At 43.0% G+C, this 57,671-nt stretch carries 56 protein-coding genes and 3 tRNA genes; 18 read left to right on the top strand and 41 right to left on the bottom strand.

The features are described from left to right. Window positions 1–26 precede the first annotated feature (26 nt). Window positions 27–602 (top strand): beta-class carbonic anhydrase, encoded by a 576-nt coding sequence (locus tag ACFSCZ_RS13795; RefSeq protein WP_380774614.1) that lies wholly within the window; start codon window positions 27–29, stop codon window positions 600–602. 432 nt (window positions 603–1,034) lie between these two features. On the opposite strand, the gene ACFSCZ_RS13790 is transcribed toward ACFSCZ_RS13795, so the two are convergent. Both ACFSCZ_RS13790 and ACFSCZ_RS13785 read right to left on the bottom strand, forming a co-directional pair. Further along, entirely contained in the window at window positions 1,035–1,271 is a 237-nt protein-coding gene (locus ACFSCZ_RS13790) for a hypothetical protein (protein ID WP_380774613.1), read from the bottom strand. A 445-nt stretch (window positions 1,272–1,716) separates the two neighbouring features. Further along, a tRNA-Arg gene (locus tag ACFSCZ_RS13785) sits at window positions 1,717–1,789 on the bottom strand. A 500-nt stretch (window positions 1,790–2,289) separates the two neighbouring features. Here ACFSCZ_RS13785 and ACFSCZ_RS13780 point away from each other — a divergent pair. From ACFSCZ_RS13780 to ACFSCZ_RS13760, 5 genes are all read left to right on the top strand, one after another. Further along, the gene (locus ACFSCZ_RS13780) at window positions 2,290–2,499 is read left to right on the top strand and encodes a YozQ family protein (protein ID WP_380774630.1); all 210 of its coding nucleotides are present in this window, start codon (window positions 2,290–2,292) and stop codon (window positions 2,497–2,499) included. 11 nt (window positions 2,500–2,510) lie between these two features. Next, the gene (locus ACFSCZ_RS13775) at window positions 2,511–2,672 is read left to right on the top strand and encodes a hypothetical protein (RefSeq protein WP_380774612.1); all 162 of its coding nucleotides are present in this window, start codon (window positions 2,511–2,513) and stop codon (window positions 2,670–2,672) included. A 299-nt stretch (window positions 2,673–2,971) separates the two neighbouring features. After that, window positions 2,972–3,112: a hypothetical protein gene (locus ACFSCZ_RS13770; protein ID WP_380774611.1), complete on the top strand. Its 141-nt coding sequence runs from the start codon at window positions 2,972–2,974 to the stop codon at window positions 3,110–3,112. 88 nt (window positions 3,113–3,200) lie between these two features. Continuing rightward, a complete protein-coding gene (locus ACFSCZ_RS13765; protein WP_380774609.1) occupies window positions 3,201–3,350 on the top strand; it encodes a hypothetical protein in 150 nt (49 codons plus the stop codon). A gap of 100 nt (window positions 3,351–3,450) precedes the next feature. Then, entirely contained in the window at window positions 3,451–3,615 is a 165-nt protein-coding gene (locus ACFSCZ_RS13760; protein ID WP_380774608.1) for a hypothetical protein, read from the top strand. A 29-nt stretch (window positions 3,616–3,644) separates the two neighbouring features. On the opposite strand, the gene pabC is transcribed toward ACFSCZ_RS13760, so the two are convergent. The 3 genes from pabC to ACFSCZ_RS13745 all read right to left on the bottom strand — a co-directional run bounded on the left by pabC (window position 3,645) and on the right by ACFSCZ_RS13745 (window position 7,972). Beyond that, complete coding sequence (pabC, locus tag ACFSCZ_RS13755) at window positions 3,645–4,499, bottom strand: aminodeoxychorismate lyase (RefSeq protein ID WP_380774606.1); 855 nt, start codon at window positions 4,497–4,499, stop codon at window positions 3,645–3,647. Window positions 4,500–4,782: 283 nt separating this feature from the next. Beyond that, on the bottom strand, window positions 4,783–6,192 hold the full coding sequence (locus ACFSCZ_RS13750) for an anthranilate synthase component I family protein (RefSeq protein WP_380774603.1): 1,410 nt from the start codon (window positions 6,190–6,192) through the stop codon (window positions 4,783–4,785). A 523-nt stretch (window positions 6,193–6,715) separates the two neighbouring features. Further along, window positions 6,716–7,972, bottom strand: a complete 1,257-nt coding sequence (locus ACFSCZ_RS13745) for a GTPase family protein (protein ID WP_380774602.1) — start codon at window positions 7,970–7,972, stop codon at window positions 6,716–6,718. Window positions 7,973–8,093: 121 nt separating this feature from the next. Here ACFSCZ_RS13745 and ACFSCZ_RS13740 point away from each other — a divergent pair, with 121 nt between their 5' ends. Continuing rightward, window positions 8,094–8,366: a hypothetical protein gene (locus ACFSCZ_RS13740; RefSeq protein ID WP_380774601.1), complete on the top strand. Its 273-nt coding sequence runs from the start codon at window positions 8,094–8,096 to the stop codon at window positions 8,364–8,366. Next, a complete protein-coding gene (locus ACFSCZ_RS13735; protein ID WP_380774598.1) occupies window positions 8,350–9,213 on the top strand; it encodes an endonuclease I family protein in 864 nt (287 codons plus the stop codon). Before ACFSCZ_RS13740 ends, ACFSCZ_RS13735 begins: the two co-directional genes overlap by 17 nt. A 12-nt stretch (window positions 9,214–9,225) precedes the next feature. Here the strand turns inward: ACFSCZ_RS13735 and ACFSCZ_RS13730 are convergent, their stop codons facing one another. The 23 genes from ACFSCZ_RS13730 to ACFSCZ_RS13620 form a co-directional block, all read right to left on the bottom strand. Next, a complete protein-coding gene (locus ACFSCZ_RS13730) occupies window positions 9,226–10,386 on the bottom strand; it encodes a DEAD/DEAH box helicase (protein ID WP_380774596.1) in 1,161 nt (386 codons plus the stop codon). Window positions 10,387–10,418: 32 nt separating this feature from the next. Further along, a complete protein-coding gene (locus tag ACFSCZ_RS13725; protein WP_380774595.1) occupies window positions 10,419–12,032 on the bottom strand; it encodes an FMN-binding glutamate synthase family protein in 1,614 nt (537 codons plus the stop codon). A 116-nt stretch (window positions 12,033–12,148) separates the two neighbouring features. Beyond that, a complete protein-coding gene (locus tag ACFSCZ_RS13720; RefSeq protein ID WP_380774593.1) occupies window positions 12,149–13,630 on the bottom strand; it encodes an amidase family protein in 1,482 nt (493 codons plus the stop codon). A gap of 165 nt (window positions 13,631–13,795) precedes the next feature. Beyond that, a complete protein-coding gene (locus tag ACFSCZ_RS13715) occupies window positions 13,796–14,002 on the bottom strand; it encodes a hypothetical protein (protein ID WP_380774590.1) in 207 nt (68 codons plus the stop codon). A 370-nt stretch (window positions 14,003–14,372) separates the two neighbouring features. Further along, complete coding sequence (locus ACFSCZ_RS13710) at window positions 14,373–14,528, bottom strand: hypothetical protein (protein ID WP_380774589.1); 156 nt, start codon at window positions 14,526–14,528, stop codon at window positions 14,373–14,375. Window positions 14,529–15,123: 595 nt separating this feature from the next. Then, window positions 15,124–15,771 (bottom strand): bifunctional phosphoribosyl-AMP cyclohydrolase/phosphoribosyl-ATP diphosphatase HisIE, encoded by a 648-nt coding sequence (gene hisIE, locus ACFSCZ_RS13705; protein WP_380774587.1) that lies wholly within the window; start codon window positions 15,769–15,771, stop codon window positions 15,124–15,126. Then, window positions 15,761–16,516, bottom strand: a complete 756-nt coding sequence (gene hisF, locus ACFSCZ_RS13700; RefSeq protein WP_380774585.1) for an imidazole glycerol phosphate synthase subunit HisF — start codon at window positions 16,514–16,516, stop codon at window positions 15,761–15,763. The genes hisIE and hisF overlap by 11 nt, the downstream gene beginning before the upstream one ends. Window positions 16,517–16,519: 3 nt before the next feature. Next, on the bottom strand, window positions 16,520–17,218 hold the full coding sequence (gene hisA / locus ACFSCZ_RS13695) for a 1-(5-phosphoribosyl)-5-[(5-phosphoribosylamino)methylideneamino]imidazole-4-carboxamide isomerase (RefSeq protein ID WP_380774584.1): 699 nt from the start codon (window positions 17,216–17,218) through the stop codon (window positions 16,520–16,522). A gap of 30 nt (window positions 17,219–17,248) precedes the next feature. Beyond that, the gene (gene hisB / locus ACFSCZ_RS13690; RefSeq protein ID WP_380774582.1) at window positions 17,249–17,836 is read right to left on the bottom strand and encodes an imidazoleglycerol-phosphate dehydratase HisB; all 588 of its coding nucleotides are present in this window, start codon (window positions 17,834–17,836) and stop codon (window positions 17,249–17,251) included. Further along, window positions 17,817–18,893, bottom strand: coding sequence for a pyridoxal phosphate-dependent aminotransferase (locus ACFSCZ_RS13685; RefSeq protein WP_380774580.1), 1,077 nt, complete (start codon window positions 18,891–18,893; stop codon window positions 17,817–17,819). Before ACFSCZ_RS13685 ends, hisB begins: the two co-directional genes overlap by 20 nt. Further along, complete coding sequence (gene hisD, locus ACFSCZ_RS13680) at window positions 18,890–20,173, bottom strand: histidinol dehydrogenase (protein WP_380774578.1); 1,284 nt, start codon at window positions 20,171–20,173, stop codon at window positions 18,890–18,892. The genes ACFSCZ_RS13685 and hisD overlap by 4 nt, the downstream gene beginning before the upstream one ends. Next, window positions 20,170–20,790, bottom strand: a complete 621-nt coding sequence (hisG, locus tag ACFSCZ_RS13675) for an ATP phosphoribosyltransferase (RefSeq protein WP_380774576.1) — start codon at window positions 20,788–20,790, stop codon at window positions 20,170–20,172. Before hisG ends, hisD begins: the two co-directional genes overlap by 4 nt. After that, window positions 20,787–21,911, bottom strand: coding sequence for an ATP phosphoribosyltransferase regulatory subunit (locus tag ACFSCZ_RS13670; protein WP_380774574.1), 1,125 nt, complete (start codon window positions 21,909–21,911; stop codon window positions 20,787–20,789). Before ACFSCZ_RS13670 ends, hisG begins: the two co-directional genes overlap by 4 nt. Window positions 21,912–22,248: 337 nt before the next feature. Then, window positions 22,249–23,241, bottom strand: a complete 993-nt coding sequence (locus tag ACFSCZ_RS13665; protein WP_380774572.1) for an ABC transporter ATP-binding protein — start codon at window positions 23,239–23,241, stop codon at window positions 22,249–22,251. A 14-nt stretch (window positions 23,242–23,255) separates the two neighbouring features. Next, a complete protein-coding gene (locus ACFSCZ_RS13660; protein WP_380774571.1) occupies window positions 23,256–24,251 on the bottom strand; it encodes an ABC transporter ATP-binding protein in 996 nt (331 codons plus the stop codon). Window positions 24,252–24,265: 14 nt separating this feature from the next. Then, on the bottom strand, window positions 24,266–25,198 hold the full coding sequence (locus tag ACFSCZ_RS13655; RefSeq protein WP_380774570.1) for an ABC transporter permease: 933 nt from the start codon (window positions 25,196–25,198) through the stop codon (window positions 24,266–24,268). Next, window positions 25,195–26,127: an ABC transporter permease gene (locus tag ACFSCZ_RS13650; protein WP_380774568.1), complete on the bottom strand. Its 933-nt coding sequence runs from the start codon at window positions 26,125–26,127 to the stop codon at window positions 25,195–25,197. The genes ACFSCZ_RS13655 and ACFSCZ_RS13650 overlap by 4 nt, the downstream gene beginning before the upstream one ends. A 126-nt stretch (window positions 26,128–26,253) precedes the next feature. After that, the gene (locus tag ACFSCZ_RS13645) at window positions 26,254–27,918 is read right to left on the bottom strand and encodes a peptide ABC transporter substrate-binding protein (protein WP_380774566.1); all 1,665 of its coding nucleotides are present in this window, start codon (window positions 27,916–27,918) and stop codon (window positions 26,254–26,256) included. A 219-nt stretch (window positions 27,919–28,137) separates the two neighbouring features. Continuing rightward, a complete protein-coding gene (locus tag ACFSCZ_RS13640) occupies window positions 28,138–29,094 on the bottom strand; it encodes an ABC transporter permease (RefSeq protein ID WP_380774564.1) in 957 nt (318 codons plus the stop codon). Next, the gene (locus ACFSCZ_RS13635) at window positions 29,087–30,010 is read right to left on the bottom strand and encodes an ABC transporter ATP-binding protein (protein WP_380774562.1); all 924 of its coding nucleotides are present in this window, start codon (window positions 30,008–30,010) and stop codon (window positions 29,087–29,089) included. Before ACFSCZ_RS13635 ends, ACFSCZ_RS13640 begins: the two co-directional genes overlap by 8 nt. Before the next feature lie 3 nt (window positions 30,011–30,013). Beyond that, window positions 30,014–30,730 carry an ABC transporter ATP-binding protein gene (locus ACFSCZ_RS13630; RefSeq protein WP_380774560.1) on the bottom strand — a complete coding sequence of 239 codons (717 nt, stop codon included), beginning with the start codon at window positions 30,728–30,730 and terminating at the stop codon, window positions 30,014–30,016. Next, complete coding sequence (locus tag ACFSCZ_RS13625; protein WP_380774559.1) at window positions 30,727–31,101, bottom strand: GntR family transcriptional regulator; 375 nt, start codon at window positions 31,099–31,101, stop codon at window positions 30,727–30,729. The genes ACFSCZ_RS13630 and ACFSCZ_RS13625 overlap by 4 nt, the downstream gene beginning before the upstream one ends. Before the next feature lie 3 nt (window positions 31,102–31,104). Continuing rightward, entirely contained in the window at window positions 31,105–31,842 is a 738-nt protein-coding gene (locus tag ACFSCZ_RS13620; RefSeq protein WP_380774558.1) for a hypothetical protein, read from the bottom strand. A 568-nt stretch (window positions 31,843–32,410) separates the two neighbouring features. Between ACFSCZ_RS13620 and ACFSCZ_RS13615 the strand changes: the two genes are divergently transcribed. Continuing rightward, the gene (locus ACFSCZ_RS13615; protein ID WP_380774629.1) at window positions 32,411–32,851 is read left to right on the top strand and encodes a carboxymuconolactone decarboxylase family protein; all 441 of its coding nucleotides are present in this window, start codon (window positions 32,411–32,413) and stop codon (window positions 32,849–32,851) included. 72 nt (window positions 32,852–32,923) lie between these two features. Here the strand turns inward: ACFSCZ_RS13615 and ACFSCZ_RS13610 are convergent, their stop codons facing one another. Continuing rightward, window positions 32,924–33,502 (bottom strand): DNA-3-methyladenine glycosylase, encoded by a 579-nt coding sequence (locus ACFSCZ_RS13610; protein ID WP_380774557.1) that lies wholly within the window; start codon window positions 33,500–33,502, stop codon window positions 32,924–32,926. Window positions 33,503–33,515: 13 nt separating this feature from the next. Next, a complete protein-coding gene (locus ACFSCZ_RS13605) occupies window positions 33,516–34,478 on the bottom strand; it encodes an alpha/beta hydrolase (protein ID WP_380774556.1) in 963 nt (320 codons plus the stop codon). 182 nt (window positions 34,479–34,660) lie between these two features. Here ACFSCZ_RS13605 and ACFSCZ_RS13600 point away from each other — a divergent pair, with 182 nt between their 5' ends. The 5 genes from ACFSCZ_RS13600 (at window position 34,661) to ACFSCZ_RS13580 (ending at window position 38,757) form a co-directional block, all read left to right on the top strand. Beyond that, on the top strand, window positions 34,661–35,965 hold the full coding sequence (locus tag ACFSCZ_RS13600; RefSeq protein WP_380774554.1) for a homoserine dehydrogenase: 1,305 nt from the start codon (window positions 34,661–34,663) through the stop codon (window positions 35,963–35,965). Further along, window positions 35,962–37,023 (top strand): threonine synthase, encoded by a 1,062-nt coding sequence (gene thrC, locus ACFSCZ_RS13595; RefSeq protein ID WP_380774553.1) that lies wholly within the window; start codon window positions 35,962–35,964, stop codon window positions 37,021–37,023. Before ACFSCZ_RS13600 ends, thrC begins: the two co-directional genes overlap by 4 nt. Next, window positions 37,020–37,928 carry a homoserine kinase gene (gene thrB, locus ACFSCZ_RS13590; protein WP_380774552.1) on the top strand — a complete coding sequence of 303 codons (909 nt, stop codon included), beginning with the start codon at window positions 37,020–37,022 and terminating at the stop codon, window positions 37,926–37,928. The genes thrC and thrB overlap by 4 nt, the downstream gene beginning before the upstream one ends. Window positions 37,929–38,273: 345 nt before the next feature. Continuing rightward, window positions 38,274–38,346, top strand: a tRNA-Arg gene (locus tag ACFSCZ_RS13585). A 318-nt stretch (window positions 38,347–38,664) separates the two neighbouring features. Continuing rightward, window positions 38,665–38,757: transfer RNA gene (locus ACFSCZ_RS13580), tRNA-Ser, on the top strand. 62 nt (window positions 38,758–38,819) lie between these two features. Here the strand turns inward: ACFSCZ_RS13580 and ACFSCZ_RS13575 are convergent. The 4 genes from ACFSCZ_RS13575 to ACFSCZ_RS13560 form a co-directional block, all read right to left on the bottom strand. Continuing rightward, a complete protein-coding gene (locus ACFSCZ_RS13575) occupies window positions 38,820–39,572 on the bottom strand; it encodes a FixH family protein (protein ID WP_380774551.1) in 753 nt (250 codons plus the stop codon). Between the two features lie 192 nt (window positions 39,573–39,764). Further along, complete coding sequence (locus ACFSCZ_RS13570; protein ID WP_380774550.1) at window positions 39,765–41,507, bottom strand: AAA family ATPase; 1,743 nt, start codon at window positions 41,505–41,507, stop codon at window positions 39,765–39,767. Between the two features lie 391 nt (window positions 41,508–41,898). Continuing rightward, entirely contained in the window at window positions 41,899–42,300 is a 402-nt protein-coding gene (mgsA, locus tag ACFSCZ_RS13565; protein ID WP_380774549.1) for a methylglyoxal synthase, read from the bottom strand. Window positions 42,301–42,382: 82 nt separating this feature from the next. After that, complete coding sequence (locus tag ACFSCZ_RS13560; protein ID WP_380774548.1) at window positions 42,383–45,115, bottom strand: GTP-binding protein; 2,733 nt, start codon at window positions 45,113–45,115, stop codon at window positions 42,383–42,385. Window positions 45,116–45,617: 502 nt separating this feature from the next. On the opposite strand from ACFSCZ_RS13560, the gene ACFSCZ_RS13555 reads away from it, so the two are divergent. Both ACFSCZ_RS13555 and serA read left to right on the top strand, forming a co-directional pair. Next, the gene (locus ACFSCZ_RS13555; RefSeq protein ID WP_380774546.1) at window positions 45,618–46,775 is read left to right on the top strand and encodes a pyridoxal-phosphate-dependent aminotransferase family protein; all 1,158 of its coding nucleotides are present in this window, start codon (window positions 45,618–45,620) and stop codon (window positions 46,773–46,775) included. Next, window positions 46,768–48,384 (top strand): phosphoglycerate dehydrogenase, encoded by a 1,617-nt coding sequence (gene serA, locus ACFSCZ_RS13550; RefSeq protein ID WP_380774545.1) that lies wholly within the window; start codon window positions 46,768–46,770, stop codon window positions 48,382–48,384. Before ACFSCZ_RS13555 ends, serA begins: the two co-directional genes overlap by 8 nt. A 52-nt stretch (window positions 48,385–48,436) precedes the next feature. Here the strand turns inward: serA and ACFSCZ_RS13545 are convergent, their stop codons facing one another. Next, entirely contained in the window at window positions 48,437–49,579 is a 1,143-nt protein-coding gene (locus ACFSCZ_RS13545) for an HAD family hydrolase (RefSeq protein ID WP_380774544.1), read from the bottom strand. A 148-nt stretch (window positions 49,580–49,727) separates the two neighbouring features. Between ACFSCZ_RS13545 and ACFSCZ_RS13540 the strand changes: the two genes are divergently transcribed. Next, window positions 49,728–49,952, top strand: coding sequence for a hypothetical protein (locus ACFSCZ_RS13540; protein WP_380774543.1), 225 nt, complete (start codon window positions 49,728–49,730; stop codon window positions 49,950–49,952). Between the two features lie 96 nt (window positions 49,953–50,048). Here ACFSCZ_RS13540 and ACFSCZ_RS13535 read toward each other — a convergent pair whose 3' ends face one another. After that, window positions 50,049–50,237, bottom strand: coding sequence for a Fur-regulated basic protein FbpA (locus ACFSCZ_RS13535; RefSeq protein ID WP_380774542.1), 189 nt, complete (start codon window positions 50,235–50,237; stop codon window positions 50,049–50,051). A gap of 159 nt (window positions 50,238–50,396) precedes the next feature. Between ACFSCZ_RS13535 and ACFSCZ_RS13530 the strand changes: the two genes are divergently transcribed. Beyond that, window positions 50,397–50,909: a QueT transporter family protein gene (locus ACFSCZ_RS13530; RefSeq protein WP_380774541.1), complete on the top strand. Its 513-nt coding sequence runs from the start codon at window positions 50,397–50,399 to the stop codon at window positions 50,907–50,909. A 579-nt stretch (window positions 50,910–51,488) separates the two neighbouring features. Here ACFSCZ_RS13530 and ACFSCZ_RS13525 read toward each other — a convergent pair. The 5 genes from ACFSCZ_RS13525 to ACFSCZ_RS13505 all read right to left on the bottom strand — a co-directional run bounded on the left by ACFSCZ_RS13525 (window position 51,489) and on the right by ACFSCZ_RS13505 (window position 57,470). Then, window positions 51,489–52,313, bottom strand: coding sequence for an STAS domain-containing protein (locus ACFSCZ_RS13525; protein WP_380774539.1), 825 nt, complete (start codon window positions 52,311–52,313; stop codon window positions 51,489–51,491). A 152-nt stretch (window positions 52,314–52,465) separates the two neighbouring features. Then, a complete protein-coding gene (locus ACFSCZ_RS13520; protein WP_380774538.1) occupies window positions 52,466–53,428 on the bottom strand; it encodes a 2-hydroxyacid dehydrogenase in 963 nt (320 codons plus the stop codon). Between the two features lie 135 nt (window positions 53,429–53,563). Then, entirely contained in the window at window positions 53,564–54,505 is a 942-nt protein-coding gene (speB, locus tag ACFSCZ_RS13515) for an agmatinase (RefSeq protein WP_380774537.1), read from the bottom strand. Window positions 54,506–54,740: 235 nt separating this feature from the next. After that, window positions 54,741–56,267 (bottom strand): NCS2 family permease, encoded by a 1,527-nt coding sequence (locus ACFSCZ_RS13510; protein ID WP_380774536.1) that lies wholly within the window; start codon window positions 56,265–56,267, stop codon window positions 54,741–54,743. 294 nt (window positions 56,268–56,561) lie between these two features. Further along, window positions 56,562–57,470 (bottom strand): DMT family transporter, encoded by a 909-nt coding sequence (locus ACFSCZ_RS13505; RefSeq protein WP_380774535.1) that lies wholly within the window; start codon window positions 57,468–57,470, stop codon window positions 56,562–56,564. Window positions 57,471–57,671 lie beyond the last annotated feature (201 nt).

Here is a 57,671-nt window from a genome sequence, read left to right as displayed (position 1 = left end):
AAAACGTTTCGAATGGAGTGAGACACATGTCTATGTTATCTGACATTATGGATTTCAACAAAAAATTTGTAGATGAAAAAATGTATGAAGAGTATGTTACAACCAAATTTCCTGATAAAAAACTTGTCATTTTAACCTGTATGGATACCCGTTTGGTTGAACTTTTACATAAAGCGATGAATGTAAAAAACGGTGATATCAAAATTGTGAAAAATGCCGGGGCTATTCTGACTCATCCGTTTGGAAGTATTATGCGCAGCCTGCTGATTGCGGTATATGAATTGAAAGCGGACGAAGTCTATGTCATCGGCCACTACGATTGCGGCATGAGTGCTATTGAAAGCAATCAGGTACTCGAAACCATGAAAAAACGTGGAATCAGCGAAGAAACGATCAATATTGTCAAAAACTCAGGAATTGACCTGGATGAATGGCTGAATGGCTTTGAGAGGGTCGAAGATAGTGTGGAGCACAGCGTAAATATGATTCGTAACCACCCGCTGATGGCAAAGGAGGTGCCGGTGCACGGGCTCGTTATCGATCCAAATACCGGAAGACTTGATCTTGTCACTAACGGATACGAACATGAAACTGTGAAATAAAAAAACTCTAACCGGTGGAGCCGGTTTGCGGGACACGTCTTTGCCCGCTCATCAGGGATTATCTCGTGATCCCACTGGTTTACTGTTTTTATTCATCTGTTTTTGGCCTATGGAGACTTATTTCAGAATTCTGTTGGTGCTGCACTGGATAAAGGAGGCTGCTATGTATGAGGAGAGGGCGGGGCGGACAATTTAAAAATAACATGGCAGAAGGTTAAGGTACAACCCGGCAACAATCTCTTTCGCTATGATCAAACAAAAATGAAAAGTCGAACCTTAGAAGCTCTGTTATCTAGAGGACAGATTACTTATTAACCCGTAATAAACGGTTGATCTATCTTATATTCTTGTACTTCACTTTGAATAAAATAGAGTTTTAAAAAAGAACCCCCTCCGGCTCTTACCTTGGAGGGATTTCTCTACCTTGCCGTTTTAGTCGTCATCCCGCTCCCGGCATCTGCAAATCAATCGATCCAGGTTGCGATCATGATCACGGTCTCTGTCACGATCTCTATCACGGTCTCTGCCACAGCCACAATGACTATGGTGATCGTGGTCTCTGTCACGGTCTACTTCATGGCAGCAGCAAACAAGTCTCACCCGCCGGCCTCTCCGTCTATCCTCTCTATCTCCTCTGTCCTCGTAATCATAAGCTTCTTCAAACCACATATCCATCGCTCCTATTATTTTTTTAGAGCCGGCCGACTTGCTAATAATATATTATAGAGTGTCGAATTTGATTGGATATATTGTCTGGTATAGAAGATTGTTTTTCTACGGAAAACTGAGGCTTAAAACATAAATAATGAGGTTAATCTGAAAGACATGATTTATAGAAGATAATAGCAGGAAACAAGAAAAGCGAACAGATTCAATTTCTCCTGGAAAAAATTTGATTCAACATTCGGATTTTCCCTGCCCAAAATATTTATATATCATCCCCTAACAATCAGGCAGTTTGGACAGCTTCCGCGCAACAGGAAGAATATTCTGAGAGCTGTTTTATTTAAAATTAAAATGTTCGTGACCAAATGGTGTCCATTTGTGGTCTTATTAAAAATATAGCAAGAGTACAGAAACGCTGTAACCCTTGCTATTACTGAGTTTCTATGAACGGCCCCGGCAGGAATCGAACCTGCGACGCACGGTTTAGGAAACCGACGCTCTATCCTCTGAGCTACGGAGCCACGTCTCCACTCAAAAAAACACATTTTTAATTATAATATAAATTCCCTTTGAATTAAAGTATAAAAATTGACTTATGATATGCATACTAACCCGAAAAAAAATGGCCATATTCCCAACTGATTTAAAATCATGTAAAAAGCTGAAACCTGTTACGTTTACTCATCCATGGATGCCCAGCAGGAAAAGCCGAAAGGATATTCTCCAGCTTAAAGGTTCGGTACCCATGAGTTTTATAACAATACGCCTTAATCATTTTTTCGGAAAAAGACAGTACCCTGATTACCCGTTGAGTGATGCATTGTTGTTTGGACAAATAAATAATCTCAACGCTTTCTTGTGATAATGCTGCACGTTGAAGTACATGATTCACGATATCACACCTCACTAAAATCCGTTTGTTTTATTATATGCGAACGTATATTCTATATTCAATGGTAATTACTTCATGTGATGGCAGGGCCAAATCAGGTAATAATGTAATAAAAAGGAGGGAGTTACGCTGGATAAGGAGCTACGAAAAGAGAGCTTAAAAATTGGAGGCAGACAATTCAAATTTGAAGATTATCATGGACAAGATACTGTTTCTAAGGGGCTTGCCACTACACATGAACAAGTCAGTGACACGTACACCGAAGGTGAGATCAATCAGGTGATCGAAAATGTCGATGGAAAAGATATCAAAAATACTTCAAAAAAGAGTATAGACTAGGAGGAAGCATGATGAGCAAGAAAGGCCAATATCAAAACGGTGAAGACCAATACAAAATGCCAAAAGCACTTCAACAGGAACGAAAGTTTTCTTATCGTGTCGGATACACTGCCACTTCAGGAAACGACACAGGCGGCAAGGACGAACCTGGAAAGCGGACAGATCAACCTTAACCAGCCCGAAAAGAACTCGAAATGACAAACGGACTCTTCGTTCAGCCTGTTTGAGTTTTTTATTAAATCTCAATGAGACCTAAAATAATTCTTTGTGCAGAGCCCATATTGACTTCCAATGCTTTTTCACCCGTGGACTTCTGTGATGATCTCTTGAAGTTGCAGTCTTGTTTATGACAATTTATAGGAATTCGTGAAAAACTTTGAGAGAAAGTCCAAAATAGGCTATACTAGTAAGTAAATAGGTAGCAATCGCCTGATGACAGGCGAACTATTATACATTTATGGGGGAGATTTTTGTGCAGTTGGGAGTTGTAATAGGGCTAAGTATCTTTTTGGGAGTAGCAGGCTTCTACCTTTTTAAAGTTCTTGCTTCAATTCTTGATTCAAGCGATGCCAATACTGTTGACGAATTGCCGGCAGACCAGCAAGATCGATAAACCACACCACCTGTCCGCAGCGGACAGGTGGTGTTTTATTGCATAGATTCCTTGCATGAGCAATATAGATAATTAAGGAGGAATGCTCATGCAATTATGGATCACGCTCGGTTTGACAGTTTTCTTGGCTGCTGCTGCAGGATTGCTGGTCTATGCCATTCAAACAGCACTGGATCTTGATGATGCGAAAACGATAGATCCCATACCACCCGAGGATCCTCAACAACAAAAAAAATAGATTTCCTGCCGGATGGCAGGTTTTTTTGTTTATCTTTTATCCAACAGGGAACTTCATACATATAAGGGACTATTTCCAAATGTATCAGGAGGGAACGCCTATGGAAATAACCATATTATTAGGTCTCATATTTCTGTTGACTGTTGTTGGACTTTTTCTCGTTTACGCTATCAGTTCCGGTGTCAAAGCTGAAGAAAACGAACTTGCAGACAGAACTCCTGACCCTGACCGCTTTGTAGAACATCGTCAGCATGAACATCCGTAAAACTCCTGCCTAATGGTGCAGGAGTTTTTTCACTGCGAAACGACCGAGCAAATAAATTCCTGGTATAATTTGTTTAACACTTGAGTAAACGACCCTTTCTTCCCGGGCAATCTTCTTCCATGGAAAGTCCGTACAGGTGAGATTTCCTGAATGGAATTGGTGAAGAATATCTCTTCAGCTTCATTCAATACGGACTTTCTATATACACCTTCCTTTATTGGAATTCCAGTTTCACTGGCAAGCCGCATCACAAATTGCCTTGTTATTCCATTTAATATGCCCGTTTCCAGTGAAGGCGTATAAAGAACGCCCCCGTTTACCCAAAACAAATTAGAAGTAATGCCTTCGGCCAAATAACCATCCTGCGACAGAAAAATTCCTTCTTTTTCCGCCCCTGGCCCGATCTCACGTTTTGCCGCTGCATTATTAAAAAAATGATGGGATTTTAATCTGAAGCCAGACTCCGGGGTATTGCGGCGCAACGTTAATATGACTGCTTCCTTTTCACGAAGCTGATCTGCATCCGGTAGTTCTTTTTGAAAAAGAATGAACGTTGGATCTGTATAGGTATCCGTCTGCAAGCCAATGTTCCCAACGCCTGCTGAGACATTTATCCGGATATAAGAGTCCTTGAGCCCATTTAACACGGACAGTTCTCTAATTATTTTTGAGACGGCATCCGTTTGCAATGTTTGGTTGATACCCATCTCTTTCAGTCCCGCATTTAACCGATAGATATGTTCCTCCAATAAAAATGGAACGCCTCTATACGTACGTAACGTTTCAAACACTCCAAGTCCATATAAGTAGCCGTGATCCAAAGGTGAAATTACTGCTTTTTTTTGATCAATAAAATCGCCATTTATATACAAAAACATCGCCATGTACAGCTGCCGAAAATTCGATTGCAGTTTTTCAGCAGAACTCCTCCTTTTTTGTGGTAACAGACCATTTTATGAATGTATGTTTAACCTTCCAAGAGCTGCCAAATCCCATTTCCCCAAACGAGAGAAGAAATAAAAGTTTGTATGTTCGGCCGGAAAATGACAAGAGACTGCGCCATTACATATATTTCATATAACTTTATATCATGATTTTCAGGATCGGATCCTTCTTCGCCAAAATGAATTCTATGATATGTTTGCTAATCACATGATCAAGGATTCCTTACAAGAAAGATGCCTTATTCTCTGCTTCCCTCTTTGCCTTCCAAAGAGCAGCTGCCTTTTTCAAGGACTCTTTATATTCGTCCTCAGGAACCGAGCCTATCACGATACCAGCGCCTGCCTGAACATGGCTTATTTGGTCTTTGACAATCATGGTGCGTATAGCAATATTAAGGTGAAGGTCACCATTAAACCCAATCCAGCCCAAAGATCCTGTATATACTCCGCGCTTGACCGGCTCTAGCTCTTCAATCATTTCCATTGTTCGCAACTTTGGATTTCCGGTAATGCTGCCCCCTGGAAATACCGCATGTATTAACTCAAAAGCACTTTTATCCTTCGACAGGGTTCCGCTCACATGTGAAACTATGTGCATGACATGTGAATATTTTTCCACAGACATTAATTCATCCACATGTACAGAGCCAGATTCACATACTTTTCCCAAATCATTTATTTCAATATCGACGAGCATCAGATGTTCGTCCCGTTCCTTATGACTGGACAGCAATTCTTTTTCGAGCTCTTTATCTTCATCAGGATCTTTGCCTCTCGGTCTTGTTCCCCCGATTGGCCTGGTGTCGACTTTTTGTCCTTCTTTTTTAATTAAAAGCTCTGGAGAGCCTGACACGATCTGAAATTCAGGTGTATGGAAATATCCCATATAAGGTGAAGGATTTAACTTCCGCAACTCTTGATATACATGTATTGGAGCAACATTCAGGTTTTCCGACTGCCTGACCGTTAGGTTAACCTGAGACACGACCCCTTCTCTGATATATTCTTTTATTTTTTCAACAGCTTCGACAAACTCGGTTTCTGTTAAAGTTAAACGGCTTTCAGAATGGGGCCGATAGCCGGACGCCGCTGGCATCTGTTCATCCGGGACCATGCTTGCTGCTTTTAACCATGCCTCTTTAAACGGAGACAGCCGCTTTTTTTCTGACTCTCTCTTTAAACACATCAACCATAAGCATTTTTCCTCATGGTCATAAACTGCCCACTCATCAAAAACAAAGAAATACATCAGGGGAAGCCCGATGTCATCAATAGCCTGAAAGGGTAGTTGTTCTATACACCATGCATAGTCATAACTGATATACCCGATGGCTCCCCCTTGAAAATCAGGGAGTCCTTCATGGGGTGGGAATGAAAACTGCTGCATCCATTCTTCAAGCTTTTGCAGCGGATTTCCTTCAAGTATCTCAATCTGACTTTCTTGGGCAATCGTTATTCTTTGTCCATCAGCCCAGATAACAGCAAACGGCTGAATACCCGCTATACTGTATCTGCCTTTCTGGCCGCTCTCTAATAAAACGTGCTCTTCTTTATGTAGGGTTAAAGTTAAATAGGCTTGAATAAAACTTTCGTGATCCATTGGTATTTTTTCAAACATAATAGACTTCCCCATGACAACACTCCTAAGGATTACTAGGTGAATCCTGGTTTCGCAACATCACCGGAGCAGCAGCTTGTATACTGTATAAAAAGGAAGAAGGTTCTCTTGTATTATATTCTGATGTCCCGCTAGACCGACGTTCCATTTACCCGATGTACAAAACATGAATTAACCTCATCCTGATTTTAAAGCAAACAAGAATGTGAGGACAAGCTGGAAGTGCACTTCAAATGTAAATTTCGTTTCTGCCACTTCATAGCCAGTATTTCAAAGATCACTTAATTGTCATCCCCTCTGCATTATTGAAAAGTCCCGGCTTCTGCCTGCCCCTGAAAATGCTCACGCTTTACTTCTCGCAATCAACAAAGCCAAAGCTTTTCTCCCTGCATCCAGCTTGCTTCCGTCTTCCCGTACATCGAAGGTAACGGCAGATCCTGTCCTTCGGAAATTGGAGAATACAAACTGGTTAGAATTTGTACTTTCTTTTGTGATCCAGCACAAAAAAGCTGCCCGTCCAGTGGACAAATTCTTAACATCAGTCTTGGAGGTATTTTCTCTTTTTACGAAATTGCTTTCTTCCTTTTTCAAAGGCTTCTTTCGTTCTCTTTAAATCTTTTCCTTCCAGATAATAAGCCATGCCTGCCTGGCCGATCCCGTAAGTAACAGCTCCCGCTACAGCTCCTGAAATCATATTTCCTGCCGCCGGGATGACTTTTGCAGCGGAACGGACACCTTCCCTGACGACAAATGCCACACCAAGATTGGCTCCAACGGCCCCGATAAATTCAGCTGCAGCTGCACGATTGACTTCCCTTCCGGCAATATAGGCAATAGTCATAATCATCATGGCCTGCAATCCCGTCAGCAACGGCATGTCTGCGAAGGGAATCGGTTCAATTCCGATGAGAACGGCGATGCCTGACATTGTCAGAATGATTTTTTGTGCGGCTTTTTTTTTAGCTGAAATGGATTTGGCAGCCTTGGCTGTTTTTAGCTTCGCCTCATTGGGCAAAATTTCGACCAAGTATTCTGCCAAATGATCAACATTCCATCGCATATCAAAGACTATTTTCCCCTTCTCATCAAAATCAACATACGTACAAACCGGAATTGTTGCAAGTAAAGGGATATGATATTCCTTAAATCTTTTTTCCATCAGCTGGACCGATGTCTTGATGTTTTTTGCTTTTTCCGGATGCCCGTCCAGCGGCAATTGCTTATAATAAGGCGGGTCCAACTCGTCCACTTGTGTCACGACGCAGATCACCGGAACTTCATACTGATGGACCTCGCGTATGAATGCCCGGAGGTTGTTTAACTCCTGAATGTCTTCCTCCACACGGGCATCCGCCTCTTTTGCTTTAATTAAAAAAAGAAATACATCCGGCTGTTCCGCTTCAACTTCCTTTTTTAACTGAGACACCGCTGTACCGCTGTCAGATTCTTCTACCGGCCTTTCGCTTTCGCCAAGCCCCCTTGAATCGAGCAGTCTAATTTTCTTGTCATCTACAGACGGAAACCACAGCCATTTCCCCCGACCGGTTCCCGCCCGGACGGAACTGACCATCTGCTTTTCCTCGCCAAACATGGCGTTGATGAGAGATGATTTACCTGCTCCTCTCCTACCGACAAGGGCAATTCTCGGCTCTCGGGCCTCGATAGTCAATTCCTTCAATTCACCCAGTTTGGACAACATTTTTTCCTTTGATTTTCCTGATAAAGGGAGCTTGTCCACTTGATTTCGTATATTTGAAAACAGAGAATCGAAACTTGATCCTTTTCCATGACTCATGGCTATCCCTCCACGGCTATTCTTTATATAACTATTCCCCTACTTAAAAACAATTGAACCTTCTGTATTCCATTTATCCCGAAAAAACCGATATAATGTTCATAGAAAGGATAGGTGGAATATGGAACTCCTCGATTGGTCATATACGAGGCACTATAATATTAAAGCCCGTTTTGAGCCATTTGTTCATTCAGAAGTCATATTCAGGCAAATAAAAGATTACTATTTTATATATCACGTACGCTGGTCAGAGAAAGATCCTGTAGTCCTCAGGAGTCACTTGGAAGATATGGAAATCTTGTTAAACAGGGAACTTGGTACGGAACATTCGTATTTGAATAGGTTGGCCTATACAGACCATGAACGGAGGGAGCAGTATGACCGTTCATCTTGAGTCTTCCTTTCAAAAGTTGGAAAGGACACTTTACAGGCTGAAAGAAGAAGAAGTTATCTATTATAATGAAAAAAAAGACCGTAGAGAGGCAGCTATTTATTACCAAAAGATTCGTTTGCACAAACCGAAATTTCACCAGCTTCATACAATGATTGAGGATACACATACAAACAGAATTCCTTATTTTATAAGCAAAGATCAATTTTTATATACATGGGTGGATCTTCAGCCGGATGGGTCGATTAAAAGTATTTACTCCGGCAAATTGGAAGATCCCGCTGATCTGATAAGAAAAGACCTTGAAGTCAGCCGCCGGTATGAAGAGCTTCAGCAGACAATGCTGCACATGAGGCAAGGTAAAAACTCTCACATGACACCCGAAGAACTCAAGTTCAATGCGGAACATATTGTACCGCAATCATGGTTTCGCGGCAGCGAACCGATGAAGGGAGATTTACATCATTTATTTGCCTGTGAGCCAAGCTGCAATGCTATTCGCTCCAATTATCCATATCACGATTTTCCGGAGTATAATCCCGAGTCTCCCGATGAAACCATTCAAAATCACTGCGGCGTTGCCGCTTCTGAACTATTTGAACCGGAGTTTGGGAAAGGAACAGCAGCCAGGGCCATGCTTTATTTCTTGCTTCGCTATCCAAAAAGCATTAAAAAAAGCTTTAGAAGCAAAGTAAACTTTAATCTCTTAAGAAAGTGGAATCAAATGTTCCCGCCGGACCTTTATGAGAAACACAGGAATCAGGCCATCTTTCATATTCAGGGGAACAGAAATCCATTTATTGACTATCCGAATCTGGCCAATGACCTTTATATTCCATTAAGATGGTGACTGCTGTAAAATTTAAGAGCGGTCATCTTCTTTTTTTCTAAAAAAGTCAACTATCTCTCCTTTAAACCATCTTTTTCTAATAATATCAAGACCCAGCTGTTTCCCATACTTCATCAGTTGCCGCTCATCTCTTTGGTTCACCAGGGAAATGTTTGTACCTGCTGTCCCCATTCTTCCTGTTCTTCCCGCACGATGTACGTACTGCGAGGCATCTTCTGCCAGATCAAAATGGATTACATATCGAAGGCCGGCTATATCCAGGCCTCTTGCGGCAATGTCCGTTGCCAGCAGGATATGGACCTCACCGTTTACCAGTTTTTTTAGCGCATTTTCTCTGTTTTGCTTGCTTACATCACTATGAAGCAGTTCGAGCCGTACTCCCTCATACCTCAATTTATCTGCAATCACATTCATGCTTCCAACAGACCTGATAAAAACGAGCCCTCTCATATCTTTCATTTTAGCCATTTTTGCGAGAAGTTTTGTTTTTTCCCGAGGCTCGCATAACACATATCCGTGTTGAATGGAAGCCGGAATCGACACTGTTTTTTCTGTAAATACCTTTTCCGGTTCCCTTCCGATTAACACTTTTACCTGATCTGGATCCTCCAGTCTTGTAGCTGAAAACAGAAGGAGCTGCCGGTCATTCAGCGTTGACGTAACAATGGAGCGTACAGTACCTATATGTTCTTTATTCAATAACTGGTCTCCTTCATCCAGGACCACGACTCGGACCTCGTGCATTTTTAATTTCCTCATCTGAATTAGTTCCCAAACTCTTCCGGGAGTTCCTATGACGACAGAAGGCTTTTTCTTTAACCGTTCCACCTGCCGTTTAATATTTGCACCTCCAACCAGGGCAGCACTTGTCATATCTGTTCCTTTGCTCCATTTTTGAACTTCTTCATGGATTTGCATGACCAGTTCTCTTGAAGGTGCAAGAATGACAGATTGAACGGATTTTATATTTTCATCTATCCGATTCAACACCGGCAGCAGATAGGCAAGGGTTTTTCCTGTACCGGTGGGCGACTGAACGAGTAAATCTCTGCCTTCAAGTGCAAGTGGCATGGCTTTTTCTTGTACGGGGGTGAGGCGGGAAAAACCTGTTTCTTTCCACCGTTCTTGTAATTGCGGCTTCATCGCCCCCAAGATTTCCATTGTCTTCGTCATCTTTTTTCCTCATTTCTCACAGAGCCTTGCGTTCATGCTCCTTTTTCAACATCTGCAACTGAAGCCAATAAACTCTTTTTATATTCTTTTCCGGTTAGAATTTCACCTGTTCGCTTTTTGAACATGAGATGTTCTTCATTGAATTCTACAGGAGATGCAATACCTGCGGAAGCTGCCAGATTAAACAACCCTTCCCGAAAAGAAATGACATAATTTGCAGCTCGATACATTTTCTCTTCCACCACCAAGGCTTTTTCCCGGTGGGGTTCTGTTGTAGCAACCCCTACAGGACACGTATTATTATGGCAGACCTGCGCCATAATACATCCGACAGATATCATCATTCCTCTTGCGGTATTGATAAGATCAGCTCCCAGACACAGGGCGAAGGCTGCCTGATCCGGAGTAACCAGTTTTCCTGATGCGATAATTTTTAGTTTATCACGGATATGGTACTTTTTCAGCATTTCATCAAGGAGAGGGAGAGCGCTAAACAAAGGAAGTCCCACTGCATCTGATAACTCCTGATAAGTAGCCCCTGTCCCTCCTTCTCCGCCATCTACTGTAATAAAATCGGGAAGTTTTTTGCAGGCAGCCATCTCTTTCACAAAGTGCTCTGCCTCGGATCTTGAACCAACAACGATTTTGATGCCTACGGGCTTCCCTCCGACTTCTCTCAATTCAGTGACAAACTCCATCAAGCCGGCGGTGTCTTGGAATTCTCTAAACCTATTTGGGCTGTCAATTGTTTTCCAGGGGGTTACATTTCGTATCCCGGCAATTTCAGGGGTTACTTTTTCTCCAAGAATATGACCTCCCCTTGTTTTTGCCCCTTGTGCAAGTTTTAATTCAAAAGCTTTAACCTTCTCCATATTGCTTTTTTCTTTAAACAGTTCCCAGGAGAATTCCCCATCCAGCGTCCTGACGCCAAACAGTGCGGGACCGATTTGCATGATGATATCCGTGTCACCCTTCAAATGGTATTCCGATAATCCTCCTTCTCCGGTATTCATCCAGGAACCGCCGGCTATTCCCACACCTTTCGACAATGCTGTAATGGCATTCTTGCCCAATGATCCATAGCTCATGGCTGACTGGCCAACCAGGCCTTTTGTTCTGAAAGGCACCCGGCATGTGTCTTCTCCAATTACAACAGCATCTTCATCGGACAAAAAATAAGGATCTACAAGAGCTTCCTCTCTGTGCTCCTTGCGGTTAAACAGCCCTTCATGATCAATTTTATATAGATTTGTCCTGATTTTCGGATCTTGGTCAACTCTTAACTCTTCATTCAGTTTGGGAAACATGGCATTTCTTATGTAAAAGCCTGGATCATCAAATTCACGTTCTGATCCAAACCCATGAATTCGCTCTTTATATTTCCCGGCTTTTACTACATTTTGGTATTGGTGGCGGGAAAAAGGTTTTCCTTCCCGATTATTGGCAAATAGATATTGCCGAAGTTCTGGTCCAATATTTTCCAGAAGATACCTGACATTTCCTAGAACAGGGTAGTTTCTTAGCACGGAATGCTCTTTTTGCCTTCTGTCCAAAAAATAAATCCATCCAATGATCATAAGCGGTACAATGATCAAGATCCCTATAAGGCTCATCATGATAATTGCCAGCCACTCTGTCAAACCCATTTAATTCACCTTCCATACGATTCATCTTTTACTCTATCCATATCCTTTCATATCAATTAAAAACCGGTATCTGAAAAAATTCTTCAGATACCAGTTTACTTTCAGAATTTTCTTTGTCATTCCTCATCATTCAAAATGAGTTTAGGCGGTTTACGGTGATGAGTTGCCTGTTCAAAGGCATAAGCAATCTGAAGCAGCTTTTCCTCACTGAACGCAGTTCCTGTAAAGGAAACGCCAAACGGTTCACCATTTGGAATATATCCCGCCGGGACGATGACAGTCGGATAACCGGCACGCGCGGAGATCACCGACCCCCTGTCACCTCCAAAAAATATAGCGTCCAGCTGATGCTTCTTTATTGCATAATCGATACCCTCATTTCTTGCCAGACGAAAATCTTCTTCCAATTTGTTTAAATAATCGGGCTCTGTCAGTGTCCCGCTTGTTGATTCAGAAAGTTTCAGTAAAACCTGTCCATACTTAAGCATCCGTTCAGGGTCTTCTTCGTTATATCGGATCACTTCTGCCAGCGAGCGGACTCGATTGGTTGGAGATGTTTGTTGAAGGTAGACATTGAGATTCACTTTAAATTCATAAGTAAAAATATCAAAAGTCCAAGTATTCCTTGCTGAGGGAATCTCTATAGGTTCGACCAGCTCTGCTCCTAACTCTCTTAGGACATTTTTAGCTTCATCCATCAAAGCAAGCTTATGCTTACTAAGTCTGAGGGTGTAAGGTTCCCCTGCGATACCGATTCGAATGCCTGTCAAATCCGTATCAGAGAGAATACCGGCGTAGTCTTTCGGTAATGTTGAGGGAATAGCGCCTGTTGCCGGGTCATTTTCGTCTGTTCCGCTCATGATGCTTAAGAGATAAGCGGCATCTTTGACTGTTTTTGCCATCGGTCCAGGGGTATCCTGGCTGTGCGCAATGGGGATAATCCCACGCCTGCTCAACAGTCCGACCGTTGGCTTGATTCCAACAAGGGAGTTTTTTAAACACGGATTTAAAATGGATCCTGACGTTTCCGTTCCGACTGCTGCTGCCGCAAAATTGGCAGCCGCCGCTGCACCCGCACCTGAGCTTGATCCTCCGACATCAAACTTTCCGGGCCCGTAAGGATTTAGCGTCTGCCCTCCCCTCGAACTGTATCCGCTCGGCATATTGACTGTCATAAAATTGGCCCATTCCGTCATGTTTGTTTTTCCCAGAAGGACAGCACCCGCTCTTCTGAGTCTAGAAACAATAAATGCATCCTCCTCTGCCAGATGGCCTGCCAGTGCATACGATCCGGCTGACGTATGCATCTTATCCCCTGTATCAATATTATCCTTCAGAAGGATCGGAATTCCATGAAGAGGGCCCCTGGGGCCTTTTCTTTTTCTTTCCGCATCCAGCGCTGAGGCAATATGCAATGCATCCGGATTGAGCTCCAAAACGGAGCGGAGCTTTCCATCGAATCTGGCTATCCGGTGAAAGTACATTTGTACAAGTTCTCCTGACGTCACTTCCCCCTCTGCCATCTTATCCTGCAAATCTTCGATCGTTGCTTCTACAAGCCAGTCACCAGACGTATTCTCAGGCTTTGCATCATTCATCGTCTTCCCTCCTTTCATATAATCCCTTTCTTAATAGTGTATATGATATATGGAGAAAAAACGAATGAAGACCAGCTAACTGTTCCTTTCCCAATAGGTTCCATTTTTCAGGATATAGGGAAATGGAAAACGAGATTCCATGTATCCTTTTACTAGTATCATGGATCAGTCGTCATCATCTTCATCATTACTGTAATCATCGTTGTCATCGTCACCATCATGGCCATCGTCACTTTTCTTTGTATACCAGGTGATGGATGTAATGTATCCTGTATTCCCCCGAACATATACATGTGCACCATCAACTCGGCCGTCCACAGTAACTTTATAATGATTTCCATTTTTCATCTTGAAGTCTGAAAGTCCGGTCACCTTTCCGTTAACCTTTTCAGGGCTACAGCTTTCGCCTGTTGCTCAGATATCATTGTGAGATGTTCCTTGGGCTTCAGCTTACCCTTTCCGGTAAAATCTGAATCCAATTCCAATTCGGTCTGCTCACTACCGATGTATCATCCAGATCGTACTGGACTCTGTATATTTTGTTGTTTTTGTTGATGAGCGCCAAGGCCCTGTTTTTCTCAGCATGCTGAATCTGTCTGACTGCAGCATCCGTCTCTTGTTCTATTCTGCCTTTCGCCTCTTTTAAAGTGATTGAATTGCTTTTTGTTTATCATGTTCACATTCATGACTATGAAAAAGCCGTTGAAAATAATGCCAGAACTAAACCGTTTAGGTTGCCGTTTTAGATCTTTGATTTTTCCATTACTAAGCTGCTGATTCTTACTCCCAAAACCGATCTCCTGACACCCACTCCAATAATAAATGATCCTGTCATCAGCCAAACGACTTCTTCTGAAAGGGAGTTATACAGCAAGTCGGTGTCGCCTGCTTTCATCATGTTAATAAAAACTTTCGAGCATTATTCAGAAACCGGCAACCCTGGAAAAAGCCATCCAAAAAGGCCCGCCGATGGATTGAAGAAAGCGTTGAAGCTGTATTAAAGCAAATTGCAATCGGACTGGAAATTGCTCGTAAAAAGAGAACGGAAGGCCCGGCTTCTTAACATGATAACAAGGGAAGAAAGGTATCGCAGGAATGGAAATTAGCTTATCCGTTATTTATACAAAGTTTCAACAAAAACCTTGATGATCATCAGTTTCCATCTATTGTACTTGGTGATAATCGTGTAGATTGAGGGATTAAATTATGAGGAGAAATCTATCTGTTTGCATTTTTATCTGTCATGACCCTATGGATTTCAGTAAAGATTCCTGCGGCTCTGACAGCTGTCCTGCTGCTATACATTGATGCCTGCATCATAGTTTACTTCCGCATCCTTTCCGACAGTTCCCGTAAGGGACAGCCTGACAACAACATGATGCATGGTTATTTGAACAAAAGATGCATCGAATGCCTATCAACTATCACCGTATTCAACCCATTGAAGTCAACAGCATAAATGACAAGAAAAAACCCGGGGCCAATACCCCGGGTTACCAGTTTTCAATTTCAGGCCGTTCTTTTTTTAGGTTTCCCTTTTTGGATGAGCGATTTTTCAGCTCGGCGAGTACGTCTTCCCAGGGAACATCCTGGTCCGCCATCAGCACAAAGCTGTGGTAAAAGAGATCTGCAAATTCATTCACCAACTCTTCTTTGTCCTTGTTTTTTGCAGCGATAATGACCTCGCCGGCCTCCTCTATAAGCTTCTTGGCAATTTTATCTGTTCCCTTGTCAAACAAATAAGCGGTATAGGAGCCTTCCACGGGCTTTGCTTTTCGTTCGCTGATTTCTTCCGCCAATGAAGAAACAACAGATGACAGCGGAAGCTCATCCTCACCGGCAATCGTATCAAAAAAGCAGGATTTTTCACCCGTGTGGCAGGCCGGGCCAAGCGGATCCACTCTCACAAGCAGCGTATCCCCGTCACAGTCAGCGAGGATGGATTTGACCCGCTGTCTGTTTCCGGATGTCGCTCCCTTGTTCCAATATTCTTGGCGGGACCTGGAGTAAAACCATGTCTCCTTCGTTTCCAGCGTCTTTTGATAGGCTGTTTCATCCATGTATGCCAGCATTAACACTTCGCCGCTTTTGTCATCCACTACAATGGCAGGAAGCAGCCCTTTTGAAAAGTCAGGAGTCACTGACACTCACTCCCCGCTCACGGCATAATTTTTTTACCTCAGGAATGCTGACTGTATTTTCATGAAAAATAGAGGCAGCCAAAGCCGAAGCACAATCCGTCTTTTCAAATACCTCTACGATATCCTCGGCATTTCCGCAGCCGCCTGAAGCTGTCACCGGAATATCTACCGCGTCCACGATCGCTTTGGTCAATTCCAAGTCATATCCGTCTTTAACGCCGTCCTTATCTACGCTTGTCAATAAAATTTCTCCTGCGCCAAGCTCTTCCAGCATTTTGGCCCATTGGACTGCATCCAGTCCCGCATCCTGCATGCCCCCATGAGTCATGACATGCCATGTACCATCAGGAAACTGTTTGGCATCGACTGCTGCTACGATTTTATCCGAACCAAACTTTTCTGCTGCTTCTTTGATCAGCTCAGGACGATCAACGGCTGCCGAATTAATGCCTGCTTTATCGGCTCCTGCATCCAGTACACGGGATATATCGTCTAAAGTTCTGATGCCCCCGCCGACAGCAAACGGGATCGAAATTGAATCTGCTACTTTTTTGACCACATCTATAATTGTTTCTCTGCCTTCAGTTGTAGCTGAAATATCGAGCAAAACCAGTTCATCTGCACCATTTTCCGAGTAATTTGAGGCCATTTCCACGGGGTCACCCATTTGGCGGAGCCCTTCAAAATGAATTCCTTTGACTACCTGTCCATTTTTCACGTCTAAACAAGGAATGATCTTTTTCATTGATCATGACCTCCTTAATTTTACAGTGCCTTCATACATGGCCTTACCGACAATTGCTTCCTCAAGGCCGAGTGCTGCCACAGCATCAAGGTCTGCTTGATTTCTGATTCCTCCTGAAGCAACAATTTTACAATTAACAGCATCATTGATTTTTCTCAGCTGATCCAGGTTAGGGCCTTGCATTGTTCCGTCTTTTGAAATATCTGTAAAGACAATGGTTTCAACTCCCAGAGTTTCCATCTTTTTTGCAAATTCGATATAGTCTGCTTCTGTCTCAGTCTCCCAACCTGCAACTGCCACTTTTTCATCCCGGGCGTCAATGCCGACCACGATATGTTTTTGATAATCCTTTAGGGCTTCTTTTAAGAAATTTTCATCGTGAACGGCCGCCGTCCCAATGACAATGCGATCCACACCTGCCTCCACGTAAGCTTTCACAGTTTCCAAATTGCGGATCCCGCCGCCTACCTGGATCGGTACGGTCGATTTTGCACAAAGCTTTGAAATCAGCTCGAGCTGCTCTGGCTTTCCTGAACGGGCACCATCCAAATCTACGATATGGATAATTTCCGCTCCATCTTCAATAAAAGTCTGCAGCTGTGATTCAGGATCGCTGCCCACTTGGGTGGTCTTATTAAAATCTCCCTGATACAGCCGTACACATTTTCCATCAATTAAATCCATCGCCGGTAAAATCTTCATTTGTTCCTCCTGCCTGACTGGCTTATTATTCTATTCCAGCAGCCCTTTCGTCGAAAGAACTCCTTGAATCTCGGGATCAATCTTGACGGCCTCTCTTAATGCCCGTCCAAGTGCTTTAAACAATGCCTCGATTTTATGGTGAGTATTTACCCCATATAATACCCGGGCATGAAGGGTGATGCCTGCATGAAACGCAAATGCCTGGAAAAACTCACGGACTAGCTCCGTATCAAAATTCCCCAAAGTCTGTAAATGGAAATCTCCTTCAAAATGAAGATACGGCCGTCCGCTGATATCAAGAGACACAAAGCCAAGTGCATCATCCATCGGAACGTAAGAAGTTCCAAAGCGGACAATTCCCTTCTTGTCCCCCAGCGCTTCCCGGACCATTTTTCCAAGGACGATTCCGGTATCTTCTACAGTATGATGGCTGTCAATATGAAGGTCCCCTTCCACATGAACAGAAAGGCCAAACCTGCCATGGCGGGCAAATGCCGTCAGCATATGATCGAAAAAGCCCACCCCTGTTTGAATATCCACCTCGGACGGATCATCCAGCCGAATGGAAAGTTCTATTTTCGTTTCATTGGTCTCTCTCTTACTGGATGCCTGCCGCATACTGTTCACTCCAATCGCTCAACGCCTCTTGCAGTTTCTTGTGTTCATCAGTTGTTCCGGCAGAAACCCGGACAGCTTTCAGAGAATCGTCATTAAACAAACGGATTTTAATTTTTCTTTTATATAAGTATTCAGCCAATTCCTTGGCACGATCCCATTTTAATAAAAAGAAGTTGGCGCTGCTTGGATAAAGCACAGATCCGGGGATCTTTTCTGTCAGGTCCCTCATAATATCTTCGAGTTCTGCAATCTGTTCCAGCTGCAGGATTAAAAATTGATCCAGCAATTCCGGCTTCTTCAGCAGCTGTGTTGCGATTTGAGCTGATACAGTGTTCACGTTATAAGGGGTTTTTACACTGCTGATCCCTTCAATCAGCCTTTTGTTTGCAATAGCAAATCCTACACGAAGTGCCGCCATGCCAAGCGCTTTTGAAGCCGTTCTTAAAATAATCAGGTTCTCATCATCCTGCACTTTCTTTGTAAAAGCGGATTCTCCTGCAAAGTCTATATACGCTTCATCCAAGACGAAAAGTCCGCCGGCCCGCTTCATTGCTTCAATTAAAGCTTCAATTTCTTCATTTTCATAAAGCCGTCCCGTCGGATTGTTTGGATTGGAGAGGAATAGCAGCTTCGGCTGATGGCGATCAATTTCCTCCGTTAGTTTGTCAAGCGGCAAGGAAAAGTCCTCATTCAATTGAACCGTAACCACTTCTGCCCCCATGACACGGGCGCTTTTTTCATACATCGAAAAGTCTGGATTCAACACAATGACCCGATCATCCGGATCCAATGCATATTGGCAAATTAAACTAATGCATTCATCTGATCCATTTCCCGCCAATATACTGCTGACAGGAAAACCGGAAAACTTGCTGTATGCCTCAATCAGCATTTCCGTGCTTTCCACCGGATAGCGGTTGATCAGCGTTTTTTCCAGTTCGGTAAAATCAACATAGGAAAGCAGGCTTTTAAAGGCTTCATTACTGTCAAGGCGAATCACATCCGCCTGTTCTGATTTAACTTTATAAGGAAGGAATCCCTCCAGCGTTTTTCTCACGATTTCAGCCTCACTTTCACTGCACGCGCATGGCCGTCCAGCTCTTCTTTTGCTGCGAGAGTTTCAATATAAGGTGCAGCCTGGCGCAATGCATGTTCTGAATAATAGACGTACGTTGTTTTTTTAACAAAATCATCCACTGAAAGACCCGATGAAAATCGTGCAGTTCCGACAGTCGGAAGTACGTGGTTCGGTCCTGCAAAATAATCTCCGACCGCTTCCGGTGTGTAACTTCCTATAAAGACAGATCCTGCATTTTTGACTTTGCTTACATGTTGAAGGGCATTTTCAAGTTGAATTTCCAAATGTTCCGGTGCCAAAGCATTGGCAAGCTCAAATGCCTGGTCAACAGAATCAGCAACAACAGCAGCCCCTTCATTCCTGAGCGATACTTCTGCAATGTCTTTTCTTGGAAGTTCCCTGCACTGTTTTTTCACTTCTTCCATTACTTCATCCACAAGCTTTTTGGAAGTTGAAAAAAGGAAGGAACGCGCCTTTTCATCATGTTCTGCCTGTGCAATCAAATCTGCTGCGATAAAAACCGGGTTGGCAGTTTCGTCTGCGATAATTGCTACTTCAGAAGGCCCTGCAATCATATCGATACCCACATCGCCGAAAACAAGGGATTTGGCAGCAGCCACATAAGCATTTCCGGGGCCAACAATTTTATCGACAGAAGGGATTAGTTCGGTTCCGTAAGCTAAGGCCGCAATTGCCTGGCTTCCACCAATTTTATAAATTTTATGAACTCCCGCAATATCTGCTGCAACAGATAGGATAGAAGGAATATTTTCTCCGTCCCTGACCGGTGTTGTCATTATTATCTCTTTTACACCTGCAAGACTGGCAGGAATAGCATTCATCAGTACTGTAGAGGGGTATGATGCCTTTCCCCCGGGAACGTAAATGCCTGTTCGTTCAATCGGCCGAAAAAGCTGCCCCGAAATAATATCTTCTGACATTTCCATTATTCTGGATTGCTGCAACTGTTTGGAATGGAAGCTCCTAATATTGGCAGCTGCTTTTTCAAGGGACTCAATGACTTCCGGAGAAACTCCCTTCCAGGCAGCCTTCCTTTCTTCCGCCGTCACTTCCCAGTTTGTGCCGCCGTACCCATCAAACTTTTCGGTGTATTCCCGAAGGGCTTGATCGCCTCGCGTACGGATGTCCTCCAATATTTGTTTAACCGTCTCAAATACTCCCTCATCAAACGGCTGCTTTTTTGTTTTTGCAAAAATAAATTTGTCTTGAAATTCTCTCGGTGAATACGTTGGGATCATATGGCTTCCTCCTGGATGCGAAATGAGTCGATCAATGGAGTAAGAACAGATTTTTTCAACTTTAAAGAGTTTCGGTTTGCAATACACCGTGCTGAAATGGACATCATTTCCTCTTTAACAATCAATCCGTTTTCTTTTAGCGTCGTTCCTGTTTCCACAATATCTACAATATTGTCCGCCAGCCCCAGCAATGGAGCAAGCTCGACCGATCCTTCGAGCTTTACAATATCTACAGACTTGCCGCGTTCCCGAAAATATTTCGTTGTAATGTTTGGAAACTTTGTTGCGATCCGCTGCTTGCCAAATGAACGCGGGCCTTCCGGTTCTCCTGCAATGGCAAGGCGGCATTTTCCGAATGGGAGCGGCAATAAGTCAAACACATCCGGTTCAAATTCAAGCAGGATATCCTCGCCTACAATCCCGAGATCTGCAATTCCATGTTCAACATAAGTAGCAACATCGACGCCTTTGGCAAATACGGCAAAAAATTCATTGGTTTCAACTTGGAGCTTTCTTCCTTTATCAGTCAAAGGCAGTGTATCATAGCCTCTTGATTGTAAAAATGCTAAAAATTGCTTTTCTAACCTTCCCTTTGTAAGGGCAATCGTCGGTTTCACTTTTCCAACACCTCAAATTTTCCATCAGTAAGTTTTACTTCTAATATTTTATCATAATTACCCAAATCAGCCTCATGTGTCTGAATATCGACAATACAATTTTTATAGGAGGACCTAAGCTTTTCAGCGTAAACAAGGGTGTCCGGGCTTGCGAGAATACAAACCTTTTTCATCGGAGACTCGTCTCGATACAACTCTGCCAGCACGTCTACATCAAAAGCAAGTCCAGCAGCCGAAACACCGCCCCCATAACGTTCATACAATGTGTCATACCTTCCGCCGGAGAAGCAGACGGCCCCGGTTTTTTGTAAAAACCCTCTAAACATCATTCCGGAATAATAAGGCAGATTTTTCACCCTTCCCAAATCAACGAGGATGTGACCGCTGCCTGATTCTGTTAAAATTTGTGCGGTCTTTTTTATCTGGGCAAGCACTTCCAACAGGTCTTCCCTGCCTTTCCAGCGCTCTTCGTATTCATCAATGATTTCGATGCCGCCATAAGCATCCACCAATGCAGCCAGTTCTTTGGCTGTTTCTTTTCCGCCATTATTCATTGCGATTTGGTACACTTCATCCTGTTTCTTATCATGCATGGCCAGGCGAAGGCGTTCCGCATCGTCTTTTTTTAAATCCAGCTTCTGAACAAGGCTTTCATACAATTTCGTATGGCCCAGCTCAATGGCATAATCAGTAATTCCAAGCTGAGTTAAAAAGGAATGGGCCATCAGCAGACTCTCACTTTCCCCCATTAACGAGGGCATATGCAAAATCTCAATGCCTGCCTGGTGATACTCCATTCCAGGACGGTTTGTATTAAAAACAGCTCCTTGATACGACCATTTTTGGGGTTTCCGTTCCTGCGATGACAGCGCCCTTGCAATGGATGTCGTCCAGTCAGGACGCAGAACTTCAATCTCGCCTTCCGAATTAAACCACTTCAACATATTTTGGAGTTTCATATCGACATATTCGTTCGTAAAGGTCGTGGCATATTCAACGACCGGCGTCGAGATTTCTTCATAGCCGCGCGAAACGGCCACTTTCCGGAATTTTTCCATGACAGCAAAACGGTTGCTGACCGCCGGTCCCATTTCATCTCTGCTTCCTGCTGGCAAAAACATATCCATTTCACTTCCCAAATCTATTATTCTTTAACTCTCTATCGAACTAAAGGATTTCTAAAATTGTTACTACCTTACCATAAAACCAATTTGTTCGTCAATGAACATGAGTAAAAAATAGAACCTATTAGAAAAAAATGTGTTGATGCTTATACTTTGGGAAGGTTGGAGACTTTATAAGACAGTTGGAGACTTTATAAGACAGTTGGAGACTTTATAAGACAGTTGGAGACTTTATAAGACAGTTGGAGACTTTATAAGACAGTTGGAGACTTTATAAGACAGTTGGAGCGCGCCGGCGCCCTGAAAAAGGGCACGGCGCGCTCCAACCTCAACACTATTGATATAAGTGACACGCTGTAAAATGGCCGGTCCTCACTTCTTGCCATACCGGCACAACTTGGGCACAGATATCCATGGCCGCAGGGCAGCGCGTCCTGAAGACACAGCCGCTGGGCGGATCAATCGGGCTGGGCACGTCTCCCTTTAGGATGATCCGTTCCCGTTTCACTTCCGGATCAGGAATCGGAACTGACGACAGCAATGCTTTTGTATAGGGATGCAATGGATCCTCATACAGCTCTTCGCTGGCCGCCAGCTCAATCATTTTTCCAAGGTACATGATGAGGATGCGATCCGATATATATTTGACCATGGATAAGTCATGCGCGATAAACAAATAAGTCAATCCCATTTTCTGCTGTAAATCTTTCAGCAGGTTCACAATTTGGGCCTGTATGGATACATCCAATGCGGAAATCGGCTCGTCACAGACGATAAATTTGGGATCAAGAGCCAACGCCCGGGCAATGCCGATCCGCTGGCGTTGTCCGCCGCTAAACTCATGTGGAAAGCGGCTGATATGATCTGCTTGTAATCCGACAAGCCGAAGCAGTTCCTTGATTCGTTCCTTTTTCTTTTTTCCTCCCAACGTATGATGGATTGCAAAAGGCTCACCGATAATGTCTTCAACCGTCATCCTGGGATTTAATGAGGCATATGGATCTTGGAAAATCATTTGAATTTCCTTGCGCAGCCTGGACATGTCACGCTCACTTTTGTCAAAGATATTTTTTCCGTTATACAAAACTTGACCGGAAGTCGGTTCATGTAAACGGATCATCGTTCGGCCGGCCGTGGACTTGCCGCATCCGCTTTCTCCAACAAGGCCGACGGTTTCCCCTTCAAATATATCCAGATTTAAACCATCAACGGCTTTAAGCTTCTTGTCTCCAACTGTAAAATATTTTTTTAAACCCTCCACTTGAACCAACGGATAAGAAGCGCTTCCCTGTTCCAAAGAGTTTTTTTCTTGCAGCTTCGGTGTCATCTGCTTCCTCCTTTTCACGAACTCACTCTTTTATGAGCCATCGGGTGGTGGAGCCAGCAGGCAGCCCATTGATTGGTCTTCACTTTTTCCAAATCCGGGTCATGATGTTTACATATGCGCATAGCGTATTGACACCTGGCATAAAACGGGCAGCCTTCCGGCGGATCTATCAAATCTGGCGGTGTTCCGATAATGGGAGAAAGCGGCTGGTTTTTATCCATATCCAAACGCGGGATAGAATTCAACAGTCCCATCGTATACGGATGCTGCGGATGGGCAAACAGCTCTTTCACCGTACCTGATTCCACTACCTGTCCGGCATACATAACGACTACCCGATCAGCCATTTCAGCTACAACTCCCAAGTCATGGGTAATTAACATGATAGCCGTTCCCATGTCCTTCTGAATATCCTTCATCAATTCCAGTATTTGGGCCTGTATGGTCACATCAAGAGCAGTTGTCGGTTCATCCGCAATCAGCAGGCGGGGGCTGCATGCAAGTGCCATGGCAATCATGGCCCTTTGCCTCATTCCTCCGGAAAATTCATGGGGGTATTGATAAAAACGCTTATCTGCCTGTGGAATTCCTACTAACTTCAACATCTCTACTGCTTTTTCAGCTGCAGCCTTTTTACTGATGTCATGATGTTTTAAAATAGCTTCCATAATTTGTTTGCCTATCTTGCTCGTTGGATTCAGAGATGTCATCGGATCCTGAAAAATCATACTGATTTGATTTCCCCTGATCCTCCGCATATCTTTTTCAGTGGCATCCAATAAGTTATTCCCCTGAAACTTCACAGATCCCTGCTTGTATTGAGCTGGAGGTGAAGGGAGCAGCCTCATGACTGATTTCGCTGTAACGCTTTTTCCGCATCCTGATTCCCCGACAATGGCGACCGTCTCTCCCTGGCCGATTGTAAAATGAACACCCCTGACAGCTTTTACCTCTCCTGCATATGTGTGAAAAGATACATGTAAATCTTCTACTTCCAAAATGTTGCTCATCATGTCCCCCCTCTCTATTCCCGCAATTTGGGGTCGAGTGCATCCCTGAGTCCGTCCCCAAATACATTAAATGCCAGCATGGTCAAAGAGATTAAGATGGCGGGTATGAATAGTTGGTAAAAATGCCCTACATGAATACTGCCAAGTGAATCACTGACGAGCGTTCCCCAGCTGGCTTGAGGGGCCTGTACACCCAATCCAAGAAAGCTTAAAGTCGCCTCGGCAAAAATAGCTGTCGGAACGGTGAGGGTAATATTGACGAGAATCGGCCCCAATGTATTGGGAATCATATGTTTTTTTAATACCCATCCCATTTTTGCCCCCATCGCATTGGAGGCCTGGACAAATTCCAGTTCTTTTAATTGCAGGACTTGCCCCCTTACAAGACGGGCCATTTGAATCCATCCGGTGATCGACAGAGCGATAATGATCGGCCAGATTCCTCTTTCCATGACAATCATGACCAAAATCACCACCAGCAGGTAGGGGATAGCATATAGAATTTCAGCTATTCTCATCATGGCATGATCTACGCGGCCGCCTTTGATCGCTGAAATACCGCCGTATACCACGCCTACCAAAAAGTCAATCAGTGCAGCCATAACTCCAATAAAAAGTGAAATTCTGGCGCCATACCAGCTTCGGGTAAATATATCCCTGCCGGCAGAATCGGTTCCAAACCAATGTTCCGCATTAGGTCTTACATTCTTTTTTGTAAAATCCTGTTCATAATAGGTGTACCCGTTCAAGTGAGGGCCGATGACCGCCATAATAATTAAAATAATGATGACTATCAGACCAAGCATCGCAAGTTTGTTCTCACCGAGCCTGCGCCATACATCGGACCAGTAGGAAACGGATGGCCTTGAAATTTTTTCAGCTTCCTTAAAATTGTCCTCTGCAGGCAAAAACAGTTCTTCTGGCAATTTTAGATCCTGCTTGCTCATGAGCCGCTCTCCTTTGTAATTTTGATTCTCGGGTCAATCCATGTATAGGCGATGTCCACAATTAAAAGCAGTATAACAAGAATGATGCTGTAAAAAATCGTTGACCCCAAAATAACCGGATAATCACGGCTGAATATGCTTTTTACAAACATTTCCCCCATTCCCGGAATTCCGAAAATATGCTCAATAATAAAACTTCCCGTCACCAGGTTGGCGGTCAGAATGCCCAGGACAGTCACGACCGGGAGAATCGCATTTCGAATGGCATGTTTAAGTAAAATGACACCGGTTGACAATCCCTTCGCTTTTGCAGTTAACATATAGTCCTGGCTCATTACTTCCAGCATACTGGATCTCATTAACCGTGCAATGTATGCCATCGGCATCATGGCCAGTGCAATGGATGGCAAAATGGTGTGTGACCACGACTTCCAGGTGGCAACCGGCAGCAGGTTCCATTCAACTGCCACATAGTGAATCAGAAATGTGGCTAGAACAAAATTTGGAACGGACAGGCCGATGATTGCCAGAACCATTGAAGAGTAATCCGGCCACCGGTTTCTGTTTAATGCCGCGATCACTCCAAGGATTAATCCAAACGTAATGGCTATGAATAGGGCCTGCAGCCCCAAATGAAGGGAAATGGGAAACCCTTTTTTAATATAGTCATTGACTGATATAGATTGGGTTTTCATGGACGGGCCAAAATCGAATTGGAGAACGGATTTTAGATAAAGGCCATACTGGACAATTTCCGGTTTATCCAAATTGTAATGGCTCTGCAGGTTATTATATACAGCCGGGGGCAACGCTCCTTCTCTGGCAAACGGGTTCCCGGGAATGATTTTCATAATAATAAAAGTGAGAGTTATGATCACCCACACAGTAACCATTGCCCAAAACAATCGCTTTATTGTATATTTCCACATCTATTACACCTCTTTCATCTCTTGTCTTCCCAACTCTTGAATGGTTGATAGGTATAATGAGTGCAGCTTATCATTCACACCAAAACCGGGTATGCCAGGACGGCATACCTCGATTTTGGACACGGTTTACTTTTCAATGTCAGCATAAATGAACTGCGGATAACGGTTGATAGGTGTAAAGATACCTGATACATATGGTTTCACTGTAAAAGGTTTTGTGTAGAAATAAATCGGGATGATGGGCATCTCATCCATTAATATTTCTTCTGCTTTATGGAGGGCATCCATGCGTTCTTTTTCATCCATGGATGATTTCGCAAATTTGATATTCTGATCGTATTCTGAATGACTCCAGTTGGCATCATTAAAAGAGCCGCCCGTTACCCATAGATCCATGAACGTCATCGGATCCACGTAGTCACCTACCCAGCCTGCCCGTGAAATTTGGTAATCCCCTGCTTTTTCCCGGTCCAGCTTCACTTGGAACTCCACGTTTTCCAAAGTGACATGTACATCAAGGTTTTTACGCCACATTTCCTGCACAGCTTCCGCTATTTTTTTGTGACCTTCGTCCGTATTATACGTAAGCGTAAATTCAGGCATTTCACTTAAGCCTTCCTCCGCAAGTCCTTCAGCCAACAGCTTTTTCGCTTCGCCTATATCTTCTTTAAACAAGTCTCCGGAATTCTCCTGAAAATCCCCCTGTGCATCGGGGATCCCCGGTGGAATGACACCATACGCAGGCTGCTGCCCGCCTTGGGATACATGTTCAACCAGCGCCTTGCGGTCGATGGCCATAGACAAAGCTTTTCTCACTTTTTTGTTATTGAATGGTTGTACTTCATTGTTAAGATTGTAATAGTACACTGCTAAATCCGGAGCAATTTCAAACTCAGGGTCATCTTTGCTGCTCAGTTCACCCTGGACATCTGGAGGCAGCGGATAAACCAAATCAAGATCGCCGGCCTGATACATTTGCCAGGCAGTGTCCGCATTGTCAATAATGACAAAGTTGACTTCATCCAGATGGATCTTGTCCTTGTCATAGTAATTTTCGTTCTTCTCCAGTTTCAAACTGTCTTTATGTTTCCATTCCGTGAGCTTGAAAGCACCGTTTGACACATAGGTGTCGGCTTCCAGTGCCCAGTCAGGGTTCTCTTCCTGAACTTTTTTATTCACAGGATAATAAGTGTAAAATGATGTCAAATCCAGGAAGTAGGGTGTCGGTTCCGCAAGAGTCACTTCAAGCGTATGATCATCCAGGGCTTTTATCCCGACATTTTCTTCCAATTCCGCGTGCTCATCCTTGTTCTCGGAGCTGTTATATTCTTCTCCGCCTTTTAAATAGTATAGTTGATATGCATATTCGGCAGCGGTTTCAGGATTGAGCACATGTTTCCAAGCGTACTCAAAGTCATGGGCTGTCACGGGATCTCCATTTGACCACTCGACATCCTCTTTCAAATGAAAAGTCCATGTAATCCCATCTTCACTGACTTCCCAGTCTCTGGCCATTCCGTCGACAATTTCTCCTTCAGGCGTCTTCTTTGTCAATCCTTCAAAAGCATGTTCCAAAATCCATGAATCATGAGTTCCTTGGGCTTTGCCCGGATGAAGTGAGCCCGGCTCTTCATTGTTGTTGAGATTCAATACTTTCTTGCCGCCTTCTTCACTGGATTTTTCACCATCAGACGAATCAGGCGTAGACTCTGTCTCACCACTGAAGCAGCCGGTAAGAAGCAAAATGAATGCGGTTACAAAACTGATCAGCATCAACCGTTTCCTTTTCAAACTTAATCCCCCTTTTCAATATTTTGGCAACGGTTCAGCAAAAAAATTGCCTTCTATTATTCTATGAAAGATGGAGAAGGGTCATTCATTTGCTTTTTCGTTACATCCTAAATATACCAAAAAGAGGGAAATATTTACAGTTCTTTTATTATACTATAAAATTATTTTTACAGTTTATCAGAAATAGGAATGAAGTCCCTATTTCCTCATTAAATGTTATTATGACGCGATATCACGCTTTAAAAAAATGGAAAATGCCAGGAGATGAAAGACTAAAAAATAGATCAATAATACTATAACAGAAAACTTCATGGTCATGCCTTCCACCAGGGGAATCCCGTCAATATACTGCATTAGGTCTGTATTGGCAAACAGGCTGTATTTGGCCCAGTTAAATTTGCTTGCCAGCAGGTTCGTAACAGTTCCGCCAGTAAAAAGAAGGAATACAGATAGACCAATGGCCAAAGCACTGTTTCTGAATACAGCTGAAATCATAAAAGCCATGGCTGCCAGCAAAACGACCCCGATCGCATGAAGGACGTAGGACTTTAATAGATAGAAGAGTAAACTTTGCTCTTCCACCCGTCCGTTTACATAAGCCAGATGGACGTTGTTTGCCGCATTACCCGTACCAAAAAGAATGGTTCCTATCAGCCCTGCACCAACAAACAATATAGCAAGCATGAAAATTAGAAACAGATTTACGGCAATATATTTTGAAAGGAGAATTTTCCAGCGCTGATAAGGTTTTATTAGGAGAATTTTCACCGTTCCCCATGTAAATTCATTGGCTACAATTCCTGCGGCAATCACCAATACAAACAATCCGGCAAAAGGGATGAGAGAAGCCGAATCATTGATAAAGGTCCAGACCGTATTTTCGGTAGTAGGAGGTATATCATGTTCAATCCGATACTCGTTCAAGGCCACCTGTTTTTCCGTGAATGCCCTCATAGACGGCGTTGTGATCTGTATTCCGTCAGACTCCTTTAGTAACGATTCGTTTTGGGCAGCGAGTTCCTGCTTCCAATCGTTGGAAGCTGCCTTTTCTTTTCCTTCCATATATTTGGTGATTCCAGCAGCAGCCACTATACACAAAATGAGGAGCCCGATCATTAGATAAGTGCTCGACTGTCTAAAAATTTTTTCCCATTCATTTCGTACCAAATTAAACAATTTCCGGTACCTCCTCCTGCCTTGTCATTTCCAAAAATCGATCTTCCAGTGATTTTTTCAGCGGACTGCATTCAAATACGAGTACATCGTGATCAAGCAGCAGCCGGAGCAAATCGGGAATTTGGCATGTTTCCGCCAATACGCGAATTCCCTCTTGAACCTTCACCGCCTGAAAATGATTTGCCGCCAGAATTTTCATTGCTTCCTTCCGGTTATTAACATCTAGAAAATAGTTCTTTTTCTCTTGTTCGGCTTCAGCTTTATGAACATGTTGGACACTGATCAGCTTTCCTTTTTGAATAACGGCAATCCGGTCGCACATCATTTCCATCTCAGAAAGCAGATGGCTTGATACGATAATGGCAAGATTCTTTTCCTTGGCTAAATACCTTAAATGATTTCTAATCTCTCTGATCCCGGCAGGGTCCAGACCATTCGTCGGCTCATCCAGGATAAGGATTTCAGGATCGTGCAGAAGGCTTTGAGCGATCCCCAATCTTTGTCTCATCCCTAATGAATAAGTTTTTACCTTGTCATGAATTCTTTCAGTTAAACCGACTAGTCTCACAGATTCATCTATTTTTTCTTTCGTTATCCCTTTAATCAGACGGGAAGCCTGGAGTAAATTTTGGTAACCGGTCAAAAACTTATACAGCTCCGGATTTTCAACGATGGCTCCCACATGACTGATGGCCTTCTCGTAGTCTTTACAGATACTTCTTCCGCAAATCTTGATTTCACCTTCAGTCATGCCAATTAACCCCACAATCATTCGGATGGTTGTCGTTTTTCCGGCCCCGTTTGGACCCAGGAAGCCAAAAACTTCCCCGGCTTCAATCTGGAAGGTGAGATTATCAATAATCTTTTTTCCGCGAATCGTTTTCGTTACATTTTGAAGTTCAACAACTGCTGCCATGAATTAGGACACATCCTTTCCGGAGTGTTGTTCCATGATGGATTTAAACCATTCCAACACAGAGACACCTTCCGCTTCACGAAGTGTTTCCACATTTTGTTGGCCGATCACATCGCCGTTATAGATAGCCGCCACTTCATCGAGTAACGGTTCAATCTCATCAATTTCGTGTGTAGCGATGATCACAGTCTGTTTGTCAAATTGGACATAATTCAGAAGACTTTTCACAATCGAGTCTCTTACCATCGGGTCCAGTCCGGAAAATGGCTCATCCAGCAAAACAACCGGGACGTCCCTGGCCAAAGTGAGTACGAGTTTCAATCTGCCCCTGTTTCCCTTTGACAGCTGTTTTATTTTTTTATCCTTCGGTACATCCATCTCCTGTAAAAGCTGCATGGCCTTCTCCCTATCAAAATCGGAAAATTGGGAGTCATAGAAATCAATCATCTTTCCACATGTAAATGAATCATAAAACATATCGAGTTCCGTCAAATACGCAACATGTTTGCTGATTCTTCTCGTTACTTTTTCCTGCAGAACTGATACTGTTCCACTGTTCGGATAGACGAGCCCTGTAATCATTTTTAAGGTTGTCGACTTTCCGCTTCCATTGGGACCAAGCAGTCCGTAAATTTTACCCGGCTTAAACCGAAGCGTCACATTATTTAAGGCTTTTTCAGATCCATATCTTTTGGTTACCCCGCGCAGTTCAACAGTCATGTCCGATCACTCTCTTTCAGATATTGTTGTAATCCCTTTATGATTTGCTGTTTTGTGTACCCCAGTTCTTCCATGCTTCTGACAAACTGTCCGATAACTTCTGTCTGCATAGAGTCCCTTAATTCCTCAACAATACTTTCACGATTGATCACAAATGTTCCCTGGCCGCGCTTTGTTTCCACAATTCCCATCCTTTCCATTTCGGCATATGACCGTTGTATCGTATTTGGGTTAACACCCGATTGAACTGCCATTTCCCTTACAGAGGGCAGCTTATCGCCCGGATTGATCTCACCGCGAATGATCTGCTGAAAAACCTTTTCCATAATTTGTATATAAATGGGCTTGGAAGCCTCATAATCATGAGCCATGCCTTACACCTCCACTTTTCTGTCCAACAGCCAACTGGCGAGGAGGAAAATTACGACTGATACAGTGGCATAAAATAAAATGATTATGATGGGAAGCGATGCATCCGTATAAATAATTTGCCAGCCATCTTCGTAGGTCATTTTTGGAGCTATGTTTACATTGATTCCAAAGGAGAACATTTCATTGTTTAATATTTTCAACTTTACAAGTAGGGCTTCAACCAAATTATAGGCAACCCATACAAGGATGACTGCCAGCCAGCGAAAGTTTCGAATGGCAGGAAACCTGCCAAGAGAGTGGTAAATTGTCCATAGAAAAATGACCCAAACCGATATATACATCGAAGTCGCAAAGATACCTAAATTCATATAAACCCCTTGTTTAAACGGAAGAAGATGACTGAAATGCTCAATCACTCCGCCGTCAACCAAAATTTTCATTACAGCCAATCCATATAAAGAAATGATTACCTGTGTAATCAGCTGAATAATGGCTGCAGCACTAACTTTAGACAGCAGTAACTTTATGCTTCCCTGGGGATTATAAAGCCAGAGCTGTGTCTTTCCCTCAAGGTTTAGAATTGTCAGCAGAAAAATGGGAGCAAGAAACATATGAATCCCCGCCATCATGGCCAAAAAAGGCACCGTAATGGTCGGTTCCGATACATATAAAGAGAGTCCATAAATTGCGGCCATCCCGAGAAACATAACGGCCAGCCAGACAAGATACCAAAATTTCATTAAACTTACATCCTTTTTTAACAGACCCATAAACGCACTCAATATCCGTACCTCCGTTGTATTAGTGTATTAATTAAATAGTACACTAATACGAACACACATGTCAAACTCATTTTTCATATGTAGATGTAACTTTTTATGAACAAATGAACCCAGTTTTTGTCCGCCATACAATAGAAATTCCGCACATTCCTTGATTTACCCTAATCAAACACAGAATTCTGCAAATATTAAAAGGTATTACTAGAACAAATCGCTAATTTAATGGAGAATACTCCCATCTCAAGCTATGGTTTATATTCAAGTTCATAAAGTAGTGGAACAGCGGGCGGAAAAGGTATTTCTGATTTGTAAGGACATGATAAGGGCAGTTATGCAGTCAAAGCAAGCAGCCTTTCCGAAGAAATGGAATCTGCCATGGATGAATAGCAGGTTTGAGTAATTTATAAAATGGAAGTATCACTCCTGAAATATCATTTCCAAAATTGAAAGTAAAAAAAGAAAAGAGGGATTGAACATGAGCAAACTTTTTAGTAAAGGGTTGGTAAAAGGAGCAGGGTTCATCAAAATGGAAAATAGAATGAACTATTTTAAAGCAGCACCAAATGCTTTAGAAAAAATGATGGAATTGGAGAAATACACAAAGAAAACGTTCATTGATAAAAAATTGAGGGAGCTCATCAAAATACGCGTCTCACAAATCAATGGCTGTTCCTACTGTTTAAACATGCATACAAAAACAGCAAAAAAACTAAAAGTAACAGATAAGCAAATCAATCAATTAAAAGACTGGAATGAAGCAAACATATTTAGTCCGAAAGAAAAATTGGCATTGGAATTAGCAGAAAACGTAACGCTTATTGCAGAAAAAGGCGTGAGTGATGAATTGTATCAGCGTGTCAGAGAACATTATAATGAAAAAGAATATGTAGACCTGATTATGATCATTAATCAAATAAATATGTGGAACAGATTGTCGATTTCCATGGGAAATACTGTAAAAGAATAAAAATGTTACAACTTTGAAATCATGGTCGAAAAAGATGGATAAGTTGAGCTCATGCGGATGCTCACTTATCCTTTATTTGGAAACATATGGATTTCCTTTGATCCAATACCGCCATGGATAATCGCGTGCCTCCCCCGAATTTTGTATGCCTATACGAGGACCTCGTTCGATTTCAGAAGGCGCCTTACCCTTGGTTATATAAAGCGGCCGTTCAGAAAGCTTTCGCCCATAATCCTCCATGGTGATCCCCATGGCCTTGGTCAATTTTCCCGGACCGTTCGTCAAATTTTTCATTTTATCCACCGGCCGTCTTTTTAACATTAGATCTATGCCTTTCTGCGGCTCCAAAGCTCGTATCAGCACAGCTTCCGGTTCATCCACTCCCGCACTTACAACGTTGATCAGGCAATGTGTGTGCATGGTATATGTATAAACAAGCCCCGCCTCTCCAAACATGATCTCCGTCCGTTTTGTTCTTCTATTTCCAAAACTGTGGGCCGCGCGGTCATGAGGACCTTTGTACGCTTCAGTTTCTACAATCAATCCGGCGGCCAAGCCCTCCTCTGTCTCTTTGACAAGCAGGCAGCCCAGAAGAGACTCTGCCAGTTCAAGTGTTGGCTTCCGGAAAAATGCTTTGCTCAGCGGATTCATCTCCTGACCTCCTTCAACTATTTTTTTCCAGTGCTGCTTCAAAAAAAGTTTTTACCCTGTCCACGTATTCCTCTGTATTTTGCTCAAAAGACTTCACGTGCCCCTCTCCATCCGTCAGCCATATAGAAAAATGCTCCGGATCCTTTTTGGCCATGATTTCGCTTTCCGTATATGGGATGGAACCATCCCCTTTATTATGGATGAAAAGGATAGGTCTCGGTGATACTTTATCCAGCACACTAACAGGGCTTGCCTCCTCCAAATCAATATCGGCCATTAACGGAATAATAGTTAAGATTAAAGGTGTGAATGGAAAATTCGGAAGGTTTGTCCAAGCGGGCATGTTTTCTTCCAGATAGTCATCCAAATCACTGAAAGGACTGTCGGCAACAACAGCAACCACCTCTTCTGATTCAGCAGCAGCCAAAATGGATGTGGAAGCTCCCATGGAGATACCAAGCAATCCCACCGGCTCCTTATAATTTGCCGTTGTCCAGTCTATCGCACCCAGTAAATCAAGTTTTTCCATAGCACCGACAGTTGTCATGTCTCCTCCCGACTCTCCCGCATTCCGGAAGTCAAACATGATCACACGATACCCATCGGCCAGCAAGTTGTTGGCAAGCGGCAAAAAAGGAATATTTTCCTGATATCGATTTCCTTTATAGCCATGGGCAAAAATTACATTCATTTTAACCGGAACAAGCGGTTCTAAAACCCATCCAGAAAGTTTTGTCGTTTGATCCCTGCTAACAAATTCTATATCCCTATAATCCATTTCGTAATCACTTGGAAGCAATTCAACGGCCTGCTTTTCCGGCTTAATCAAACTTGTTCCCACATAAATGGATATCCCGATACAGGCTGCAATCGTTAGTAACATCAATATAATTCCGGAAATCAGGGTGATTTTCTTTTTATTCCACGTTCCGGGCCTTTTCCCGGCAACATGTGACCTGTTCATTGGTTCAAGCATGCACGATTCCTCCTCAAAACTTCGATATACTTCAATAAATATTTCGTGATAAAGTCTCGAACTCCTCTTTCACTCTGTTCTCCGAGGAAAGCAGTAAAAAACACCTTGACTTTTGACACTTGAATGTCTACTATAAAAAGACAAATGTACTTTATAGACAGACAGAAAGGTGAGGAATAAGAATGAATAAAGACTATGTATCTATCGGATTATTAGGTTTGGGAACGGTTGGTTCCGGAGTTGTACAAATTATACAAAACCATCAGGATGAGCTGCAATATAGGCTTGGCACTGGTGTCAAGGTAAAAAGCATTCTTGTCCGGAATACGGATAAAGAAAGAGATATTGAAGTTGGGCAGACATTCCTCACCTCGAACCCGGATGATATTCTGCAAGACCCTGAAATTGATCTGGTTGTTGAAGTGATGGGCGGTATTGAAGAAGCAAAGGACCATATCACAAAAGCTATCCAAGCCAAGAAACATGTAGTAACGGCAAACAAGGATTTGATCGCTCTTCATGGTCCGGAATTGCAGAAAGCTGCAGTGGAAAACGGCGTTGACTTATTTTACGAAGCGAGCGTCGGAGGCGGTATTCCGATTTTACGCGGACTGACAGAAGGTTTGGTATCAGATAAATTGAAGAAGGTTATGGGGATCGTCAACGGTACTACCAATTACATTTTAACAAAAATGGAAGAAGACGGTCTTTCCTATGAAACAGCGTTGAATCAAGCGCAGGAGCTCGGCTTTGCGGAAGCTGATCCAACGGCTGACGTCGAAGGATTGGATGCAGCAAGAAAAATGGCAATTCTTTCCAGACTTGCTTTTTCAACGAGCGTATCTCTTGACGATGTTGAAGTGGAGGGAATCAGCAAAATCGACCTGGAGGACCTTCATTACGGGAAAAAATTAGGCTACTCCATGAAACTGATCGGTTTTGCCCAAGTAGATGACCAAAAGGTCGAAGTTAACGTCCAGCCGACGTTTTTGTCAAAAAGCCATCCGCTATCGTCTGTTAAAAATGAATATAACGCCATCTATGTCCAAGGGGAAGCAGTCGGCGAAACGATGTTCTACGGTCCAGGTGCAGGAAGCCTGCCGACAGCCACTGCAGTCATGGCAGACGTTATGGCAGTCATTAAAAATATGCTTCTCGGCGTAACAGGAAAAAGTGCTATAGCTCCAAGGTATGAAAGTGTGTTAAAATCACCTAAGGAACGTTTTGGACAATTTTATTTCAGGCTTCATTTGGCCGACGAAGTCGGTGCATTTTCACAAATCACCACATTATTTAATGAACTGGGGATCAGTTTTGAAAAAATCTTGCAAACTCCGCTCAATAAAGGGGAGTTGGCTGAAATCATTATTGTTACTCACAGAGTTTCCCTGGATAACTTCCAGGAAGCTTTAATGAAGCTTAGAGATATGGAAGTTGTCAAAGACGTTATCAGCTATTATCGTGTAGAGGGGAATGGAGAAGCATGAACTGGCCGGGCCTGATCTCGCATTATCAAAAATATCTGCCTGTGACAGATAACACACCAAAATTAACACTACAGGAAGGAAATACACCATTAGTACATCTGGCCCATTTATCAAACGAATTGGGAATTGAATTGTACGCAAAAATTGAGGGCGCCAATCCTACGGGGTCTTTTAAAGACCGCGGGATGGTGATGGCTGTTGCAAAAGCTGTTGAAGACGGCAGCAGATCCGTCATTTGTGCATCAACAGGAAATACATCTGCCGCTGCTGCTGCCTACGCTGCCAGAGCTGGCATCAGGGCCATCGTCGTCATACCTAATGGTAAAGTGGCTCTCGGAAAGCTCGCCCAGGCGATGATGTATGGTGCGGAAATCGTAGAAATTGAAGGAAACTTTGATGAAGCTTTACAAGTGGTTCGTACAGTGAGCGAATCAGCACCTGTAACACTCGTAAATTCTGTGAATCCATATAGAATTGAAGGACAGAAGACGGCTGCTTTTGAAGTTTGCGATCAGCTGGGCTCTGCTCCGGACATCCTGGCAATCCCAGTCGGAAACGCCGGAAACATCAGTGCTTATTGGAAAGGTTTCAAAGAGTACAACGAGGAGAAACAGACAGGTCTGCCTAAAATGTTCGGTTTTGAAGCAGAGGGTGCAGCTGCAATCGTAAAAGGCGAACCGATTGCACAGCCCGAAACTGTTGCAACTGCTATTCGTATCGGAAACCCTGCCAGCTGGGATTTGGCAACTGCAGCAAGGGACGAATCAGGAGGAAAAATTGAAGCTGTAACTGATGAAGAGATTTTACATGCTTATCAGCTCATTACCAGCAAAGAAGGCGTATTTGCAGAGCCGGGATCCTGCGCATCCATCGCTGGCGTGGTTCAGCAGGTGAAAAACGGCAGTATCCCTAAAGGAAGCAAAGTGGTTGCAGTCCTGACAGGAAACGGATTGAAAGATCCTCAAACTGCTATCTCTCAAATTGAGTATGACCCTGTCGTACTTCCAAATGATGAAACTGCCATCGTTGAATACATTAAAGGCGTTGTCGAAAAATGATGAACTTCACAATCACTGTTCCGGCGAGTACCGCCAACATCGGACCCGGTTTTGATTCGGCCGGAATGGCGTTGAACCGATATTTGACACTGCACGTAAGGGAGCATGATGAGTGGGTTTTTGAGACTCGCTCCAAACATCTGCCTCCTGCAGAAGATGCTGAACAGCATTTTATTTATCAAATAGCAGAAAGGCTGGCTTCGGAATACGGAGCCGCTCTTTCTCCTTGTAAAGTGATTGTTAAAAGTGATATTCCGCTGGCTCGGGGGATGGGCAGCAGCGCTTCAGCTGTTGTGGCAGGTATTGAACTTGCCAATCAGCTCTGCAGCCTGAATTTAGATCTGGACAGGAAGCTGGAATGGGCAACAAAGTTTGAAGGTCATCCGGATAACGTAGCTCCGGCTCTTTTCGGAGGTTTTATTGTTACAGCGGCTACAAAGAAGACGGACCAAGTCGAGTATTTTCGAACAGACGAATTGCAAGTAGATTTAGTCCTCTATGTTCCAGATTTTGAACTCAAAACGGAAACCGCAAGAAAAGTGCTGCCCGATACATGGAGCATGGCTGATTCGACTGCAGCAAGCGGTATCGGAAACGTAATGATTGCCGGGCTTATTTCAGGAGATTATGAACTCGCCGGCAGGATGATGGAAGCGGATCTCTTTCATGAACCCTACCGTGCATCCCTTATTCCCAATTACGAAAAAATCCGGCTGAAAGCAAAGGAAATGGGTGCGTATGGCACTGTCATCAGCGGAGCCGGACCAACCATGATTTCATTTGCACCTAAAGGTTCCGGACCAGCTATTGCAAAAGGAATGCAAGTGGAGCTGCCGGATTATACAGTTGAAGTCATGGAAGTTGACAAAAAAGGGGCACGGGCAGAAACTTTTCAGGAAAATTAATCATAAGAATGTCAGACTGTCTAGAAAATAGGTGAAAAACTAACTTTCTAAGACAGTCTTTTTTGTGTTAAACAATTGTAGCGGGACAACAGGGGAACAAAGCGGAGTACTCTTTCAATGGGGCACGATCTGAAGGGGTCCTTTTTTCGTCTCTCTATATCGAGAGGTTGATTTGAAAGAGGCCTTCATGATCATTGGCATTGCCCGGAATGTAAAACATCTTTTACATTGGTCATTCTAAGTTTTGCTAACTGTCTTTTGCAAAACTAAATGGAAAAGACCGGTTCTTTTACAAGCAAAAATAATTGAAAATCCTTTGCAGACAGTTTATTATTTTTATAATTTGCTGGTGTAGCACAGCTGGTAGTGCACATCACTCCTAATGATGGGGCCGCAGGTTCAAAGCCTGTCACCAGCACTGAACCTTTGATGTGAAAAGCGGGAGCGCCACGATCAGCCCCGCCAACAATTCCTTGGTATTAGCACTACATGCTTCATGCCTCTTCGCGGCGGACGGCTTTTCTAGGCAAAGACCATTTATCCTGCCGGCTTGGATCTTGGACCAGGCACATAGGAAGGATAAGTACCGATTGTCTCCATACACACTTCCTGTTGTACTATAGAACCAGGACATCCTGTCCGGATATCCGAAAAGTAAATAAAAAATAAGCCCGACGATCTTTTTATACAAAAACAATAACGGTCTCCAAACAGGAGCGTTTTTCTCTTCCAATACGGAGAAGTACCCAAGTCCGGCTGAAGGGGATGCACTCGAAATGCATTAGGGCGGGCCGCCGCGGCGTGGGTTCGAATCCCACCTTCTCCGCCATGCATACTTTTAACAGAATGGAAAAAGGAACGTCTGCACGATCCGGCAACGTTCCTTTTCCTTTACTTTACTTCCACTTGATGTTCCTCATGTTCGTGAAGCCCATCATCATTTTCAACATGTACTTGAATGGTGTACTTGCCAGCTTCGTTAAAATCATAGCTTCCGATGTATTCACCGGCCTGGGATTCCTTCGCATCAACAAATTCATGCTGGTCAACTTCATTTTCATGCCAAATTTCAAAACGAACCCGTGCGCCTTCCATTGGATGATCCCCATCCTGCAAATGCACCATCAGCTCTGTTTCTTTGCCTGCTGTCAATTCCTCAGTTTGTTCAAAGTGCATTCCAAAGCCTTCATGGTGGTCCCCATGTCCTTCATGATGATGAGCACTTGCATCGTCAACCGGAGCTCCCTCTCCAACCGTAACGGATTTTTTCGGCATCGTATGCAGGCCTCTGGCTGTTACATGAACTTGTACAGTGAAAACACCGTCATGGTCAAAAGACTTTTCTGCTTCATATGTTCCGTCTTTATTATTCTTGGCATCAATCATTTCACTGTCGTCTTTTTTTCCCTCTTCCCATACTTCAAATACTACTTCATCCGCATCTTTTATTGCTTCCTCACCTTGGGTAACAGTTGCTTTAAAAGACACACTTTCCCCTACACCAGCTGTTTCTTGTACTTCCAATTCTACTTCAAGCGGCTGCGGAATCTCCTCTTCCTCCGTCCCATTACTTCCATTTCCACAGGCAGCCATTCCAAAAACCAAAAGTATTACTGTCAAAATCATCAATAATGACTTTTTCATGGTTTATGTTCCTCCCTATTTTTTGATCCGTTCATTTTAGGCACAGCCCTCTTGTGGATCTTATTCTCATCATAACCTAAATACTGGCCCTTTTATCAGAGGATATATGGCTTTTTCGGGAAATGTACCGGCGACATTTTTTCAGATAAACAAAAAATCCCCTTATCTAAATGAGATAAGAGGATCCATTCATTATGAATTGATTAGGAATTCTTCCTTTTTCACATCAAAAGCTTCGCCATCTACGATTGCCTGTACCTCGGAGCCATCCAAAGTTTCTTTGACCATCAACGCTTCCACAAGATGTTCATATTCTTCTTTGTGCGCATCAATGATCAGCTCTGTTTTTTCTAATGCTTCTTGAAAAAGCTCTTGCATTCTCTTTTCTTTTTCCTGTTCTTGGAAAGTTAAAGTAAAACTATCCTGCAGCATACCTGTATCTACCATTTGTTCAAGCAGGCGCTTGGCTTGCTGTACGTCGCCACCGACACCAATACTGTGTTCGCCAAGGTATAGACGTTCAGCTACCCCGCCTGCTAAAATCATGCTGACTTGGTCAAGCAGTTCGCTTGCTGTGGTAAGCTGCATTTCTTTTTGGATGGGTGCCACATAGCCAAGAGCTTGGCCCCGTGGAATAATGGTAGCTTTTCTGACGGTCCCCGGCTTCGTGACCGCTTGAACAAGAGCATGTCCTGCTTCATGAATCGCAACACGTCTCTTTGTATCAGGATCATTCAAAGCACGTGAGGTGCTCCCCAGAATGGTACGGTCGATCGCATAGTCCAGATCGTCCTTATTAATTTGTTCTCTTCCTTCCCGGACAGCCTTTCTGCTGGCAGAGTCAAACAGCGAGCTGATTTGTGCACCCGAAAAGCCTGATGTACTTTCAGCAAGTGTTCCCAAGGAGGCTGCAACATCCCGGGCTAAATTCCTTCCCCTTGTATGAATGTCAATAATTTCCTTACGTCCTTTTGTATCTGGCAAAGGTACATGGAAAGTAAAGTCTATTCTTCCTGGTCGCAAAAAAGCATCATCCAGCATATCTTTTCTGTTTGTGGCTGCAATGAAAAGAATTCCTTCGTTATCGTGGCCGCCGTCCAGCTGGACAAGCAGCTCCGTTAATGTTTTTTCGGTCTCTTCTCCCCCGTGCGTTTTCCGTTTCCCGGCAAGTGCATCTACTTCATCTATAAAAATGACAGCCGGTTTCTGCTTTCTGGCATTTTCAAACAAGGAGCGAACACGCGAAGCACCTACCCCTACAAACAGCTCAGTAAAGGCAGAACCCGACGAAGAGAAAAAGGACGCACCAATTTCACGGGCAATGGCCTGCGCCAGCAATGTTTTTCCAGTACCCGGAGGTCCATAAAGCAAAATGCCTTTTGGTGCTTCAATACCGATTCTCGCAGATCTGTCCGGTTCTTTAATAATTTCCAGTGTCTGGAGTATCTCTTCCTTCATTTCTTCAGGCAAGCCCCCAACATCACTGAGCGTGATAGAAGGAAGCGGCGTTTCTTTGGATGTGCTGTTTTTCATCGCAGTGACGCCTATTTTTCCTTTTTTATGCAAAACGAACGCTGTTCCAAGCATGAGGACAATCAGGCCTCCAACGACCCAATTTCCCGCATGGCTGCCGTCCGAATATTGGTAGCTAATATGGTAAGTTTGGACAAGATCTTCCACTGTCTGGCTGTTCGGCCTTACATGGGAGATGTATTCACCGTCCGGAGTTTTAAGATACAGTGTCCCGTCGGACGTTTCCTTAAGTGAAACCAATTCACCATTTTGAGCTTGAATCGTGGCTTCCATTTCTTTGAATGGAATCACGGTTCCCTTATCCATTGTTTGGATCGCCCAAACGATGCACGCTGCGACGATGACAATAACACCGATGGCTAGAGGAACAATCTTCTTTGTGAATGTGGAATTCGATTTCACTCTTCCAGCTCCCTTAAAAAATATGAGTCTATATTGTAGTATAACATCTGATAGATAAATAGGCTATAAGTCATATTATGGCAGCTGTGTGACATGAGAGAGATTAAGATTTTGCTGATATGAAATAACGGACGCCCACCAAACTGTATGCGGGTTGGTCGCTTCACCCCCTGTCCAGTAGGTTTTCTCACCGAAGAAACCCTACCGTGGTTTGGGATGAGTTAATCCTTCGGGAGCATTTCTTACCGAAACCCTACCGTGTCTTAATTTGAGCCGTTGCTTCGGAAACATATGTTTTCAATATAGATTCTCCTACGGGATGCACTCCCCCAATGCCAGCACTTCATAAAAAAAAACAGCACTCCTTCAGGATGCTGTTTGGTCATTCATGTTACTCTTTGTGTACAACTGATCTCCAATCCAGATCTCCACGCTCCAGGCCACGGATCAGTAATTCGGCGGTTCCCATGTTGGTCGCCAGCGGTACCCCGTATACATCACTCAGTCTCATGAGCGCGGAAACATCCGGTTCATGTGGCTGCGCGGTTAGAGGATCACGAAGGAATATAATCAAGTCAATTTGTTTTTGGGCCACGAGTGCGCCGATTTGCTGGTCCCCGCCAAGGGGCCCGGATTCAAAACGCTCTATGTCCAGGCCGGTGATTTCCTGAATTCTCATTCCTGTTGTTCCTGTTGCATACAATTTGTGCTGTTCTAAAATATGTCGGTATGCCGTTGAAAATTGAACCATATCATCTTTTTTCTTGTCGTGTGCAATCAATGCGATGTTCACTGTTTTCCCTCTTTCCCTATAAGTTCCGGATCATCTTGCAGCAGTACCCATTATTGGGCCATGTTGTACAGGGGATATAGAATTAATGAACATACTTTTCATCTTTTGCCTGAAATTGGAGCCATTCCATTTGGCGAAGACGGACCTCAAACAATTTAACCGGATCCCGAAACATCTCAGGATGTGATTTCATCTCATCCAACATCGCCGTGTTATGATCGGCCTGTTCCTGATAAAACTCCGCTGATTTCTTCAAAACTGCAAAGGGTTCCCTGAAGAACAGCGAGATGTCCCTAGGTATTGCTTTTTCCAGGAGCTCAAATTGGCGGAAAAATTTATCAGCGATCGATTCAGCTGTCTCCGTAAAATCTTCATTTTCTATAAAGCTTTTATAACGATTATACATAATCGTCTGATTGGCAGGGATCACCCCAAATATTTTCCCTGCACTTTTCAGCAATACTTGCGCCGGAGTTCTTTTTAATAAAATATTTTCCTTATCGATTTGAATAATTCCTGTCATCCGGTCGGCATCTCTTTGCCAGTCCGCTAAAATCTGAAAATCACATTCCAGCCGGAGCCGATCCTGGCCCATTAAATCATTTAAACTGTCACTCCATTCAATTAAAAGTTCCTGTGCCCGGTTCAGCTCTTTCTCGGAAAAACTGATCCAATCCTGCAAAGAACTGATATATGTTGGATGGACTGTATATTGTACATACTCATCAATCCTTTTATTCATTTCTTCATTTAATTTTAAATGAATGCTGCCAAAATCACTGTCTTCCCGAAGAATATCAGCAGACTCTTTAATTAACTTCGGAATGGTCTGGAGCAGGTCTTTCCGCAGTTCGTCTTTTAACGATTTATACGCATTTTGAATGGTTTTCGTCTTTTCTTCTTCTATATCATACAGCTGGTTGACCGCTCCCTTAAGCCTTGCCAGTAAATCTTCATCATGCTGTATGGATTGATGAAGATCATCTTCTATCTTGGCCTGCTGTTCCAACAAGTGCTTAATGATTCCCCTTATAAAAAACAGCATGTTCCCGGTCCGCAGCCGGACATTAGGGTTCCCGGAGAAATGATCCTCCATAAACCGGGCAAGCCCCTGCTGCTGCTGTACATCGTTTCCATCCGGTGAATAAGTGATCAATCCTGACTCTGGGAAGTATTGATGAATCCTCTTACTTAATTCTTCCATTTTTTCGGTGGACAATAGATTATCTTTCTTTAACACAAAGTGGATAGGGCACAATGGAATCTTTTCTTTTACTTTTAACAGGAATTCACATTCTTCAGCGGAAAATGGTTCTGCCGAGTTCAGAACAAATAACAGGGCGTCACTCATTCTTACATAGTCATGGAAGTGTTCACTATTGCTAAAGATGTCCTTGTCAGGATATTCAATGACTGCCGTATGATGATCATGTAAAAATGGGTACCGTGCTGTATATTTCATAAGGGCATCACGTCTATGCTCAAATTCCATCCATTCGCTGCTATTGGTAACGGTGGTTATCCCTTCATTTGAAATAAGCTGCAACTGCGTTTTTTCACCGTCCTGGTACATGACGGGAATCGGGCTGCCCATAAAATCACCGTTCCCTTGATTCAGCATTAAGTGAATAAATGAAGTTTTTTCACTTGCTGACTTTCCTGCTACGATGATGCGGCGTGACTGTAGATCCGTCAGCTTATTGAGACTCCACTCAAACCTTGGATGAAGGTTGAGGTTTCGGCTGCCGGCCCAGCCCTGAATGGATTTGGCCAATGCCGAACTATCTTTTATCAATGGTTCAACGCCTGCTGTTTGAGATAAAGATCCCTGTGCAGCCTGAACCGTCTTTTCGTCCATGTGTCCGGCAAATACATCATTCCAGGCCAATACAGCTGTTGCTGCGAATGTTCCCTCAGCTCTATTTCCCAGTTTCATCCATGCGCGAAGCAAGTTCGGCATAATGTCCGTAAGCTCCGACAAATAATATCGTCCCGACAGGAGTTGTCTAAATGAATCCTCCATAAGGAGCGGCAGTGATTTCCAATGATGATTTGATGGTATATCCGGATCCAGCAGTATAATTGTTGCTTCAGTGATCCATAAAAGAAAATCTTCCTCTTTTTCTCTATGTTTTTCCCAAAGGGCTTCCATCAACTGCTCAAAAATAGATACATCTACTTTTTGTGCCAAATAAAGAATGGGTACAAAGTGCGAGGGACCAAACGAAACGGTTTGTCCATCTTCAATAAAGGTGTGCAGCTTTTTGAACCACTCCGGAGCCTTCGTCCGAGCTGCCTCTTTGACGGCAAGTTCAACAGCACTGTTCCAGTCTTTACGTTCTTCAAAAAATGCGCATGCCAATTCTGTTACATTCTGGTAGTCCGGATGAATGGCTACTGCATTTTTAATCATCTGATCCGCCTCTTCATACTTGTTTTGTTCCAAGTATAAAGTGAACAACTGTAAAGCAATCTCAGTATTTAATACGAGAGAATCTGTTGTGATGGATTTGTAAATATCTTCGGCTGTGTCTAACAGTTCCAACTCAAAATATGCATCAGCCATATTTTTCTTTGCCCACGGCTCCAGCTCATTATGTATATTTTCCCATTTGAAAATAGCCGCTTCAAAATCACTGTTATGAAAATAAACCTCCCCTTGGGCAAATCGGATATAGGAAAGGTCTGACATTTCTTTTTTTTGCTCTTTTACATACAGCTCTCCCAGCTGGCGAATGGGATGATCTTCCAAGTCCCCTTGCAAGAACTTTCTTTCATAATAAGTCTTGGTAACTAAACTGTCTTCTATTTTCAATTCCTTCACCCGCCTGTCTGTAGATATCGTTTTCTTCATATTACTATATTTTTATGAGAGAATCTTGTATGAATCACTTTTCATTGATTACAATATATGTAAACGGATACATCTCTTTGCAGGCATTTTTCTATATTTTATCCCTTTTTATTACTGAAACAATGTGCTAAAATGTTTTCTATAAATGAATCAGTGCACAATGTAATGACGGAGACGGCTATGAAGTTAAAACTTAAGAGAGTCGGTGGCGGGTGAAAACCGGCGTTTTAACTTCAAGCAGCCCAGCACTCCGGAACAGGCCCATGGCCCGGCTTATGCCGTTATCTTCTCGAGACTGTTACAAGTATGCGTCGTGGAATGGACGGCAACGGGCACCTTTACGCATGACTTAGAACAGTGAACGAGGGTGGCACCACGGATAATCGTCCCTCATAACAAGACACATCCCTGTCTGTTATGGGGGGTTTTTCATTTACTTTACATTTGAAAGGATGAACAATCAGTGTTTTTAGACAAAGAGTATTTGTTTACACCAGGACCGACTCCCATACCCAACCGGGTAAATGTTGCGATGAGCAAGCCTATGATTGGACACCGCAGCGCAGAATTTCCTGTTTTACTTGAGGATGTAGCAACAAGGTTACAACCGGTATTCGGATCAGACAACCCGGTTTGTATCTTATCAGCAAGTGGAACAGGCGCTTTGGAAGCAGCTGCTGTCAATACGATCGAGCCTGGAGACCACGTGGTTGTTATTGTGGGAGGAGCTTTTGGAGACCGTTTTGCGAAAATCCTTGAAGCCCACGGTGCCAATGTCCATCGGCTTGAAGTGGAATGGGGAACAGTTTGTCAGCCTGAACAGCTGGAAGATTTTATTACATCAGCCAATTACCAGGTTAAGGCTGTTTTCGCTACATACTGTGAAACCTCTACAAGCGTCATTCATCCGATCAATGAACTTGGTGAAGTGACAAAGCGTGTATCTGATGCTCTATTCATTGTTGATGGTGTAAGCTGCATTGGAGGCGTACCGGCAGATATGGCGGGTTGGAACATTGATATTTTAGTTTCCGGATCACAAAAAGCCTTAATGCTGCCCCCTGGATTAGCATTTGTAGCTGTCAGTGACCATGCAAAAGAAGTGATGAAAAACAACAAGGCTGCCCGCTTCTACTTTGACTTGAACCGGTATTTTGATGCTTATGAGCAAAAGAAGTCCACACCATTTACTCCTGCCGTTTCTTTAATCTATGGTGCCCAGGAGGTATGCCAAATGATCGAAGAGGAAGGACTGGATAACGTCATTAAACGTCATGATCTATTAAAAACAATGACACGTGAAGGTATCAAAGCACTGGATATTCCACTTCTCACTTCAGATGAGATAGCATCTCCGACGGTCACAGCAGTAAAGCCAGAAAATGGAAAAGCAAATGAGATGAAAAAAATGATCAAAGACAAATTTAATATTTCTTTGGCAGGAGGCCAGCAAAAACTGTCAGGCGAAATTTTCCGGATCGGCCATATGGGATATTGCACACCGTATGATGTATTAACTGTGTTAACAGCTGTTGAAATGACTGTAAAAGCAATAGATGGCAAAGATGTACTGGGCGCGGCCACTAAGAGAGCACAGGAGGTTTGGTCTGAACATGTATAAGGTTATCGTAACAGATTCAATTAGCGACAGTGGATTAAAAGCACTATATGATCATCCCAATTTTACTGTAGATAAAAAATCTGGCTTGTCTCCGGAAGAGTTAAAAGAAATCATCAAGGACTATGATGCGTTAATCGTCCGAAGCCAAACACAGGTAACAGAAGATCTCCTCAATGCAGCCGAAAAGCTGCGGGTCGTCGCCCGTGCAGGTGTTGGTGTAGATAATATCGATATTAACGCTGCGACAAGAAAAGGGATTCTCGTGATCAACGCTCCCGGAGCCAACACCATTTCTGCAGCTGAGCACACCATGGCGATGATGCTTTCCCTGGCTCGCAGAATCCCCCATGCACACATGTCCACTTCTGCAGGGAATTGGGACCGGAACGCTTTTAAAGGGGTTGAACTGTACGAGAAAACCCTCGGTGTCATCGGAATGGGTAAAATCGGTGCTGAAGTAGCGAAAAGAGCTCAAAGATTTGGAATGAAAATTCTCGGTTATGATCCTTATTTGACAGAAGAACGTGCAAATCAGATGAACATCACAAAAGCGACTTTGTATGATATTGCTCGGGAAGCAGACTTTATCACCGTTCATACACCGCTGACCAAAGATACGAAAGGATTAATCAACGATGATTATCTCGCCAAAACGAAAAAAGGCGTACGGATCATTAACTGTGCACGCGGCGGGATCATCGATGAGGATGCTTTAGTACGCGGATTAAATTCCGGACAAGTGGCGGGGGCTGCCATCGATGTTTTTGAAACGGAACCAGCATCCAACCAAGAGCTGCTCAGCCATCCACATGCGATTGTCACTCCACACTTGGGTGCATCCACTGTTGAGGCTCAGGAAAAAGTGGCGCAGGAAGTCAGTGAAGAAATCATTGATATTTTTGAAACCGACTCAATCCATCATGCGATCAACATGCCGCAGGTTTCCGGTGAAACTCAAAAGAAACTTCAGCCTTTTATTGATTTGGGAGAGCAAATTGGCATACTTGCTATCCAACTGCTGAAAAATGCTCCTGATAAAATTGATATCCATTACTATGGAAATCTTGCAAAAGAAGATAACAATCTTCTGACACGAACGATGATCAAAGGTATTTTATCTTACCATTTGAGTGATTCTGTCAATATGGTAAACGCCCTTCACCTTTTGAATGATCAGGGAGTTTCTTTCAACGTAATGAAAAATCCGGAAAGCAAAGGGTTTGCAAGCTATATGGAATTGACCCTTCACCATGGAGATCACCATTCAACCATCGGAGCGACGGTCCTGAACGGGTACGGAGCACGCATTGTGAAAATGAATGAGTACAGGGTGGATGTCCGCCCAGAACGTTATCTGCTCTATATTGAGCATCACGACGTTCCTGGCATGATCGGCCGTGTCGGCTCCATTCTCGGCAACCATGACATTAACATCGGCACCATGCAGGTAGGTAGAGCAGAAGCAGGCGGCGATGCCAATATGGTGCTTACGCTTGATAAGAAAGTAAATGATGAAGTAGCCAAAGAACTCGTGGAAATGGATGGATTGAAAGCTGTTCAGTTCCTTGAAATCCCTAATGGGCATCTCCCTGCTTATAATATGCAATAATGAAATGAAAAGATCCTGCCACTAATGGACAGGATCTTTTTTAATTTCAATATTATTTTGTCATAGACTGTACAACTTCCTTCACACCGAGTACCCCATCCAAAATATAATCCGCCTGGTGCTCCTCAAACTCTGCTCTGGCTTCCTGGCCGGATAAGCCGGTAAGAACAGCTGCAAACAAGCAGCCCATCTCCTTTGCGGCTATCAAATCTGCCAGGGAATCACCGACAATGAGAGTTTCCTCCCCATTTTCAACAGGAAGCTTTTCGTTCAGGCATTCCTGGTCAGACTTCTGCTTACAGGACAATGCCTTAATATATGTAAAAGGATGCGGTTTAGAAAGGGGCGCATGTTCAGGGAAGCTGCGCTCGGCCCTTAATACATCATCTGCTGTAACAATATTATTGATATCAAAATAATCAAGCCAGCCCAGTGCCCTAAATGGTTCGATCGTTTCCAATTCAGGACGTCCTGTCCCAATTCCAATCCTGACACCACTTTTGCTAAGTGTGTAAAACAGTTCTCCAACCGATTCTTTGTCTGCCAGTACTTTTTCATCCGACATAAAACCGGCTTTTCCGGTTTGAACCGATGGTTTTCCGGTTGATTGGATGATATGTTTGTCACCAACATACCATTCTTGGGAAGCATGCTCGCACGTATACCAAAGTTCATTCATTTTTCCAAACATAGTAGTTTCAATGCCAAGCTTCTCTTTAGCCAGGTGGTCCAAATGATCCATGAGCCCTTTTTTCGATAGCTCAGCATTTGCAAAATCATCTAGGAAGGCAGTAAAATCAATTGAGATATCTTTGCCGGACAAAGTGTTTCCTATTTCCATCAAGACAGAGCGGTCAATTTCATTTTTCAACCATTTCTCCAAACTGCAGCCTAACTCACCTTTTGCTTGTTCCAGCAAATACAAGATCTGATAGGAAGCTGTCAGGTAAATCATATCCCAGTTAGCGTTCACACCGCCTGCTTTGATCAGCTTCAAAACTTGGTCGTCAACAAAGACGTCCCTTCGGATTTTTTCAATCTCTTCATCTGCAGGATCTGCTTTAAATTTATCAGGCCTCAATCCCATATATTTACTGCTGTATAAAACTTCCCATACAGTCAGTGCGGACATATCAAAATAGCGTTCTTCGCTTAATAACACTCCGTCCACATCGAATAATACCGTCTTTACCATTGTATTCTCCTTTGGTCTGCTTTTTTCCTATAGTGTAACATAGGAAGAATTGGAATGCTCTATGAATCATAATCTTTGAATTTCCGTAATGGTGTCATACATAAATTTGTTCATATCACCCATGATAACTACAAAGGAGATGATAAGAATGCCGCGTAAGACAGATAATATTCATTCAAATACCACACCTCATTCTGATGGTAAGTATGAAAGCATCATTAACGACCCCACAGCAACGCAAGGTTCAAAAGCAGGTGTTTTTATGGATCGTGAACAAAAGAAGCAACATCCTCTTCAACTTTCTAATACAAATAATAAAGATATGAAAGAATTTGAACAGCTTCTGCGCGGAGATGCATTGGATGAGTTGTAAGTATGAACAGCCCTTTTCCCCGAGAAGGAAAAGGGCTGCTGCCAGATTGTGATTGACGCAGGGAATCAGTCGTTTACCTGCTGCATGTATATATAACTATGAGGTGAAGGTGATAAAGTGGAGGGAGTCCATTTGGCTATGCGGGTGGCTCTTTGATTTAACTCTTCTGTATTTTCTTTCCAGCTCTCTCAGTGACAGTTCATCATCTTTTTGGCTCAGCATTCCCATAATCATCAACTTATCCATCAGCCATTTGCGTCTGTGTTCCGAAACTTGGTTGTTCATGAGCCTCTCCCCTTTTATTAATAAATCCGATCAACCCGTTTAACCTTATTCTAAAACATATTAATCCCATCTGTCAACTGTGAATTGATATTGATTTACTCTGTTCATTGAATTTGGGTATAATATGTAAGCATTTGAACGTAAGGGGAGAATTTGTGAATGAATATCAAAACACTTGCGGTCAATGGAATTTTGGCGGCATTATATATTGCGGTTTCTTTTTTTATACAGCCATTCGGCTTCACTAACATTCAGTTTCGTATATCGGAAATCTTCAACCATTTAGTAGTCTTTAATAAAAACTATATTTATGGAATTGTCATCGGCGTATTTTTGACAAACCTTTTATTTTCTCCGCTTGGGGTATATGACCTTGTTTTTGGAGTTGCCCAGTCAATTATTGCCCTTTTGATTACAATTGCTTCCGCTAAATATATAAAAAATATTTGGCCAAGAATGATCTTGAATACACTTGTTTTCACTTTCACGATGTTCCTGATTGCATTTGAGTTGAATTTAGTGCTTGGCTTTCCGTTCTTCGTTACATGGTTTACAATAGCCGTTGGAGAATTTGCCGTCATGATTGCCGGAGCTCCTGTTATTTATTACTTAAATAAGAGGATTCGCTTTGATAAGTTAATCTCAGAGGAAGATGGGACAAACCGGTTTTAAACAAGATCATTCAAGCTTACCCGCTCCGCAAATATTTTCCACTTTCCTCGGTCGGCCGGTGGGACCCCTCATGCTGTTGCACTGGGAGGTCTCACCGAGGTCATGCCTCCCGCAGAGTCGTCGTACTGTTCCTGCAATAATGTCGTCATAGTTCGAATTTGGCTTTATTATATCCGGATGAATAAGGAAATCCTCATGCCCCTGTATAGCAGTGAAGACAACAGGCATAGCGAAATGAATATAGCCATATTATACGGAACATAAAGTACAACTCATAAATGAACCATCGCAATTTTGTGGAGAATCAAACAAAAGCTTCCTCGAATAGTTTGTGTCCGAACCCCGAATCATATCCTGCCGCTTATCTTAATAGTGATAGCGGACCGGTGCGCCCTGTGCTTTCTGCATCGCTATTTTCCGTACCTTTGTTTATAACCAATTTTTGTGTATCCTTTCTGTATAGAAGAATTTTTCTTGTTTCTCACTCCTCTCCGTCACTGTTTTTTAAATAAAGCTGCTTTCAAGTAAAAAAAAGAACCGCAGTTCCTGCGACTCCGGTTAAAATGGGACTATGCCCGTCTATGATAAATAATCTTTCAAAGCCTGTTGAAGGGTCCCTTTCATAATGGCCCTGTCTCCAAAAGTAATACCGAGATCAATCATTTTTCTGACAATGATCGGATGAAGGCCTGTGAGGATCGCTTCGCAGCCCATTAATTCAATACCATCGATAATTTTCAGGAATCGGTCAATAATTTCAGGTTCCATATTTGCGATTCCGGACATATCGATCATCAATGCTTGAATGCGAAGCTTAGAAATTTCCATTAAAACCTTTTCTTCAATTCTTACAGCTCGTGCTTCATCAATTTCTCCTATTAAAGGAAGAACACATATATCTTTATTGATAGGAATAATAGGAACGGATAGGTTATCAACAATCTCTCTTTGTACCTCCAGCAGCTCATCTTTATATTTGGAATAACTGAGAAAAAATGTGTTTAAAAACTGATCTATATTGTGGTTGATCAATTTTTCCATGGAATAAAACTGTTCAATATTTGCCTTTTCAGGATTTTTGCTGTCAAAATGGTGCAGAAATTTCCAAATTGTACGGCGGATGGCCTGTACCCACTCTAATTTAAAAGCCAGTGTCAAAGAATGGCTTGCCCATGCTTTTCCCTCCTGAACGGCGAAGTCAACAAGTTCTTTTTCACGGTCTTCTATAACGTACATTACTGTTCTATGGGCATTTTCTAAAAGGTTAATATTGCCGATGACCCGTATATCGTCTATTTTATCCCGTACATTGACAGCTTCTTTTAGCAGTCTTTCTTCAAATGCTTCTTTATTTTTTTTGAAAAAATCATGTAAGGACATATCCTCCTGATATACAATATCCACATGCATCCCTCATTTTCTATAGTATTCATGCAGCAGCTGTCGATTCATATATTTATATTTTGTAAATATCGTATCAAAATCTTAATTAGCGGTAAAATGGTTTGATTGGAAGAACGAAATGATCCGTTGCTTTATACATACAAGGCCCGCTCTTAAATGACCCGGTTTTCAGGTTCCTTACCCGTTAATGCAGCGACAAGGTTCTCTGCAGCTTTCATTGCCATCGCTTCGGTTGTTTTTCTGGTGGCTGAACCAATATGTGGAGTCGTTACTACATTTTTCATTTGAAGGAGCGGGTGATCCTTGGTCACAGGTTCCTGTTGGAATACGTCCAGTGCAGCAGCATAAATTTCTTTGTTTTTGAGTGCTCTGATCAGCGCATCCTCGTCTACGGTCTGTCCCCTGGAGACATTAATAAAAATGGCAGATTCCTTCATCAGTTGAAACTCTCTTTCCCCAATCATTCCTTCTGTCTCCGGAGTCAGCGGCGTTAATAACATGACAAAATCTGATTGCTGTAAAAGCGTGTCCAAATCGGCGTACTTTACTCCAAGCTCCTTTTCAGCCTTTGGCTTTTGCCTTCGATTGCAGTACAAAACCTCCATATTAAATCCGAGCCTTGCTCTTTTGGCAACAGCTTCTCCAATTCGACCCATGCCAATAACTCCAAGTGTTGCACGATGTACGTCAACTCCCAAAAATGGTCCGTCCCACGATTGTGGTGTCCATTGTCCAGATTTCACCAACTGATCTAGCTCCGATATTCTCCTCGCTGCTGCCAACATTAAACCAACAGCCAGGTCAGCGACGGTTTCATCCAGAACTCCTGGAGTATTTGTTCCAATCACGTTATGTTTCTTCATTGCTTCGAGATCAAAATTGTTATAGCCAACTGACTTATTGCTGACAACTTTTAACTTAGGGGCGTGATGTAATAAATTCTCTGTAATTCTTCTTCCCGACGTCAGCAGTCCGTCAACATCAGCAATTTCTCTTAATAAATCATCTCTCTTTATCGGCTCTTGTTCCTCCCACACTTTAATATCACAGTGCTGCATCAAGTAGTCCTTTACTTCCTGTGAAATGGGCATGGAAACAAACACTTTTGGCTTCATTTTGGTTCCTCCTCGCCGGTTATTTCCGACTGTTCCCGCAAATGTTATTGTATCGCTAGGGCTGTATCTTGCCAACAAGGTGAGGGACGTATCTCGTAAACTTATAATAACTAACCCAATAAAAATTTTCTTTTTTTATCCAGAAGAATAGCTTCCTCTCATTTGTTTCCTTTTTCTAAGATGATGGCCCCAGCATTCTGTCAATATTTTTCTTGCTGCAAATACCGAAAGAGCGGAATCATCCAATTGTGGCGATACCTCCACGACATCAAACCCAATAACAGGAAGTTCAAACAAACCATATAAAAGGTCAAGCAACTCACGGCTGTTCAGGCCGCCAAATTGCGGGGTTCCGGTTCCAGGAGCATAGGCCGGATCCAAAGAATCGATATCCACTGTAATATAAACTTTTTCAAACCTTGACATTTTTTCTTTAATCATCTTCAATGCTTGCTCCACGCCATCTCTGCGTATTTCCAGCGCTTTGATGATATTCATCTCATGATTGTTAATAAATTCGAGTTCCTCTGATTCAACCGAACGGACCCCGACAAAAAAAATACTATCCGTACCGGAAACATTTTTCAGATCCAAAGCCCTCCTTTGCGTAGAGCCATGTGAGAGCAAGTCGCCTCCCATTTCATGGCACAAGTCAAAGTGAGCATCTATATGAACAATGCCTAAAGGCTGATCCAGCGCTTGATCGATCCCTTTTAATACAGGGATTGTTGTGGAATGGTCCCCTCCAATCATCGTCAACAGCTTTCCGGATTTTACAATAGAAGCGGCAATGTCTTCTGCTTGCTGAAACATTTCATCGCGGCTGTCACCTTTTACATCCCCAAGATCTAATATTTTTAGAGAAGATAAATCCTCCCATCGCTCGGTAGTTGGCGGAATTGTATATGTAATATTGCGTATGGCCGCCGGGCCGTCTTTAGCCCCGGAGCGGAAACTGACTCCCCCATCATAGGGAATCCCATAAACGACAATATCTGCTTCATCCATTTCTATCCCCGGACGGTTTAACCCTGCCCATATAGCCTCTTGGCGGATCATATCTGCTACTTTTTTCAAGTATATTCCCTCTTTCCGATTCAGTACTTTATTTTTTATATATGGTAAGCCCTTACATCAGGTGTTGTACTACTATCCTACATAGATTTTTTACGTTTGGGAAGTACTAAAGATGAATAGACTATAAAACAATAAAACTTACTATCTTTTTCATTTGCTCCTATCCCCATAATTAAAAAAGCACCTCCTGCCGGGCCTATTCCCCGGAAGAGGTGTTTCTTATTTGTTACTATCATTACCCGCTCTTTTCCTCTACGATTGGTTCATCCATGCCCGGCTCGGACATCACCCTTACTCCTTTATAGGCATAATAGGCAAAGTAGGCAGCCATAAGAAGGTAGCCTATTTCATAAGCCGGCGCCGCATTAATGGACATTTCAGGAGCGTGCATGATGCCAAAGAAGGATAATATGAATCCAACAATGGAAAAGACAGCTGCCTTTTTGAATTCATGATCAATCACATATACCGTAATAGCTCCCAGTATAATCCCTGAAAACATAGCTCCTTGCCCCAAAGGCACGATTGCTTCCGAAACACCGCTGACCACTTCTCCTGCATCAGAATTAAAGCGAGTCATAATGTAATTTGCGAAATAAGGCAGCATCGCGATGGCGACTGCCATAAAATACTTAACCTGATTGGCTTGGAATGCAGTGGCAATCATAGATATTCCGACAAATACGAGTATCGGTGCAATTGCAGAAATTGGAATAATGCTTGAAATGGCTGCTATCAGCCCGAACATGGCGGCAAACACATAGACAATTCCATTTAATATACTGTAGCCGCGTCCCGCTCCCATCCATTTCGATCCAACAGAAGCCATATAAACAGTTGTCGGGAAAGCTCCTCCAAAAAAGGTGCCGAGGACAGTCCCTACTCCATCAACTGCCATACATTCTCTAACATCATATTTATCACCCAATGTTCCGACAGCTTCTACGTTGTTCATCGTTTCAACTGCATTATAAATCGTAATAGGCACTAGAACAGCTAATACGGCCGTCATGGTTGTAAACAGCAGGGCAGCTCCTTCAAAAGCTGCTATGGTCGGAATAAATGGATAAAATCCCAGATCCCCTAGTCCTTCAGAAACCTGTGCAAAACTGGACTGCCCTAATGCGTAAGCAAGAATGGTGCCGATAATGATGGCAAACAATGAAGCAGGGATATTAAACGGCATGGCAATCTTTCCGATAATCCCGACAATGACGATCGCTAAAACTACGAGCCCCACAATGGGGATTTCAAACGTTTTGAATAACATTTCACCGGCAATGAAAGCCAGGGCAATTCCCGCTAATGCCCCAAGCATGGCTGCCCTCGGAATATGACGATGCACCCAATTTCCTATAAAACTGACTAAAATTTCGATGAGTCCACTAATTAAACATGCTCCCACTGCAATCTTCCAAGCAAGATCCGGATCGTCAACCAGTGTTTTTGCAGGGAGCAGCACGCCAAACAGAAAAACAAACATGACAGGTGTGCTGATTCCATAGGCCAAGGCCGTAACATCCGCCCGCCCTTCTTTTTTTGCCAGTCGGTTCGCTGTATAGGCATAATATAAGTTCCCGACCAAAACCGCTATAGCAGCCCCCGGAATAACTTTTCCAAATACAATTTCTTTTGGAAAACCCATTCCCAGCATGCTTACAGCAATGATCACAAAATCTGCGAGGTTGTTTTGAAACAAGGCGAAGAATCCATCCATATCCTCCCGTTTGAACCATGGATATTGTACAGCTGACTTGTTCAAGAAAATACACCTCCAGCTTTTTTATTAGACCTTGGTTGCCCTACCTTTGCCAGTTAAAAAATGTTTGAATTTACAGAAAAGTCACCTCCGTATTATTCTATTAAAAAAGCCGCAGATTTAAGACATGAAAAAACATGCCTTTAAATCTGCGGCTTCTTAAACACCATAAAATGGAATTTAAGCGGCCTGTCCATATGATTCGGTCTAAATGTTATATATATTGTCTATTATAAATTTAATAAGTTTCAAGGTCAATGATTATTCTAAAAATTTTTAATAATTGTGCTTACTTTCTCAGCCTAAGGACTCCTTTGATTTTTCTGATACAGATGATCCAAAGGAACGGGCGGTCATCATGACACCGCAAATGACAACTCCAACACCAAACAGTTGCATGAAGGTAATCGGCTCTCCCAACCATAGATAGGCGCCTATCATCGTGGCAACAGGCAGGAAGTTTAGGAAGACGGAAGCTTTGGAAGGTCCGAGCAATTCTACCCCCCGATTGTAAAAGATCAAAGCAACGACAGATGGAAATATCCCCAAATATAATAAACCGGTGATCAGTTGGCCATTCCATGCAGGCATACTTACAAAATACCATTCCAACGCTGCAGCCGGGAACAAAACAACAACAGAAATACCCGACATAAGCATCACAGCGCCATATTGCGGGAACAAATGCATGTATTTTTTCACAGATATTGAGTAGACGGCCCACATCACAATAGCACCAATCATGAGTGTGTCACCCACATTCCAGCCTCCGTTAAAGAGCATAATCCATTTTCCGTCAGTGACAACACATACTGCTCCTATCAATGACAGGAAGACTCCCGCCCACTGGATTTTGTGGAGCCTCTCCTTTAATAAAAATGCACTCAGGAATACTGTTGCTGCCGGGATAGATGCTTCCAGTACGGACACCTTTGTTGCAGTTGTATAGTTTAACGCAGCATATAGAAATACATTAAAAAAACAGACACCCGTTAAGGTCATAACCATAAGAGGCTTTTTATGTTTTAAAAAAACATTCCGATGTTCCCATGTACTCCGTACACCAATTGGAAGGAGTAAAACAAATGCGATGACAAGCCGAAAAAATGACATTGTCAAAGGCGGTACTTCATTCACGGCCTTTCCGACAAGAATATTTCCTGCATAAAAAATGACAACCCAGATCATAAGAATATAAGCAACCATTTTAAGGCTCTCCTTCAACAATCATTCTTTCTCCACTCTATCATAAAAGAAAAAAAGAAAGAGCCCTTAAAAAGAGCTCAGGCTGTCGAGAAACCCTCGACAGCCTTTTTAATTATTTATAATATTTGTTCTTTCACCGTTTTAATTTGTTAAAATAAAAATAACAAAATATGGCGGTGATAAAGTTGCTCCATACAAAAT

This window comes from Siminovitchia sediminis, assembly GCF_042680885.1.
In the GTDB taxonomy this organism is placed as follows: domain Bacteria; phylum Bacillota; class Bacilli; order Bacillales; family Bacillaceae_C; genus Siminovitchia; species Siminovitchia sediminis.
The sequence above is the reverse complement of the archived record's forward strand: the minus strand, read 5'-3'. Positions and strand labels throughout refer to the sequence as shown.

Coding starts and splice junctions, on each gene's coding strand:
- ACFSCZ_RS13725 (WP_380774595.1), bottom strand. CDS start 12,032: ATGGGTTTGACAGAGTGGCTGGCAATTATCATGATGAGCCTTATAGGG.
- ACFSCZ_RS13730 (WP_380774596.1), bottom strand. CDS start 10,386: ATGACGAAGACAATGGAAATCTTGGGGGCGATGAAGCCGCAATTACAA.
- ACFSCZ_RS13630 (WP_380774560.1), bottom strand. CDS start 30,730: ATGACTGTTGAACTGCGCGGGGTAACCAAAAGATATGGATCTGAAAAA.
- ACFSCZ_RS13535 (WP_380774542.1), bottom strand. CDS start 50,237: ATGAACAACCAAGTTTCGGAACACAGACGCAAATGGCTGATGGATAAG.
- ACFSCZ_RS13750 (WP_380774603.1), bottom strand. CDS start 6,192: ATGGGGAAGTCTATTATGTTTGAAAAAATACCAATGGATCACGAAAGT.
- ACFSCZ_RS13735 (WP_380774598.1), top strand. CDS start 8,350: ATGACCGTTCATCTTGAGTCTTCCTTTCAAAAGTTGGAAAGGACACTT.
- ACFSCZ_RS13775 (WP_380774612.1), top strand. CDS start 2,511: ATGAGCAAGAAAGGCCAATATCAAAACGGTGAAGACCAATACAAAATG.
- hisF (WP_380774585.1), bottom strand. CDS start 16,516: ATGAAAAAGATCATTCCTTGTTTAGACGTGAAAAATGGACAGGTAGTC.
- ACFSCZ_RS13625 (WP_380774559.1), bottom strand. CDS start 31,101: ATGGCTCATGATTATGAGGCTTCCAAGCCCATTTATATACAAATTATG.
- ACFSCZ_RS13650 (WP_380774568.1), bottom strand. CDS start 26,127: ATGTGGAAATATACAATAAAGCGATTGTTTTGGGCAATGGTTACTGTG.
- ACFSCZ_RS13720 (WP_380774593.1), bottom strand. CDS start 13,630: ATGAATGATGCAAAGCCTGAGAATACGTCTGGTGACTGGCTTGTAGAA.
- ACFSCZ_RS13540 (WP_380774543.1), top strand. CDS start 49,728: ATGCCGCGTAAGACAGATAATATTCATTCAAATACCACACCTCATTCT.
- hisD (WP_380774578.1), bottom strand. CDS start 20,173: ATGATCCCAACGTATTCACCGAGAGAATTTCAAGACAAATTTATTTTT.
- ACFSCZ_RS13520 (WP_380774538.1), bottom strand. CDS start 53,428: ATGAAGCCAAAAGTGTTTGTTTCCATGCCCATTTCACAGGAAGTAAAG.
- thrC (WP_380774553.1), top strand. CDS start 35,962: ATGAACTGGCCGGGCCTGATCTCGCATTATCAAAAATATCTGCCTGTG.
- ACFSCZ_RS13660 (WP_380774571.1), bottom strand. CDS start 24,251: ATGAGCAACATTTTGGAAGTAGAAGATTTACATGTATCTTTTCACACA.
- ACFSCZ_RS13740 (WP_380774601.1), top strand. CDS start 8,094: ATGGAACTCCTCGATTGGTCATATACGAGGCACTATAATATTAAAGCC.
- ACFSCZ_RS13790 (WP_380774613.1), bottom strand. CDS start 1,271: ATGTGGTTTGAAGAAGCTTATGATTACGAGGACAGAGGAGATAGAGAG.
- ACFSCZ_RS13545 (WP_380774544.1), bottom strand. CDS start 49,579: ATGGTAAAGACGGTATTATTCGATGTGGACGGAGTGTTATTAAGCGAA.
- hisB (WP_380774582.1), bottom strand. CDS start 17,836: ATGCGGCAGGCATCCAGTAAGAGAGAGACCAATGAAACGAAAATAGAA.
- thrB (WP_380774552.1), top strand. CDS start 37,020: ATGATGAACTTCACAATCACTGTTCCGGCGAGTACCGCCAACATCGGA.
- ACFSCZ_RS13505 (WP_380774535.1), bottom strand. CDS start 57,470: ATGGTTGCTTATATTCTTATGATCTGGGTTGTCATTTTTTATGCAGGA.
- ACFSCZ_RS13605 (WP_380774556.1), bottom strand. CDS start 34,478: ATGCTTGAACCAATGAACAGGTCACATGTTGCCGGGAAAAGGCCCGGA.
- ACFSCZ_RS13665 (WP_380774572.1), bottom strand. CDS start 23,241: ATGACACCGAAGCTGCAAGAAAAAAACTCTTTGGAACAGGGAAGCGCT.
- ACFSCZ_RS13745 (WP_380774602.1), bottom strand. CDS start 7,972: ATGAGTCATGGAAAAGGATCAAGTTTCGATTCTCTGTTTTCAAATATA.
- ACFSCZ_RS13600 (WP_380774554.1), top strand. CDS start 34,661: ATGAATAAAGACTATGTATCTATCGGATTATTAGGTTTGGGAACGGTT.
- ACFSCZ_RS13615 (WP_380774629.1), top strand. CDS start 32,411: ATGGAAAATAGAATGAACTATTTTAAAGCAGCACCAAATGCTTTAGAA.
- ACFSCZ_RS13610 (WP_380774557.1), bottom strand. CDS start 33,502: ATGAATCCGCTGAGCAAAGCATTTTTCCGGAAGCCAACACTTGAACTG.
- ACFSCZ_RS13635 (WP_380774562.1), bottom strand. CDS start 30,010: ATGGCAGCAGTTGTTGAACTTCAAAATGTAACGAAAACGATTCGCGGA.
- ACFSCZ_RS13765 (WP_380774609.1), top strand. CDS start 3,201: ATGCAATTATGGATCACGCTCGGTTTGACAGTTTTCTTGGCTGCTGCT.
- ACFSCZ_RS13655 (WP_380774570.1), bottom strand. CDS start 25,198: ATGAGCAAGCAGGATCTAAAATTGCCAGAAGAACTGTTTTTGCCTGCA.
- ACFSCZ_RS13575 (WP_380774551.1), bottom strand. CDS start 39,572: ATGAAAAAGTCATTATTGATGATTTTGACAGTAATACTTTTGGTTTTT.
- hisA (WP_380774584.1), bottom strand. CDS start 17,218: ATGAAGATTTTACCGGCGATGGATTTAATTGATGGAAAATGTGTACGG.
- ACFSCZ_RS13760 (WP_380774608.1), top strand. CDS start 3,451: ATGGAAATAACCATATTATTAGGTCTCATATTTCTGTTGACTGTTGTT.
- pabC (WP_380774606.1), bottom strand. CDS start 4,499: ATGGCGATGTTTTTGTATATAAATGGCGATTTTATTGATCAAAAAAAA.
- serA (WP_380774545.1), top strand. CDS start 46,768: ATGTATAAGGTTATCGTAACAGATTCAATTAGCGACAGTGGATTAAAA.
- ACFSCZ_RS13620 (WP_380774558.1), bottom strand. CDS start 31,842: ATGAAATTTTGGTATCTTGTCTGGCTGGCCGTTATGTTTCTCGGGATG.
- ACFSCZ_RS13710 (WP_380774589.1), bottom strand. CDS start 14,528: ATGATGAAAGCAGGCGACACCGACTTGCTGTATAACTCCCTTTCAGAA.
- ACFSCZ_RS13795 (WP_380774614.1), top strand. CDS start 27: ATGTCTATGTTATCTGACATTATGGATTTCAACAAAAAATTTGTAGAT.
- ACFSCZ_RS13530 (WP_380774541.1), top strand. CDS start 50,397: ATGAATATCAAAACACTTGCGGTCAATGGAATTTTGGCGGCATTATAT.
- ACFSCZ_RS13670 (WP_380774574.1), bottom strand. CDS start 21,911: ATGTTTTTGCCAGCAGGAAGCAGAGATGAAATGGGACCGGCGGTCAGC.